This is a genomic window from Olsenella sp. DNF00959 (assembly GCF_001553055.1).
Taxonomy (GTDB): Bacteria; Actinomycetota; Coriobacteriia; order Coriobacteriales; family Atopobiaceae; genus Olsenella_I; species Olsenella_I phocaeensis.
In genome coordinates this window covers 731,002-787,974 of the sequence record NZ_KQ960123.1, presented here as the reverse complement: position 1 = coordinate 787,974, position 56,973 = coordinate 731,002, and the positions used below count along the sequence as shown (strand labels likewise).

The window sequence follows — 56,973 nt, the reverse complement described above, 5'->3', positions numbered from 1 at the left end:
TAGCGGACGCCCTCCCCGCAGACGAGCTCGTGCTCGGTCGGCGTGGTGCCCGCGGCAGCCACACGTCCCCCTCCCAGAGCCCACGCCGCGGCGGACCTCCCCGCGACGGAGGCCTCCTCGCTCACGTAGTCCACGAGGTCGTGGACGTGCAGGACGTTGCCGCAGGCGAAGATGCCAGGGACGCTGGTCTGGAGGGACTCGTCCACCACGGGGCCGCGGGTCACGGGACTCAGCTCGACTCCCGCCTGACGGCTGAGCTCGTTCTCGGGCAGGAGCCCAACCGAGAGGAGCAGGGTGTCGCATTCGTAGCGCCTCTCGGTCCCCGGGATGGGACGAAGGGCCTCGTCCACCTGGGCGATGGTCACCGCCTCGACGCGACCCCTTCCCTCGACGCCCACGACGGTGTGCGAGAGGTAGAGGGGAATCCCGAAGTCGTCCAGGCATTGCACGATGTTGCGCTTGAGCCCTCCCGAGTAGGGCATGAGCTCCGCCACGCAGGCGACGTGCGCCCCCTCGAGGGTGAGGCGGCGCGCCATGATGAGCCCGATGTCACCCGAGCCCAGCACCACGACCTCGCGGCCGGGCAGGTAGCCGTCGATGTTGACAAGCCTCTGGGCGCAGCCGGCGGTGTAGACGCCGGCAGGGCGCGTCCCCGCGATGCCGAGCGCGCCGCGCGGCCTCTCTCTGCAGCCCATGGCGAGCACGACGGCACCGGCCTCGATGCGGAAGACGCCACGCTCGGCGTTGACGGCCGTCACCACCCTGTCGGCCGAGACGTCCAGGACGGTGGTCCTGAGCAGGTGGGTGATCTTGCGCTCGGTCGCCTGCGCCACGTAGCGCGCCGCGTACTCGGGCCCAGTGAGCTCCTCCTTGAAGGTGTGGAGACCGAAGCCGTTGTGGATGCACTGGTTGAGGATGCCGCCGAGCTGCCCCTCGCGCTCGAGCACGAGGACGTCCCCCGCCCCCGCGTCGTGTGCCGCGACCGCCGCGGCGAGGCCGGCGGAGCCACCTCCGATCACCACCACGTCATGGCGCTCCGCGCTAGCCACGAGCCTCGCCTCCCTCGACGGGCCGCTTCGCGAGCCCCACTACGTACTCCGAGCCGGGACCGGACTTGCTCACGTGCAGCATGTCCATCCCCTCGACCTCCTCGCAGATGATCTGCATGACGCGGGGCGAGCAGAAGCCGCCCTGGCAGCGGCCCATCGTGGCTGTCACGCGGCGCTTGACCCCATCGACGGAGCGCGCGCCCGGAACGCGGCGGCAGGCGTCGCGGACCTGTCCCTCGCTCACCCTCCTGCAGCGGCAGACTATGGTCCCGTAGCTGGGGTCCTCCTCGACGAGGGCGTTCCACTCGTCCGGCGAGACCTTGTCCAGGTCGACGAAGCCCCTGCGCGTCGCCACGAAGCCCTCCTTGGGCTCGAGGCCCAGGATGTCCCGGACGATGCCGGCGACCATGACGCCGATGGCGGGGCTCGCCGTGAGGCCCGGGCTCTCTATACCCGCGCAGTCGACGAAGCCGGGGGCGCCAGGAACCTCCCCGATGGCGAACTCGTGCTCGGGACGGTGCGCCCTCAGGCCCGAGAAGGAGGTGATGGTCTCGCGGAAGGGGACGTCTTTCACCGTGAGGGCGCTCTTCTCGACCACCGAGCGCATTCCCCTGGGGGTCGTGGACGTGTCGTCCTTGTCGTCGATGTCGTCGGCGGTGGGCCCCACCAGGAGGTTGCCGTGGGTGGTGGGGGTGACGAGCACGCCCTTGCCCATCTTGGTGGGAAGGGCGAACACGGTGTGGCGCACGTGCGCGCCTGCCGTGGTGTCCAGGAGCTCGTACTCGCCGCGGCGCGCCACGATGGTCATGCGCCGTGGCGAGACCATGTTGTGCAGCTCGTCGGCGTGCACGCCCGCGGCGTTGACCACCGTGCGCGTAACGACCTCCCCGCCGCCCTCGAGCCGCAGGCGCCAGAGCTCCTCCTCGTCGCGGTCGATGGCGGCGACCCTGGCGTCGAAGCGGAACTCGACGCCGTTCGCGGCGGCGTTCTCCGCCAGCGCGCAGCAGAGGCCCCAGGGGTCGCAGATGCCGCCCGTCGGGGCCCAGAGCGCGCAGACCGCCTCGTCGGAGACGTTGGGCTCCATCTGGCGCAGCTCGTCACGCTCGACTATCCGCAGTCCCGGGACGCCGTTCGCGGCACCTCGGTCGAGGAGCGCCTCGAGGTCGGGCCGTGCCCCCTCGTACAGGCAGACCACCAGAGACCCGACCTGCTCGAAGGGGAAGTCGAGGTCGCGCGAGAGCTGGGGGAACATCGCGTTGCCCTCGACGTTGAGGCGCGCCATGAGCGTGCCCTCGGCGGCGTCGAAGCCCGCGTGCACGATGGCGGAGTTGGCCTTGGAGGTGCCGCAGCACACGTCGTCCAGCGCCTCCAGGACCAGCACGCTCGCATCGTAGCGCGAGAGCTCCCGGGCCGTGGCGCAACCGCTCACCCCCGCGCCGACCACGGCGACGTCATACCAGCGCTTCTCCATGCTTCCCCCTCCTGACGCGGCACATGCGTTGACATCTTATGTCGCTGGTGGCATGCGGGGGAGCCGGCGTGCCGCCAGCGGTAGCGGCCGTGGGAGGGACGGCCCCAGGCGAGAGGGTCCCCTCCCGTCGCGTCCGCAGCTGGGCGCAGGCCTACGAGAGCGCGAACTGGCTCTGGTAGAGGCGGGCGTAGAATCCGCCGCGGGCGAGGAGCTCGTCGTGGGTGCCCATCTCCACGATCTTGCCCGCGTCCATGACCACGATGCAGTCGGCGTTGCGGACGGTGGAGAGGCGGTGCGCCACGACCAGCGAGGTGCGTCCCACCATCATGCGGTCGAAGGCGTCCTGCACCTGCAGCTCGGTGCGGGTGTCGATGGAGCTCGTCGCCTCGTCCAGCAGGAGCACCGGGGGGTCGGCTAGCATGACGCGGGCGATGCAGAGGAGCTGGCGCTGCCCCTGCGAGAGGCTGCCGCCGCCCTCCCCCACCGGGGTGTCGTATCCCTGGGGAAGCTGCATGACGAACTTGTGGGCGTGGGCCCTCCTCGCCGCCTCCTCCACCTCCTCGTCGGTGGCGTCGGGACGTCCGTAGGCGATGTTGTCCCGCACGCTCCCCTCGAAGAGCCAGGTCTCCTGCAACACCATGCCGAAGGCGGCGCGCAGGCTGCTCGCCGTGAGGCCGCGTATGTCCCGCCCGTCGACCAGGATGCGCCCGGAGTCGAGGTCGAAGAAGCGCAGCAGCAGGCTGATGAGGGTGGTCTTGCCGCAGCCCGTGGGGCCCACGAGGGCGAAGCGCCCGCCTGCGGGGACGTGGAGGCTGAGCCCGTGGATGACCTCGTGGCCGGGCTCGTAGGAGAAGCGCAGGTCCTCCAGGTCAAGCTCTCCCCTGGGGTCGGCGAGCTCCGCGGCGTCGGGCGCGTCCTGGGTCTGGGACTCGCTGTCCATGAGCTCGATGAGCCTGCGCGCGGAGGCGAAGGCACCCTGCACCTGGCCCACCACGGCCGAGACCTCGTTGAAGGGCTTCATGTATTGGTTGGCGTACGAGAGGAAGCTCTGCACCTGGCCAACGGTGAGCGGGCTGGGGCCCACGCCGATGACGCAGAGGCAGCCCACCACGGCGACGACGGCGTAGATCGCGTTGTTGACGACGCGCGTCGCGGGGTTGGTGAGCGAGCTCACGAACTGGGCCCTCTCGCCCGACTCGTAGAGGCGGGAGTTGATCTCGGCGAAGCGCTCGCGTGCGCCGTCCGCCCGGGCGAAGGCCGTGAAGAGCCGCTGGTTGCCCATGACCTCCTCCACGTAGCCCCCCAGCTCGCCCTGGATGCCCTGCTGGGCGGCGAAGCTCGAGGACGAGCGGCGGGCTATGAGAGAGGCGACGAGGGCCAGGGCCGGCGTGAGGAGCACCACCACCAGCGCCACGGGGACCGAGACGGAGCACATGAAGGCTATGGTCCCCGCGATGGTGACGATGCCGCCCATGAGCTGGTTGAGCCCCTGGAGGAGGCCGTCGCCCACCGCGTCGGCGTCGGCCACCACGCGAGCGAGGAGGTCGCCGTGGGGATGGGCGTCGATGGTCGCGAGCGGCAGGTCCGAGAGGTGGTCGTAGGCGTCGTCGCGCAGGTCGCGCACCGTCTCGAAGGCGAGCCGGCTCACGAAGTAGCCCGAGAGCCACTGGCAGGATGCAGCGGCGACGACCACGGCGGCGAGCGTCCTCAGCACGGGGACGAGCGCCGCGGTGCCCCCACCGTAGGCCATGGCGTCGATGGCCCGCCCGATGAGGATGGGGACGTAGAGTTGCAGCGCCACCGAGGCCATGGACGCGACGAACGAGGTCGCGAGCGACGCGGCATGGGGGGCCACGTAGCGCCCCAGCCTGCGGAGCACCGCTCCCGCGGAGAGGCCCTCCGCCACGCCGGCACCCTTGGGCGAGAGGGACGCGCCCCCTCCCCGGACGGACGAGACGAGGCCGGCGCTGGACCCCCCGGCCTGGTATGGGTTGGCCATCAGGCGAGCACCTCCCTCTCGGAGAGCTGCGAGAGGCAGATCTCCCTGTAGAGGGGGCAGCCCCCCACGAGCTCCTCGTGCGTGCCGAGGCCCGCGGGGCGCCCGTGGTCGAGCACGAGGATCTGGTCGCAGCCGCGCACGCTGGACACGCGCTGGGACACGATGACGCGGGCGCTCTGCGAGAGGTCGCGGGCGAGGGCCGCGCGCAGGCGGGCGTCCGTCGCGAGGTCGAGGGCCGAGGCGGAGTCGTCCAGTACGACGAGCTCGGGCTCGCCGACCAGGGCGCGGGCGATGGTCAGCCTCTGGAGCTGCCCGCCGGAGAAGTTCCTCCCGCCGGCCTCGACGACGGCGTCGAGGCCGCCCTCCTTGTCGCGGACGAAGTCCTCGGCCTGGGCGGTGGCGAGCGCGGACCAGAGCTCCTCGTCGCCCACGTCGCCCTTCCTCCACAGGAGGTTGGAGCGGACGGTGCCCGAGACGAGCGCCGCCTTCTGGGGCACGAGCCCCACGTGGGAGCGCAGCTGTCCGCTGGGGTACTCCCGCACGTCATGCCCCAGGACCCTGACGCTGCCCGAGGCCGCGTCGTAGAGCCTGGGCACGAGCGAGACGAGCGTCGACTTCCCCGAGCCCGTGCCGCCGATGACCCCCAGGCTCCCCCCGCGCGCGAGCGTGAGGGTCACGCCGTCGAGGGCGGGCACCGCCGCGCCCGGGTAGGCGAACGAGACCCCCTCGAGCTCGAGGGCGGGGGCGTCCGCCAGGGGCTCGACCGGCCCGCTGGCGAGGTCCACCACGCTCGGCTCGCAGTCGAGCACCTCCACGAGCCTCTGCGCCGAGGCGGCGCCGCGGGTGAAGACCACCACGAGGTTGGCGATGTAGACGATGGAGAGCAGGGTCTGGGTCATGTAGTTGACGAAGGCGATGACCTTCCCCTGGGTGAGGGCGCCGGAGTCGACGCGCACCCCGCCCAGCCAGAGGATGACCACGACCCCCAGGTCCATGACGAGGAGCGTCGTGGGGTTGAGCAGGGACGAGAGACGTCCCGACGCGATGGCGTCCGCGGCCTGCGAGGCTGCCGCCACGCGGAAGCGCCCGCGCTCGTGGTCCTCGCGGCGGAAGGCCCTCATCACGCGCGCGCCGCCCAGGGCCTCCCTCACCAGGAGCGAGATGTGGTCGAGCTTCTCCTGCATGCTCCGGAAGTAGGGCACGCAGCGCGAGAGCACGGCCCAGAACACCAGGGCGATGACGGGCGTGCAGACCAGGAAGACCAGGCCGAGCCTCCAGTCGATGAGGAGGGCGGCCACGATGGAGCCCACGCCCAGGAAGGGCCAGCGTATGAGCTGGCGGATTCCCAGGGCGATGGCGAGCTGGACCTGGTTGACGTCGCTCGTTATGCGCGTGACCAGCGAGGCGGGGCCCAGGCGGTCGACGTCGACGGCCGAGAGGCCCACGGCCTTGGCGAAGCTCGCCTCGCGCAGGTCGGTCCCCATCCCCTGCGATACCAGTGCCGCCATCTTCTGGCAGACCGTCGTGAAGCAGAAGCCCACGAGGGCGAGGACCACGAGGAGCCCTCCCCTGAGGGCGATGGCCCTTCCGTCGTGCCGCGCCACGCCGACGTCCACCATGGACGCCACAATGACCGGCACGAGGAGCTCGAAGGCCACCTCGACGACCTTTGCGAGCATGCCGAAGGCCGCCTTGGCGCGATACGGCCCCAGATACCTCCTCAGGAGTTCCAGCACGTGGAATCTCCCTCCCTCTTCCTACTCGATGCCCAGCCTCTCGCCGAGCTCGAGCCACTCGTCCTCGAGCGAGGCCTGCTCCGCGCGCGCCGCGTCGACCGACGCCTGCGCCGCCATGAGGGCCTCGTAGTTCGAGGCGTCCACCTGCGCCATCTCTGCCTCGAGGCGCTCCGGCTCCCCCTCCAACCGCTCGAGGCGGCGGCCCACGGCATCGTAGCGCTTCTTGAGCTCGCGACGCTCGGCGTTGGAGAGGCGCGCCTCTCCCCCCTCCTCGGCGGGAGCGGGTGGGGGCGCCGTCGCCACGCGGGCCCGTGCGCCGTCGTTGGCGGGCTCATGCTCGCCGAGGAGCCTCAGGTACTCGTCCACGCCGCCTGGCACGTGGCGGACCCGCCCGTCAAGGAGGGCGAACTGGTCGTCGGTCACGCGCTCCATGAGATAGCGGTCGTGGCTCACGAGCAGGAGCGTGCCGGGCCATCCGTCCAGAAGGTCCTCGAGCACGGCCAGCATGTCGGTGTCGAGGTCGTTGCCGGGCTCGTCCAGGACGAGGACGTTGGGCTCCTCCATGAGGACGCACATGATGGCGAGGCGGCGGCGCTGGCCACCCGAGAGCTCGCCCACGAAGCTCGCGAACTCGCGACGGTCGAAGCCCAGGCGCTCGAGCAGCCGCTCGGGGCTCTGCTGCCTGCCGTCCACCACGTAGTAGCTCTTGTAGCTCGAGAGGAGCTCCTGGACCCGCCAGCCGTCCCTCTCGGAGAGTCTCCCGAGGTTCTGCGAGAGGATGCCGAAGCGCACTGAGGCGCCGATCCTCACGCTCCCCGAGCTGGGACGGAGCCTGCCCGTCATGAGCGAGAGGAGCGTCGACTTCCCGGCGCCGTTCTCTCCCAGGATGCCAAAGCGGTCTCCCGGTCCCACGATCCAGTCGACGCCCGAGACGACGGGGGCGTCCGAGCCGGGATACGAGAAGGACGCTCCCCTCATCTCTATGACCTGCTTGCCCAGACGGCTCACCGCCATGCGCCTGAGCTCCACGGTGTCGCGCAGGGGCGGGTCGCCGGCGAGGAGCTCCATGGCCGCGTCGATGCGGAACTTGGGCTTGCTCGAGCGCGCCTTGGCGCCGTGGGCGAGCCAGTTGAGCTCCTTGCGCAGGACGTTCTGGCGCCTCTCCTCCATGACGGCCGCCTGCCTCTGGCGCTCGAAGCGCTGCTGCACGTAGGCCGAGTAGCCGCCCTCGAAGGGGTCAATGGCGCCGTCGTGGACCTCCCACATGTGGTCGCAGACCTCGTCGAGGAACCAGCGGTCGTGCGTCACCAGGAGGAGCGCCCCCTGCCCCTGGGGCCAGCGCCCCTTGAGGTGGTCGGCCAGCCAGCCAATCGCCTGCATGTCCAGGTGGTTGGTCGGCTCGTCCATGAGGAGGACGTCCCAGCGCCCCACGAGCACGCGCGCAAGGTCACAGCGGCGACGCTGCCCGCCCGAGAGCTCGCCCACGCGGGCGTGCCAGTCGATGTCCCCCAGGAGCTCGTCGATGACGCCGCGCACGCGGGGGTCGGAGGCCCAGACGTACTCGGGCTGCTCCCCCACCACGGCATGCTCGACCGTCTCGTCGTCCGTGAGAGCGTCCGACTGGCCCAGGACGCCCACGCTGATGCCGTTCCTCCAGGTGACGGCGCCGGCGTCTGGCTCCACCTCGCGCGCGATGAGCTCGAGCAAGGTTGACTTGCCGTCTCCGTTCCTGCCCACGATGCCTATGCGGTCGCCCTCGTCTATGCCGATGGTCTGGCCCTCGAGCACGCGCTTGTTGGGCCACTCCATGTCGACGCGCTCGAGCCCTATGAGGATTCCCATGCGCGCCCCCTAGCCCTGGTCCCGGGGAAGGGCAAGCTCGCGCACGCGGTCCATGACGCGGCGAGCCACCTCGTCCTTGGGCAGGCAGGGAAGCTCGAGCTCGCCGGAGGCGTCGACCAGCGTCACGGCGTCCGTCTCGGAGCCGAAGGTCGAGTCCGCGCGCGAGACGTCATTGGCCACGATGAGGTCGGCTCCCTTGGCGCGGAGCTTCGCGCGGGCGTTGGGGACGAGCTCGTCGGTCTCGGCGGCGAAGCCCACCACGACGCGCCGTCCCTTGCGGGCGCAGAGCTCGGCCAGGACGTCCGCCGTGCGCACCAGGCGGATGGAGTCGAGCGGCTCCCTTGCCTTCTTGAGCTTGTGGTCCGCGGGCTCGGCAGGGGTGTAGTCCGCCACGGCGGCGGCGCACACCGCCACGTCCGCGCCGTCGAAGGCAGCGAGGGCGGCATCGTGCATCTGGGCGGCAGAAACCACCTCCACGCGCCTCACCCCCTCGGGCGTGGGGAGCGAGACGGGCCCTGCCACCAGCGTGACGGAGGCGCCCCTCCTCGCCGCCTCGCGTGCGAGGGCGAAGCCCATCTTCCCGCTCGATGCGTTGGCGATGTAGCGCACCGGGTCGATGGCCTCGTGCGTGGGCCCCGCCGTGACCACGAGGGAAAGGCCCTCGAGGTCGCGCGCCTCCCCGCCCAGGAGGTCGAGGGCGGCCGCGAGGACCTGCCCGACGGGCGCGAGCTTGCCCGTGCCCACGGCGCCGCAGGCGAGCCTGCCGGAGTCGGGCATGACGAAGCGCACCCCACGCGAGCGCAGGGTGGCGAGGTTGGCCTGGGTTGCCGGAGCCTGCCACATGCGCAGGTTCATGGCGGGGGCGACCAGCACGGGGCAGCCCAACGCGAGGAGCGTGGTGGAGAGCGCGTCGTCCGCCATCCCCGCGGCCATCTTGGCCATCACGTTGGCCGTGGCGGGGACCACCACCGCGAGCTCGGCGAAGTCGGCGAGCTCGACGTGGGGGATCGGGCCCTCCCCTGAGCCGTAGAGGCTCGTCGTGACGGGATGTCCCGAGAGGGCCTCGAAGGTCGTGGGGCCCACGAAGCGCGTCGCGTCCTCGCTCATGACGATGCGCACGTCGCAGCCCGCCTTCTGGAGGCCCCTCATGAGCTCGACCGCCTTGTACGCGGCGATCCCGCCGCACACGGCGAGAAGGACCCTACTCGACCTCATCGAAGGCCCCCTCGAACACCAGCATGCGGTGGCAGTAGGGGCATTCGGTCACCTCTGCGCCGGCGCACCTGAGGTCCGAGAACTGGCTGGGCTGGAGCTTGACGCGGCAGACCGAGGGGAGGTTGCCCGCGAGCCTCTCCACGGCGAGGCCCCCGAAGCGCCTCGAGGCGGCCTCGTAGCGCGCGAGCACCTCGCCCGAGAGGTCTGCGACGACGGACTTGCGCTCGGCCGCGAGCTTGCGCACCTCGGCCATGAGGTCCGCGGACGCCCGCTCGAAGGCCTCCTGCTGGGAGGCCGCCTCCTCGTCCAGGCGCGCCATGACGCCACGGGCGTTGCGTTCCGCCTTGCGCAGGCGGTCGCGGAGCTCGACCTTCTCGCCATGCGTGAACTCGATCTTCTCGAGCCTCTTGGCAAGGGAGGTGAGCTGCGCCTCGAGGTCGGTGAGCTGGCGGTAGTCCGCCTGGCGCTCCGCCGCCTGGGCCTTGACCTCGTCCATGAGGACGACGAACTTGTCGTGCGCGGCCTCCGAGTCCTCGACGTCCATCTCGCTGTCCTTGCGCTGGCCCACTATGCTGGCAAGCTCGCCCTGGAGCTTGCGCTTGGCCTGGGCGATGGCCTGGAGCTTCTTCTGCTGGGGCATGGCCGAGAGCTGTCGCTTGAGCCTGAGGAGCTGGAGGTCGATCTCCTGGAGCCTGAGCAGTGCCTGGGATTCCTTCATGTGCCGCCTCCTTGGGGGCATGGTGTTTGGTCGCAGGTGGTTCGTGCCGGCGGGCTTGCTGTCGCGCGAGGCGGTCCGCTACGCCCCGGCCTTCTTGCGCACGAGGGCGAGCAGGGCGTCCGCGAAGCGCGACAGGTCGTCCTCCCCCACGCGCTCGTCGAAGGACACGCGCAGGGAGCAGAGGGCGAGCTCGCGGGGTATCCGCATGGCCGAGAGCACGTGGCTCGGGTCCAGCGATCCCGACGAGCAGGCAGACCCGGCCGAGACCTCGAACCCCGCCTCGTCGAGCGAGAGGACCAGGGTCTCGGAGTCGACGCCCGGCACCAGCAGCGAGACCATGCCGGGCAGGCGCCCCTCGTCCATCTGGGGGGAGACGCTCGCCTCGATGCCGGTTCCGGGGGCGCAGAGGCGGTCGTAGAGGCCCTGGGCGCGGGAGGCGACGAGGCGACGGCGCTCGGAGAGCCCGTCCGAGCAGGAGCGGGCGGCGGCGGCGAAGGCGAGCGCGCCGCGCACGTCCTGCGTGCCCGCGCGCCTCCCCTGCTCCTGGCCGCCCCCGAAGGACTGCGGCCTGAGCGGGCAGCGGCTGCGCAGGGCGAGCGCCCCCACGCCCACCGGGCCGCCGATCTTGTGGGCGGCGAGGGAGACCGCGTCCACGTCCCCGAGCTCGAGCGGGATCCTGGCGAAGGCCTGGACGGCGTCCGTGTGCATGAGGGCGCCGGCCGCGTGCGCCCTTCGCGCGATGGCGGCCACGGGCTGCACCACGCCCGTCTCGTTGTTGGCGCACATGACCGAGACGAGGGCCACGTCCGGGCCCAGGAGCTCGCCCACCGCCTCGGGGGTGACGACGCCATGGCGGTCGGGACTCACGAGCCCGGCCTCGAAGCCGCGGCCCCTCAGCGGGGGCAGGACGTCCAGGACCGAGTCGTGCTCGATGGCGGAGACCAGGACCCTGGTTCGCCTGCGGTCCCTCTCGCGTGCCGCCTCGGCCATGCCGAGGAGGGCGAGGTTGTTGGACTCGGTGCCGCCCGAGGTGAAGGTGACGTCCATGGGCCTGAAGCCGCCGCCCAGGCAGCGGGCGAGGTCGCGGCGGGCGCCGTCGAGGGCGCGGGCGGCCTCGCGACCCAGGCTGTGCAGGGAGTTGGGGTTCGCCCCCGCGATGCGGGAGGACTCGTAGTCGAGCTCGGCCTCGCGCGCCGCGTCGCAGAGCGGGGCCGAGGCGGCGTAGTCGAGGTAGAGGGGGGCATCGGACGGCATCAGGCGCGCCTCGCGAGTCCGCCTAGGGCCGCGTCCCTGATGGACCGGATGGCCTGGGCGCGGTCCTGCGCGCCGAAGACGGCGCTTCCCGCCACGAGCACGTCGGCTCCCGCCGCCGCCACGGCGGCGGCGTTCCCGGCCGAGATGCCCCCGTCGACCTCGACCCTGGGGCTCACGCCATGGGCGGAGCAGAGGGCCTTGAGGCGGCGGAGCTTGGCGAGGGAGCCCTCGATGAAGCCCTGGCCCCCGAAGCCGGGGTTGACCGTCATGACCAGCACCATGTCGAGCTCGTCGACGAGCTCCTCGAGGCAGGACACGGGGGTCGCGGGGTTGAGCGCCACGGCCGCCTTGGCCCCCGCCTCGTGGATGAGCGAGACGAGCCTCCGGGCGTGCGTCTGGGCCTCCCAGTGGAAGCTCACCACGTCGGCGCCGGCGTCGAGGTACCAGGGAACGCACTCCTCGGGGTTCGAGACCATGAGGTGCACGTCGACGGGAAGGTCCGTGGCACGCTTGACCTGCGAGAGGACCCCCACGCCAAACGAGAGGTTGGGCACGAAGTGACCGTCCATGACGTCGAAGTGGAGAAGGTCCGCCGTAGCTATGTCGTCGAGCTCGTCCGCGAGCCTGGTGAAGTCTGCCGAGAGCAGCGACGGCGCCACCCTCACGTCATGGTCAAGCATCAGCACATCCCCTATTCGTTTGTGCGGAGACCGTAGAACTCCTCGTTGGGCCCGCGGTCCAAGAGGAGCCCGGCCGCCTCCTCGAGTCTGATTCCCTCGTACAGGATAGCGTGTACGGCATGGGTCACGGGGGTCTCTATGCCCATCTCGCACGCAAGCTCCCAGACGCTCACCGCCGCGCGGGCACCCTCGACCACCATGCGGGTGCGGCCCTCGTACGACTCGAGCGTCTCGCCCGCGGCGAACGCCTCGCCGAAGCTGCGGTTGCGCGAGTGGCGCGAGGTGCAGGTGGCGACGAGGTCGCCCATGCCGGCGAGCCCCATGCAGGTGAGGGTGTCGCCGCCCAGGGCGCTCACGATGCGCCCCACCTCGGCGAGGCCGCGAGTCATGAGGACGGCGAGCGCGTTGTCGCCCATGCCCAGGCCGGCACAGACCCCGCACGCGATGGCGATGACGTTCTTGACGGCGGCGCAGACCTCGACGCCCCGCACGTCCCGGGAGCGGTAGGCCCTGAAGCTGGTCGAGTGGAGGAGCCGCTGGAAGTCGCGGGCGAGGGCCTCGTCCTCCGCTGCGACGACGCCGGCGGACACCATCCCGCGCGAGATCTCCTCGGCGTGGTTGGGGCCCGAGAGCGCGGCGATGCGGCAGGGATGCCCCAGCTCCTGGGCCACGACCTCGGTCATGAGCAGGTGGCTGCCCGGCTCGATGCCCTTGGTGAGCACCAGGAGCCCGGCGGGGTCGGGGACCGCGGCCGCACAGGACGCGAGGGTGGCCCTCAGGAAGGAGGAGGGCACCGCCACGAGGACCTGGCCCGCCCCGGCGAGCGCCTCTGCGGCGTTCGTGGTGGCACGGACGTTCGCGGGCAGCTCGTAGGAGCTGAGGTGGCGCGGGTTGCGGTGGAGCTCGCTGATGGAGCGGGCCACCTCATCGGAGCGGGCGAGCATGCAGACCTCGTCCGCATGCCCCGCGACGAGACCGGCCGCCGCCGTGCCCCAGGACCCCGTGCCGATGACGGCGACCCTCCCGCTCATCGCGACTCCCCCTCCTCGTCGCGCTTGTCGGACGAGCCGCGATGCACGCTGAAGCGACGCTCCTCTCCCCTGGCGAGCTTCCTCAGGTTGGTGCGGTGCGACCAGATGACGACGACCGCGGTGACGGCCAAGGGCAGCTCCACCCAGGGCCCGAAGCCCATGAGGGCCCCCACCACGGGAAGGGCGGCAGCGGCGGCGACGGAGCCAAGCGAGACGTAGCGCGAGGGTATGGCGAGGACGAAGAACACGGCGAGGATGGCGAGCGCCAGGGGCCAGTGGAGCCCCAGGGCCGCGCCGAAGCCGACCGATATGCCCTTGCCACCCCTGAAGCCCAGGTAGGGGGAGAAGACGTGTCCCATGACGCAGCTGAGGTAGACCAGGGCGAGGGCCCAGCCGAAGGGGGTTTCCACGCCTGCGGCGGCCCAGTCTCCCCCAAACACGAAATCGGAGAGCGCGAGGTGCGAGAGGAGCATGCACGCCATGCCCTTGCCCGCGTCGCAGGCGAGGGTGAGCGCCGCCGCAGCGGCACCCGCGGAGCGCGCGACGTTGGTCATGCCGATGTTGCCCGAGCCCACCGTGCGCACGTCCACGTGCTCGCGCGAGCCCTTGGCGATGAGCAGGCCGAAGGGTATGCCACAGACGAGGAAGGACGCGAGCATGCAGGCGGCGGTCGCCAGGGCGAGCGGGCTCATCTGCGCCCCTCCTCCCTCAGGCGGAACTTGAGCCTGACGGGGGTTCCCGTGAGGTCGAAGGCCTGGCGCAGGCGGTTCTCCATGAAGCGCTCGTAGTTGTCGTCCACGAGGTCCGGCGCGTTGCACCAGAAGGTGAGCACGGGAGGCCTCTGGCCGGTCTGCACGCCATAGTGGACCTTGAGGCGGCGGCCCTTGTCGGTGACGGTGTGCCCGCCCTCGCGGATCTGGGTGAGGAGGGCGTTGAGCTGCGAGGTCTTGAGCTGGCAGGCATGGTTCGCCGCCGCCTTGACCGCAGCCTCGAGGATCTTGTCGGTGGCGCGCCCGGTGAGGGCGCTCATGTTGACCGAGGGCGCCCAGGGGGCGAACGAGAGGCGCTGGGCGAGGGTGGCCGCCACGTCGTCGCGCTGCTTCTCGGTGGTGACGAGGTCCCACTTGTTGAGGGCCACCACGAGGGCGCAGCCGCGGTCCACCGCCATGCCCACGAGCTTCTGGTCCTGCTCGGTGACGCCCACCGAGGCGTCCACCACCAGGATGCAGACGTCGGCGCGGTCCATGGCCTCGAGGCCGCGGACCAGGCTGTAGTACTCGACGTCCTCGTGCACCAGGTTCTTCTTGCGCATGCCCGCGGTGTCGACGAGGCGGATGCGCGTGCCCTTCCACTCGATCATGCTGTCGATGGCATCGCGCGTGGTGCCCGCGACGTCCGAGACGATGGAGCGGTTCCTCTTGGTCAGACGGTTCGCGAGCGAGGACTTGCCCACGTTGGGACGGCCGATGATGGCCACGTTGAGGGCGTCGTCCGCCGGCCCCTCCTCGTCCTCCTCGTCCGGGAGCACGGCGACGACCTCGTCGAGGAGGTCTCCCGTGCCGTGGCCGTGCCCGGCCGAGATGGGACGCGGCTCCCCCACGCCCAGGGAGTAGTAGTTCCAGGACTCGAGCTCGCGGGCGGGGTCGTCGATCTTGTTGACCACCAGGAAGACCGGCTTGCCCGACTTCCTGACCACGCGGGCGACCTCCTCGTCCTCGTCGGTCACGCCGACGGTGCCGTCCACCACGAAGATGATGGCGTCCGCCTCGTCGCAGGCGGCGAGCGCCTGCTCGCGGATGCGCGGGGCGAAGACGTCCTTGCTCTTGGCGGACTCGATGCCGCCGGTATCGATGAGGACGAACTCGCGGCCGTTCCAGTCGGTCGTGTGGTACGAGCGGTCGCGGGTCACGCCGCGCGACTCGTGGACTATGGCGTCGCGGTTCACCGCCAGGCGGTTGACGAGGGTCGACTTCCCCACGTTGGGCCTGCCGACCACGGCGACTATGGGCTTGGACATGATGCTCCTTGCTGTTCCTGCTGCAGATTCCTGGGAAAAGTCTAGCATGCGCGCCCTGGGAGCCCCGGGCGGCGGGGTCCGCGCACAGCAAAGCCACGGCAGGGGCGCCCCTCCCCTGCCGGGAGGCGTCGAGGCACGTGGCCCTCGCCCGACGAGGCCCTAGAGCCCGAAGGTCCCGGCGAGGGCTGCGACCATAGTTCCGGGCGAGGACTGGCTCACCAGCGGGAGCCCCCCGCGGGAGCGGATCTCGTCCAGGATGTGTGCCTGGCTGTCCCCGTCCAGGGTGACCTTGTCGAAGTTGAACATGACCTCGGGCAGCACGACCACCGTCGACGAGAGGTCCTGGGGCAGCTGCGCGAGCAGGTCGCAGGACACGATGAGCCCGGTCACGTTGACGTCCCCGCCGTAGTAGTCGTTGCGAATCGCGACGCAGCCGGCGCGACCCGCCGACCACCGCTCGAAGAAGCTCGAGATGGTGGGCTCCGCAGCCTCGCCGCAGACGACGAGCGCGCGCATGCCCCGCTCCTCGAGGCGCGACCTCAGGCCACTGAGGAGCCCGCCCTGCGTGCGGCAGAGCTCGTCCGCCTCGTCCAGGAAGCTCCTCAGCATGCCGATGCCGTCATAGAACTGCGGGTAGCCGTCGTAGGTCTCGGCCGGCGGGACGGGCAGCTCGGCGTCCACGTAGAACTCGTCCGAGAGCTGGAAGCGGGTGCGCCCCAGCTCCCGCCTGGCCCGCTCCTGGTAGGGCTCGATGAGCCTCACCACGGCCCGCGACGCCTCGACGTCCTCCGAGAAGGACTCCGAGAACTGCTTGGAGTACTTGGTGTAGCCCATGGGGACGAGCGCCATGGAGCTGATGTTGGGCCTCTCCTCCACCCAGTCGAGGGTCCGCCTGAGCTCGTCGCCGTCGTTGATGCCGGCACAGAGCACGATCTGCCCGTGCACCTCGAGCCCCGCCTCGCAGAGCCGCTCCAGCACCTCGACGCCCCTCATGGCGCGCGGGCCGATGAGCGACCTCCTGACCTCGGGCGATATGGCATGGATCGAGACGTTCATGGGCTCGAGGCGGCACCGGACGATGCGCTCCAGGTCGTCGTCCCCCACGTTGGTGAGCGTCACGAAGTTGCCCTGGAGGAACGACAGCCGGTAGTCGTCGTCCCTGAGCGAGAGGGACGCGCGCGCGTCCTCGGGGAGCATCCTCATAAAGCAGAACTGGCAGGCGTTGACGCAGGTGCGGATGCCGTCGAAAAGCACGTCGGTGAACTCGACGCCCCAGTCCTGCCCGGGCTCGCGCTCGAGCTCGCAGGAGTAGGACTGGCTGTCATCGGGGTCGAAGACCTCGAGCTCGCAGTAGGCGTCGGCCCCCTCCCAGCGCCAGTCGATGAGGTCGCGCAGGGGGTGCCCGTTGATGGCGTCCACGCGCATGCCCGGCTCGAGGCCTGCCTCCCAGGCGGGGCTCCCGTCCTCGACGGCCTGGATCCAAGCCCCGTCCGCCTGCGATCGGGTGGAGGCGTAGTCCACACGCTTGAGCCTGCCCTCTCCCGCCTCCATCAGCCCTCCCCCACGAGCTCGCCGATACGCTCGACGACCTCGTCGATCTGGGACTGGGGCGTGGAGGCGCCGGCGGTCACGCCGATGAGCTCGGCCCCGTCGAACCAGGGCGCCTCGAGCTCGGACGCGCCCTCGATGTGGTGCGTGCGCGGGCAGGAGGCCTCGCAGATCTGGGCGAGCCTGCGGGTGTTGGCGGACATGCGGCCGCCCACGACCACCATGGCGTCCGCCTGGGCGGCGAGCTTCGCCGCGGATGCCTGGCGCAGGGTCGTGGCCTCGCAGATGGTGTCGACGACACGCAGCTCGTCCACCCTGCCTATGAGGGCCCCCACGAGCGCGCGCAGGCGGGAGCGCGACTGGGTGGTCTGCACCACGAGTCCCACGCGCCGCGCGAGCCTGACGCCCTCGAGGTCCTCGGGCCCGCCCACGATGAGCGCCTGGGGGGCGTGCCCCAAGGTCCCCTCGACCTCGGGATGCCCCTCCTCGCCCAGGATGAGGACCTGGTAGCCCTCTCTTGCGAGCCTCTCCGCGGCGTTGTGCGCCCGGATGACGAAGGGACAGGTGGCGTCCAGGACCTCGTCGTGGGAGGCGCGGGCAGCGTCCTCCTCCTCGGGGGTGACGCCGTGCGTGCGCAGCACCAGCGTGCCGCCGGGCGCGTCCGCCGCGGAGGCGACGACGCCGACGCCGCGGCTCTCGAGCTCGCCCACCACGCTGGGGTTGTGGATGAGGGGGCCCAGGGTGTGGATGGGACCCCTGGCGTCGCGGGTCGCGTCCCTCACCATCTGGAGCGCGCGGTTCACGCCGTAGCAGGCGCCCGCCTCGTCGGCGACCAGGATCTTTGGCATCTCTTCTCCCCTACAGCTTGCCCGGGTGCTCCCGACGGAGCTCGTCGCGCATGGCATAGACGCGATCCATCGCCAGGGACTCCATCGCCTTCGCCTGGGCCTTGCGGCCCCTCACGCCCAGGTCGCCGAACTCGAGGCAGTCTCCGACCTTGCACCAGACCCTGCCCGGCCTCTTCCAGTGCGTGCCCTCGGGCGTGATGTTGAGGGCGCCAACGATGGAGAGGGGCTGCACGGGCGCCTTGGCGAGCTGGGCCACCAGGGCGAAGCCCGCGTGGAGCTCGACGGGCTGGTCCTGCGACCTGACGCGCGTCCCCTCCGGGAAGATGAGGATGCACTCACCCCTCCTGAGCGAGCGGACGCAGCGGCGCACGAAGCTCATGTCGGCCGTGCCCCTCACCACGGGGATGCCGCCGATGCGCGAGAAGAGCCAGGTCACGAACCTGTTGCCGTCGAACTCGCTCTTGTAGACGGGACGCACGCGCTGGCCGTGGGCCCAGAGCGAGACCACGACGGGAATCGGGTCGAGCATGGAGACGTGGTTCATGACTATGACGCGCCCGCGCCTCTCGTCCCAGAGCTTGCGGCCGTCCACCATCCTCCAGGGCCAGACGAGCTTGGTGAGGGCCCCGACCAGGCAGACCGCGAGGGCGAGAAGCGCTCGCGCCGGAAGCGGGAAGTCCGCCATGCGGTGGTCGTAGTAGTCGTCGAAGGAGTTTCCCGCGAAGGCGCGCATCCTGCCCTCGCCCGGCTCGGCGGCGAGCCTGCGCGCGGCGGCGTCGGACTCGGGATTCGGGACGGGCGTGCCGGCGGGCATGGAGTCGGCGGCGGGCACGCCGACCGTCCCCGCCTCGCCTCCGGAGGCCGCCTGGGACGCCGCCGGGACGTCGTCGCCGGAGTCCCTCTCACCCGAGGCGACCCGGTCCATGAGGGCCGAGATCAGCGCGACCTCCTCCTCCACGCTCAGTCTCGACGAGTCGATGTGCACGGCGTCCTCGGCGGGCCTCAGGGGGGACTCCTCGCGGGAGGAGTCGAGGCGGTCGCGACGGACGATGTCCTCCAGGATCTTGCGCTCCTCCTCGCCGTCCGCCTGCGCCGAGGCGTCGGTGGTGCTGTTGCCGCCGGCGCGCTGGACCGCCCTGCGGTGGGCGCGGGCCGCGGGGTCGGCGGTGAGGAAGACCTTCACGTCGGCCTGGGGAAACACCACGGTGCCGATGTCGCGGCCCTCGGCCACGACGTTGCTGGAGCGCCCCAGCTCCCGCTGGCGCGCCACCATGGCGGCACGCACGGCGGGGACGGCCGCCACCGCTGACACGTTGTGGTCCACCTCGGCGGAGCGGATCTGGGCGCTGACGTCCTCGCCGGACTCGAAGACCGTCTGGGAGCCGTCCTCGGCCGTGCCGAAGCCGATGCCGCAGGCCTCGGCGACCCTCGCCACGGCCTCGCGGTCCGCCAGGTCGACCCCCCTCTGCAGGCAGCGCAGCGTGGCGCAGCGGTACATGGCGCCGGTGTCGAGGTAGGTGAGGCCCCGCTCGCGCGCGAGCGCCCTCGCTATGGTTGACTTTCCGGAGCCGGCAGGCCCGTCGATTGCAACGATCACTTCACACTACCTTCCGCGATGTTCTCGGTCGTGTCCCTGCCCAGGAGGGAGGGATCCTCCGCCCTGCGCCGCACCTCCTCGGGTGCGAGCCCGATGGCGACGAGGGTGTAGCTCGTGCCGTCGCAGGCGAGGACCTGCGAGCTCACGTTGGGCAGGCGCAGCCTCCAGAAGCTCGTGAGCGGAATCTGGAGTGCCGAGGCCAGGACCGCCCTGGTGAGCCCCCCGTGGGTGACGCAGGCCGTGCGGCCCCCGAGAGGCCTCAGCGCCTCGAGCAGGCCGTGGGCGCGCGCGAAGAGCTCCTCGAAGCGCTCTGCCCCCTCGGGCGCCCGCGAGCGTCCGTCGGGACCCAGGGCCCAGGGGAAATCGTACCCCATGGCCCTGAGCTCACCCACCGTGAGGCCCTGCGCGGGACCGAACTCGATCTCGGCCAGCTCCTGCCTGACCTCGAGCGGCACGCCGAGCCTCCAGGCCGCCTCGCGCGCGATGGCGAGGCAGCGCGAGAGGGGCGACGACCAGACGCGGTCGGGCCCCCAGGCCACCAGCGCCTCGACGGCGCGCGCCATCTGGCGCTCCCCCTCCGGGCTCAGGTCCACGTCGCTCCTGCCCGAGAGCGTGCCGGCGAGGTTCGCCGTGGTCTCGGGGTGTCGCATCAGGAGGATGCGCTGCCTATCCCCTGACATGCGAGGGCACCTCCCCCGTGGCCAGGGCCTCGACCGCCGCGCGCTCGCGGGCGTCGAGGGGCCTCCACTGGCCGGGCATGAGGCCCGTGAGGGCGAGGGGCCCGAACTCGTCGCGGTGCAGGCGCAGCACCTCGTGCCCCACGGCCTTGAGCATGCGCTTGACCTGGTGCTTGCGACCCTCGTGGATCCTGAGCGAGACGACGCTCGTCCCATAGGGAACGCCCTCGGGCGCCACGGGCAGGGTGTGCGGGTCGCCTGCGCGCAGCAGCCGCGCCTCCGCGGGCGCCGCGGCGCCACCCCGCAGCTCGACGCCCTCGCGCAGGGCCCGGAGGGCGTCTTTGCCCGGGACGCCTCGGACCAAGGCGACGTAGTGCTTCCAGACGTGGCGGGAGGGGTGGAGCATGCCGTTCGCCACGTCGCCGTTGGTGGTGAAGAGCAGGAGGCCCGTGGTGTCACCGTCGAGCCGGCCCACCGGGAAGAGACCGGGATGGCGGTCCGTGGGCACGAGACTCGCCACACAGGGACGGCCCTGGGGGTCCCTCATGGTGGTGAGGTAGCCCGCGGGCTTGTAGAGCATGACGTAGGCGTGCCCGTCGGCCAGGCGCACGAGGCGGCCGTCCACGCGCACCTCGTCCGCGTCGACGTCGACCTTGCTGCCCAGCTCGCTCACCACCTGGCCGTTCACGCTCACGCGCCCGGCGCACATGAGGTCCTCGGAGCCGCGCCGACTCGCGACGCCCGCACGGGCGAGGAAGCGCTGCAGGCGCATGGTGTGCGGCGCGCCCTCGGGAAAGGCCCGCTTGGCGCGCGCGTCCCCCTCGCCCCTATTCGACATCACAGGACGCCTCCCCGACCACTGTGCCCGCGGCTTCCGCCTCGCCGCTCGGGACGACCGTCGCGGCGGCCACGCCGCCGACCTGGGCGAGGGGGGCCTCTCCCCCGTCCGCGAGGGCAACGAGGACCTCCGGGGCGTCCCCGTCGTAGCCGTCACCCAGGAGCTCCCGCTCCTGCTCCATGTCCTCCGAGGCCTCCTCCAGGGTGGACGAGATGGCCCGGCCGCTCAGGCGCTCACGGATGAACTGGCGCGACTCCTCGTCGGGCGCGAAGTCCTCGAGCGGCGGCAGGTCGCGCAGGGACCTGAGGCCGAACTGCTCCAGGAAGCGGCGGGTCGTGCCGTAGAGGAGGGCGCCGGAGCGACCCGACTCGTGCCCCACCTCGCGGACGAGGCCCTTCTCCTTGAGGGAGCCGATGACGCCGTCCGAGTTGACGCCGCGCACGGCCTTCACGCCCTCGCGCGTGACGGGCTGGTGGTACGCGATCACGGCGAGGGTCTCGAGGGCCGCCTGCGAGAGACGACGCATGTCCCACGAGAGCACGTAGCCCTCCACCTGCTCGTGATAGGCGGGGTGGGTGAAGAGCCTCCAGCCACCCGCGACCTCGCGCAGCTGGAAGCCGCGGTTGGCGTCGGAGTACTCCGCCGCGAGCTCAGCGAGGGCGGACGCCGCCTCGCCCGGGGCGACCCCCAGCGCCTTCGCGAGGTCGGTCGCCGGGACGGCGTCGGTCGAGACAAGGAGCAGCGCCTCGAGCTGGCCCCTGAGGGAGCCGGTGGAAAGTCGTTCGAGCTCGCTCATTGGAGTTCCTCCTCAATGCTGGTCAGTTCGGACTCGTCCAGCTCGAAGGCCGGTGCGCCCTCCACGCGTGCCACGTCGATCTCCCCGAAGGTCCGCGACTGGCTGAGCGTCACGGCGCCGCGCTTGCTGAGCTCGAGGATGGCCAGGAAGGTCGCGACGACCGCCTCGGGCCTCCAGTCACCGTCCACGAGCTCGGAGAAGGTCACGAGCGGACGGGCGCGGGTGAGGCGGTCGACCGATGCCACGGTGAGGGCGATGGGCAGGCGCTTGGGGGCGACGTGCTCCGCCTCGAGCAAGAAGCCCTCGCGCCTGCTGTCGAGGTCGGCGCAGATCACGGCGAGCGAGCGCAGGGTGATGCCCTTGAGGTAGTCGGGCATGAGGCCCATGAACTCCGGGTCGGGGCCGGCCGTGCGCGCGAGCATGAGGCCCTCCGCCTCCATGCGGCTCCCCAGGGCCATGCCAGCGTTCCTGAACTGCTTGTAGGCGATGAGCCGGGCGATGAGGACCTCGCGCACCTCCTCGGGCGAGAGGTCCGCGAACTCGTCGTCGTCCGCATCGTCGTCTCGCCGCGACGGCACGGAGTGGTCGGGCACCAGAGACGCGGCCTTCATGTCGAGGAGGGTCGACGCCACGAGAACGAAGTCACTCGCCACGTCCAGGTCCAGCTCCCCCATGGAGCGGACCTCCTCGAGGTACTGGTCGGCCACCTCGGCGATGGATATGGAGCCGATGGCCACCTTCTGCCTGCTCACGAGCTGGAGGAGCAGGTCGAAGGGCCCCGAGTAGGCCTGGGTCCTCACGCGGTACGACATGCTAGGCCCCCAGGAGGTGGCCGGCGAGGCGGATGGCGGTGGCCCTGAGGTAGGAGCTCAGGGGGTCGAAGCCCAGCAGGCCCGGCAGGACGTAGAGGACGACGAGCAGGATGGGCATGGAGTAGGCCTGCACCTGCTGGTATATGCGGCGTCCCTCTCCCCTGAGGAAGGGCGAGAGGAGCTTGGAGCCGTCGAGGGGCGGCAGGGGGATGAGGTTGAAGAAGGCAAGGGAGCAGTTGACGTAGCACCAGGACGAGGTGACGCGCAACAGCCAGTACGCCAGGCCGTACCCTCCGTCCCAGAAGCCCGCGAGGGCCTGGAAGGCGAGGCCGGCCACGACTGCCTGGAGGAGGTTGCAGGCCGGGCCCGCCAGGGCGACCAGCGCCTCGTCACGGGCGGGATGACGCAGGCGGCGCGGGTCGAAGGGCACGGGACGGGCGTAGCCGAAGACCGGCCCCTGGGCGAGCGCCATGAGGACGGGCAGGAGGACCGACCCGAAGGGGTCGAGGTGCGCCGCGGGGTTGAGGGTGAGCCGTCCCTGCTCCTTCGCCGTGGGGTCGCCCAGCATGAGGGCGGCCCAGGCGTGGGCGAGCTCGTGCAGGACGAGCGAGAGGATGGCCACGCCGACGCTGACGAGCGTCCCGACGACGCTCATGAGGCTGAGGTCCACGTCCGCCCCCCTAGCGCCGAGATGCCCGGGACAGGAGCCAGTCGAGCACGAAGAGCGCGAGGGCCGCGATGGCGAAGTCGAGCCTCAGGACCCCGCCGAGCGGCGTCTCGAAGAGCAGGGCGCCCGAGAGGGCACGGGGCAGGAGCTGCGAGACGCGTGCCGTGAGCTCGAGGAGCTGGACGCGGTGCGATCCCACGACCACGGCGTCCGCGACCACGAGGGCCGAGAGGCCAAGCGCCGCGAGCCTGCAGGCGAGGGCGAGGAGCCACAGGGCGAGACGGGCGAGGAGCCCTCCCAGCGAGGACAGGAAGCCCCCATGGCGGCGGGCGGGCTCGGGCGAGAAGGCCTCGCGGCGAGGGCTCGGCACCGCGGCACGAGGCGCTGGCACGTAGGGCCTCTGCACCGGGGCCGGCTGTGCACGCGGCACCTGGGCCGCAGGCCTCAGCAGCGTGCGCTCGGGACTCTCGCCTGCCTGACGCGCGGAACGGTCAAGGCGCCTGGTCGCAGGCTCCGCCGCCTGCCAGGGGCGCGGCTCGTCGGCCGCCACGTAGGCGTCGGAAGGCACGTGGGCGCCCGCCTGTGAAAACTCCTGCCGGGGAGAGGCCGCCGTGCGCCCCTCCCAGCCACCACCCGGGACGTCGCTAGGCATTGAGGGCCTCCTCTATCTTCTCCGTGAGCTCGAGCCACTCCTCCTCGAGCGAGGGGATCTTCTTCGAGAGCGCGTTGTACTCCGCCATGCACGTGTCGAAGCGGTCTGCGTCGGCATAGAGCTCCTCCGAGGCCATGAGCTCCATCAGCTCCGCATAGCGCTTGCGCGCGGGCTCGAGGGCGGACTCGACCTGCCTCAGGCGGCACCTCTCGCCCTTGAGGGCGCGGTTCGCGGCGTTGCGCGCCTCCGCCTCCGCGCGGCGCTGCTCCTTGGTCTTCACGTTACGGCCCTGGGTCACGGGCTCCTCCTGGCTCGCCGTCGCACGGGTGGGCTGTGGCGCCTGCTGTCCGGACGCCTCGGCCTCCCGGGCCTCGAGCTCGGCGCGCTTGAAGAGGTAGTAGTCGTAGTCCCCGTCATAGAGGGTCACCTTGTGGTCGCGCACCTCGATGACCTTGTTCGCCACGGCGCGCACGAGGTGCTCGTCGTGGCTGATGAGCATGATGGTGCCCGGGAAGTCGACGAGCGCCTGCTCGAGCACGTCCACCGAGTCGATGTCCAGGTGGTTGGTGGGCTCGTCCAGGCAGAGCAGGGGGTCCGGCGAGACGAGCATCCTGGCCAGCGCGAGGCGCGCCCGCTCCCCGCCCGAGAGCACGCCGACGCGCTTGTCCACGTCGTCGCCATGGAAGAGGAAGGCGCCCAGGAGCCGGCGCTCCTCCGAGCTCGTCCAGCCGGGGGCAGCCTCGTCCATCTCCTGCATGACGGTCAGGCCCTCGTGCAGGGTCTCGAGCTGGTGCTGGGCGTAGTAGGTCTGGGTCACGTTCTGCCCCAGCTCGACCGTGCCACGACTGGGCTCCTCGTGGCCGTTGACGATCTTCATGAGCGTGGACTTGCCCGCACCGTTGGGGCCCACGAGGACCGCATGGTCGCCGCGGTAGAGCTTGAGGTCGACGCCCTCGTAGACGTGGTTCTCCCCGTAGCTCTTCGCCACGCCCTCGAGGCTGATCACCATGTCGCCCGTGCGCGGGGGCTCCGGGAAGCGGAAGCGGACCTTCTTCGACGACTCGGGCAGCACCACGAGCTCGGACTGGATCTGCTCGATGCGCCGGATGCGCTCCTGGACCTGCTTGGCCTTGGTGGGCTTGTAGCGGAACTTGTCCACGAAGACCTGCATGTGGTTGATGTCGCGCTCCTGGGCGGCGCGCTTGGCGCGGAGCTGCTCCAGGTTGTCCTCGCGCTGGCGCAGGTAGCCGGAGTAGTTGCCCACGTAGGTGACCAGGCGCTTGTTCTCGAGCGCGGCGACGTGGCTCACGCAGGAGTCCATGAAGGCACGGTCGTGGCTCACCAGGAGCACGGCGCCGTCATAGGAGCTCAGGAAGGACTCAAGCCACTTGACGCTCTCGAGGTCGAGGTGGTTGGTGGGCTCGTCCAGGAGCAGGAGGTCGGGATGGCGGAGGAGGAGCTTTGAGAGGGCGATGCGCATCTGCCAGCCGCCCGAGAAGTCGCGCGAAGGCTTGTCGAAGTCCTCGATGGGAAACCCCAGGCCGCCCAGGATCTGCCGGGCGCGCGCCTCGAGCTCGTAGCCGCCCAGCCGCTCGAAGCGGTCCTGCGCCGCGCCGTAGCGCTCGAGGAGGCCGTCCTGCTCGGGCCCGGTGGGCATGGACGAGATCTGGTGCTCCATCTGGGATATGCGGCGCTCGAGCTCCTTGAGCTCGTGGGCGGAGTCGACGACCTCGGCGAGGGCGCTCTTCTCGCCCGCCAGATGGGTCTCCTGCTCCAGGTAGCCGATGCTGCAGTCGCGCGCGAAGCTCACCGTGCCCTCGTCGGCGGACTCCTGGCCCATGATTATCTTGAGCAGCGTGGTCTTCCCGGCGCCGTTGGGACCCACCAGGCCCCAACGCTCGCCGGCATTGAGCTGCAGCGTAGCGGCCGAGTACAGGACCCGGCCGCCGAATGACTTCGAGATCTTGTCAGCGAGTGCGATCAAGCGCGTTCCTCCGGATGCCCGCCTACACGTGACCTCCCAGTATACGAGATGGCCCGACGGGGGCGACGTCTCCTGCCGACGCGCACATCGCAGGAACAGAATGGCTCGCCGACGACTGCAGGCCAGGCGCGCCCACTACGTCCAATGCGTGCCCTGGTTCGCCCACTGCGTCCGACGCGCTCGGAGGCTCGTCTCGACAACGCCCGATACGCGCGTATTCTTCTTGATAGCGTCTGACGCGCGCCAAGATTCGCCGAAAGCGTCCGACGCGTCTTTGGCGTGGCCGGCAACTGGGCAAACGCGAACGCTTCAGACGCGTTCGACGTATTCGTGGATTTTACGCACGCGTTCGACGTATTCGTGGATTTTATGCACGCGTTCGACGTGCTCGTTCGACTCATGCGCAGCCCCGCACGCGCAGCGCAGCTCGACGGCGAACAACACGTATGTCAGGCGCGATGACGCCGCGAGTGCCGCGCCTACGAGCAGAGGTGGATGGCGAAGCCCGCGATCTGCCGCTCGAAGTAGATCAGCTGGGTGCTGCCATCAGGCCTGAGCACGCGCGACGCCTGGTTAAGCCTGAACCCGCGCGCCTCGAACCAGCGCTCCGCCGCAGGCAGGTCGTCGACATGGAAGCCGATGTGGCCCTTCTCCCCGCGCGGGGCCTGGGGGCGCATTATCTCGACCAGGCTGCCCGAGAAGAGCGAGATGGGGGCCTGGACGTTGCGCGGCAGCCCCATGAGGGTCTGGAAGAGGCCCGCGATCTGCTCCGCCTCCTCGTCCGTAGCCGCGTTCACGCCCACGTGGGCGATACTGAGCCCGAAGAGTGCCACCGGATCGTCCTGCACGCTCGTGTCCTGCACGCTCGTGTCCTTCACCTCGTCTGCCATGAAAAGCTCCCCTTCCTCGTCGTAGGAGGACCCTCTCCCCTCTTCCCCCTTTTCGCTCGAGTGTACAAGCTGAAGGTTTCAACTTGCGCACTCGTGAGACGGTTTCTCTCTCCTTCCTGCACAGACATCGTGGCGCGGCTGTCGAGTGCGCAATTGAGTGCTTTAAGTTTGTGCACTCGCAAGGGGGAGGTGGGACGAGGGTGGTGAATCAAGGGGCGCGCGGCTCCGGCGGTCGTCGCATCCACAGGAAAGCGAACAAATTACACAGGTACCTGTCTTATGTGGAGGAGCGGTGTAGATGCGCCTCCCAACGAGGCCGAGCGTCGCAATCCAACTCCGCACTGCTATCGTCGTAGACAGTTACACAGGTACCTGACATTCGAAAGACGCACGGAAGGACCGTGCGGGACGCCAGGCGCCGACGGAGGGATTCGCATGACCGAAGAGAACGACACCCAGACCCAGGCAGACCAGACCGAGGAGGTCGCGGGCGAGAAGGCCGAGGCCACGAGCCCCAAGGCCCACGAGGAGATCTCGCTCGCCCACAAGGCCGGACGCATGGGCAACCTGCTCTATCGCTACACCAAGCTCCAGACCGAGGCCCACGGCGGCTTCGGCGACCCGCTGCGCGGCCAGGGACGCGTGCTCGCGCTGCTCAAGGCCAAGCCCGAGACCAGCCAGAAGGAGCTCTCGTTCCTGCTCGACATGCGCCAGCAGTCGCTCTCGGAGCTGCTCGCCAAGCTGGAGGAGAAGGGCTTCGTCACCCGTGCCAAGTCCGAGGAGGACGGGCGCGTCACCATGGTGCGCCTGACCGAGGAGGGCGCGTCCGCCGCCCCCGCCGAGGACGACATGGACCCCGACGAGGACGTCTTCTCCTGCCTCTCCGCCGAGGAGCGCGCCCAGTTCGAAGCCCACGTTGACACCGTGATCGCCTCCTTGGAGGAGAAGCTCCGTGCATTGGGCTTCGACCCCAACGCCAGGCGCGAGCGCCACGACGACCGCCGTGGCGGCTTTGGGCGCGGGCGAGACGAGCGCGGAGGGCGCGGCGGCTATGGTCGTGGCGGCTTCGAGCGCGGAGGGCGCGACGAGCGTCGGGGCGGCTACGGCCACGGCCGCGACGAGCGCGGGGGGCGTGGGGGCTTCGACCGCGAGCGCCACGACGACCGCTGCGGCGGCTTTGGACGCGGGCGAGACGAACGCGGCAGCAGGGACGAGCGCCCCAGCCGCGGGCCCAAGGGCTTCGGCCCCCAGAACACGAGCCGAGGCTACGGCTATCAGAGCTCCGACCGCAAGGGCGGCTACGGCCACGGCCGCGACGAGCGCGGAGGGCGCGGGGGCTTCGACCGCGGGGGCCGGGACGACCGCCGCGGCGGCTACGGCAAGGGACGCGACCGCGACTAGGTCCCCAGCCCGCAAGTCAAACGTCCCTGACGCCCTGGTGTCCGGACAGGCAAGACGAGACCCCTCCAAGGCAACCAAGCCATGGAGGGGCCTCCTGTTGTTCGCGCGCCATCGGGCATGGCGCGCATGACCCAGACGCAGCGACCTCTCCCCCGTCGCGCGTCTCCTCTAGGCGTGGGACCCGTGCTGGGATCTGTAGAAGTCAACGAATTCCTGCGGCGAGAGGAACAGCTCCTCGTAGCCCAGGGCATGGCAGAGCTGCGCCGTGGTGGGCTGCTCCAGCCGCGCGCGCTCGAGGACGTCCCGCTGCGAGAACACGGAGCGTGGGTCCGCGTCGAGGAGGACCTCGCCGTGCGCCATGGCGATGACGCGCTCGAAGGTCTGCGCCACGAAGTCCATGTCGTGGAGGATCGATATGACGACCTTCCCCTGGCACGACAGGTCCCGCACGATTCGGGCGAGACGCTCCTTGCCGTCATGGTCCTGCGCGATGGTCGGCTCGTCGAAGATGACCACGTCGGTGTCCATGGCGAGGATGGCCGCGATGGACACCATCTTGCGATCCGAGAGCCCCAAGTCGTAGGGGTTCACAGCCTCGTGGCCAGATAGCCCGACCAGCTCGAGGGCGGCGAGCGCTGAGGCCCGCGCCTCGCCCTCGCCCATGCCGATCTGGAGCGGCCCGAACATAACCTCGTCCAGCACGTTGTTCTTGAAAATCTGGTCGTTAGGATTCTGGAAGACAAAGCCGACGTGGCGCGCGAGCTCCGGGACGGAGGATCCGGCGATGTCGCGGCCGTCAAGCAGTATGCTCCCCGAGCTAGGCCTGAGCAGGCCCTTCAGGAGCTTCACGAAGGTCGTCTTCCCGGCGCCGTTCTGACCCACCAGGGCGCAGGAGCGCCCGTCGAGCGAGAAGTCGAGGCCCTTCAGGACCTCGGGACCCTTGGCATAGGAGAAGTGCAGGTCCCTGACGTCGATCTTGCTCATCGGACCTCACCGCCCTTTCCGCCCGCACCAAGCAGGCTGCGCGTCTCCTCGAGCGTGACCGGGTAGAGCCCGTCTGCGGAACGCACGCCGAGCTGCCGGCAGATCTGGGTGTAGGTCGGCGCGACGACGCCGTGCTCCGCGAGGTCGTCGCGCGAGAAGATGGCGCGGGGCGTGTCCATCGCCACGAGTCTGCCCTCGTCCAAGAGCATCACTCGGTCGCTGTACGCCGCGATCTTCTCAATCTTGTGCTCGACCATGACGATGGTCTTGCCCTGGGCGCGCAGGACGTCCACCGCGCGGAACACGTCCTCAGATCCCTGGGGGTCGAGCTGTGAGGTGGGCTCGTCCATCACGATGACCTCGGGTTCCATGACGATGATCCCCGCAAGGGCCATGCGCTGCATCTGGCCACCCGAGAGGTCGAAGGGAGCACGGTCCTTGTACTGGGCGATGTCCAGCAGCTCCATGGCCGCGTCGATGCGGCGGCGCATCTCCTTGGGAGGAACCCCGAAGTTCTCGAGCCCGAAGGCGATCTCCTCGTACACGGTGAGCTTCGATCCCGTCACCTGGTTGAAGGGGTTCTGGAACACGAGGCCCACCTTGCGGCAGAGCTCGTCCACGCTCGACTCCCGCACGTTCTGGCCGTCGATGGTCACGGAGCCTCCGTAGGCGCCGTGGTAGAAGTTGGGGACCAGCCCGAGCAACGCTTGCGTGAACGTCGACTTTCCCGCGCCGTTTCTGCCGATGACGCCCACGAACTCGCCGCGCTCTATCTGGCAGCTCACATCGTCCAGCGCGAGTCTCTTCGCGTCAGGGTAGCGATACTTCAGGTTTCGCACCTCTATCTGGGCCACGAGACCACCCCCACGATTCTCAGGACGAAGAATGCGACGCCGAGCGTGAGGAGGGCCAGGAGGGCGATCCGCACCGGACGGTCGGCAGAGCTTGGTACGAACTCGTCCAGGAAGGTCTTGCGCTCGTGCGAGTTGAAGCCGCGCACCTCGAGGGCGATGGACCGCTCGCGCGTGTCGGTGAACGAGCTCATGATCACGGGAGAGATGAGGGGGAGAAACGCCCTCACCCTCGTCCCCAGGCTTCCCTCGGTTTGCATGCCCCGGCTGCGCTGGGCGTCCGTGATGGTCGACGTGTGCTCCGTCATCTGCGGGATTATCTGGAAGAGCGAGACGAAGACGTAGCCCAGGCGTGGCGAGATGCCCCGTCTCACCATGGACTGCATCATGTCGGAGGGTTTCGTGGCGAGCACGAAAACGCAGAAGGCGAAGATAATGTTGAAGACGTTGAGGACGATTCCCAGGGAGTAGTCGAATCCCTCCCGGCGTGCCACCAGGGGCCCGATGCGGAAGAGCTCGGTGTATGCGCCGCCGCGGAAGAAGGTCTGGACGATCACGACAGTGAGGAGGACGAAGCCCGACACCGCGATGATGGGCCTTGACTTCGTCAGGATCTTGGAGCCCGCCAGGAGCGCAATGCTCAGGAGCATGATCGCCAGCTGTGGCACCGTCCCGCCCACGAGGGCAGGAAATGCGATGGCGACGACCACGTAGAGAAGCTTCGTCTCGGGCGAGAGTCCATTGAGGAAGGAGTGCTTCTCCTCGAACAGGCTGATGCTTTTCATGGTCACGGTTTCGATAGGGGTCCCGGCTGGGAACCAAGGGAACGGGGGCTCCCCGGGGGTTCCCGGGGAGCGGGAGGCGTTAGTCCAGGGACTCGTCCTTCGCCTGGTAGAGCGAGATGAGGCTCTTGGGCAGCACCTTGTAGATGCCGGCGGTGATGAAGAGCACCACGATCTTGTCGGGCAGGTCAACGATGATCTCGTCGACGGCGGAGGCGAGGAAGCCCTGCGAGCCCATGGCTGCGAATGCCGCGTCGCCCCAGACGTTGCCCGTGGAGCCTCCCCAGAAGGCCATGTTGAGCGGCGTCGAGATGCAGACCGCTACGAGGCCGGCGACGAGGCCGGCGACGAGGATGCCGGGCGCCTTGCGCATGTGACCGTACCAGGCCATGAGGCCCACGGCGATGCCGATACCCGCCTGGGTGAGCCCGTACACTGTAGAGATCGGGTCCATAGTGAGGCCATAGATCACGTTGGTCAGGAAGCCCGAGAGCGCCCCCACCACGGGCCCGGCCATGCAGGCCGAAAGGCAGGTGCCGATCGAGTCGAGCCACAGCGGCAGCTTGAGCATGCTCGCGAAGAGCTTTCCGACGTAATTGATGCCGATGGCCGCGGGGATGAGCACGAGCGACGCGGTGTTCAGCTTGAGCGACCAGGGACTTCCCTCTCTCTTGCTTGACATGGAACTTGCTCCTTTCGTATGCCAGATTCTGTCGGACGGGGCGAGGCGCCCCTCCGAATGAGCCGATTGCCCGATGCGGCCGCTACTCCCCCGCCTTGCGGTAGTGCTCGAGGCGCACGACCGTCTCGAGCGCGAGCGTAATCTCGTTCCTCTCGCCTTGGGCCGCCTTGTCCTCCGCGCCGGTGTAGGCGTTGATCTCGCTCGCGAGGTCGCCCCCGTAGAGCGAGACGACGTTCAGGATGGAGCCGCACCGAACCCTGCGCAGGCGTCCGATGGTGAAGAGCGCCGAGGTCTCCATGTCGGCTCCGAGCACGCCACGGTCGTGCCAGTAGCGGTCTATGTCCTCCTCGCGGTCGGTGTAGAAGCTGTCGTGGCTCCTCCCCAGCCCGACGTGGAACGGGAGGCCAAGCTCGCGGGCCGTCTGTACCTCAGCCATGAGTACATCGGTGTCGGGGACGGCAGGGTAGTTCTCGCCCACGTACGCCCTCGAGGCGCCGTCGTCGCGCACCACGCCGCTCAGCACGACGAGGTCGCCCATGCCCACCTCGGGCTGGAGGGCGCCGCAGGATCCGATGCGGATCATGCATTCGACGCCGACGTTGTGGAGCTCCTCGACGGCTATCCCCGTGGAGGCGCCGCCCATGCCAGTCGAGACGCACATGACGCGTACGCCCCGATAGCTGCCCACGATGCTCTTCATCTCCCGGTTGAACGCAATGTCCTGCACGTCGTCGAGGAACTCGCGCATGCGGTCCACGCGCGCCCAGTCTCCGGGCAGGATCGCATAGCGGGCCGCGTCCTTCCTCGTGCACCTCACGTGCGGCTGCGGCTGCCCCCGTGGGCACTGCCCCTCTCGTGGCTGCAGTTCGTCTCCCATGACCTCGTCCCCTTCCCTAGGCGCCAAGGAGCTGGCGCGTCGCCGCCTCGAGCTCGTCGAGGGCTCGGGTCGACTCATCCCGGCTGCCAGCGATCCCGAAGAGATAGCACTTGAGCTTCGGCTCGGTCCCAGATGGCCTCACCATGACCTTGCACCCGTCGTCGAGCCTCCATTCGAGGACGTCGGACGCAGGCAGCGTCTGCGATCGGTCGTCCCCCGGACCTCCCAGCTGCGGAAGGGGTTGGGGGTGGAGGTAGTCGACGGTGCGGGTCACCCCGCGCCCGGCGATGTCCCGAGGCGCGCCCTCGCGTAAGGCCCGCATCTTGGACGCCATGAGCGTGGCCCCCTCGGCGCCGGGGTACTGGAGGTTAAGCGTGCGGTTCAGGTGGAAGCCGTGCCGCTCGTACAGGACGTCCATGGCCTCGACGAGGTCGAGGCCCCTCTTGGCGTACCAGCCCGCCATCTCGACGAGGAGGGTGAGCGCCGTAACGCCGTCCTTGTCCCGCACGTAGGGGCCCGGCAGGTATCCGTAGCTCTCCTCGTATCCCATGAGCCAGCGCTCGGCTCCGCCCTGCCGCTCGAGGACGGCAATCTGGCCGCCGATGTTCTTGAAGCCGGTGAGCGTGCGACGCAGCTGGAAGCCGTGCTCGCGCGCGACGTCGTCCAACATGTCGGATGACACGATGGACGAGACGGCCACCTTGCGTGAGAGGTCGTCTCCCGCCTCCGCACGCGTCCGTGCCATCCAGTCCATGAGGAGGATGCCCACCTCGTCCCCCGTGAGCAGGACGTACCTGCCATCGTGGAGGACGGCGCTGCCCAGGCGGTCCGCATCGGGGTCGGTCGCCACGACGAGGTCAGGATGCAGCTCGTCCGCAAGGGAGAGCGCGAGCTCCAGGGCCTCGCGGAACTCCGGGTTGGGATAGGGGCAGGTCGTGAAGTCGCCATCGGGTTCCACCTGCTCGGGCACGACGGACACGTCGCTCACGCCGATACTCGCGAGCGAGCGTCTCACCAACTCGAGCCCAGTGCCATTGAGTGGGGTGTAGACGACCCTCGGTGGACGAGCCGGGTCGATCGAGCCAGGGACATGGAGCGCATGCACGCACGCTAGGAAGTCGTCGAGGACCGAGTCGTCGATCCAGCTGACGAGCCCCTGGGCAAGGCAGTCCTCGAAGGGCAGCCTCCTGGACCCGTCCAGCACGTCAATCCTCCCTATGGCAGTGGCGACCTCCTCTGCGACCTCGCCGGAGATCTGGCAGCCGTCCGACGCGAATACCTTGCAGCCGTTGTACTGGCGCGGGTTGTGGCTCGAGGTGACCATCACTCCGGCGGAGCAGCCCAGGCGCGGTATGGCAAAGGAGAGGGTGGGCACGGGCTCGACCCTGGGGTACATGAGTACCTCGATGCCATTCGCGGCGAAGACCTCTGCGGCGACGCGCTCGAATCGCTCCGAGTTGTTGCGCGTGTCGCGGCAGAGGGCGACGCGCGGACGCTTCCCGGGCTCCGCGTTGGCATTGACCCAGTCGGCGAAGCCCTGCATCGCCTGCGCGACCACGTGCACGTTCATGCGGTTGGTCCCCACGCCCATGACGCCGCGAATACCTGCGGTGCCAAAGGAGAGGTATCGATAGAAGGCATCGAAGAGCTCGTCCTCATGGCCTGGCGCGAGAAGCGCGCGTAGTTCCCCCAGCAGCTCTGGGTCGCGCTCCCTCGCCTCCCAGTCGAGCACCCGTCTCATGAGCTCGTCGCTGAGCATGTCGCCCCTCATCCCCCTGCTCCACGGCAACCAACCGAGCAATCGCCATGACATACTGTTGCGTCTGTGCATAAAATCCGGCAACTAATGAAACATAGTAGTGTCCTCGTGTTGTGACGAGGAAAAAATGTGTCGACGGTAGCGTTGGCCTGCATGAGCGGCACCGGGACGTGGCGAACGCCACCACGGCCTCCGCCACGTCAGCCATCAGAGCGCCCATCGGTGCGATTGTCATCCAGACGCTTTTTCGGGGTTCAACAAAATTTGTCAAAAAAGTCCTTGACCGACCTTTTCCCTTTGCTAATATAGCTACTGCACCAACGCGAACGGGGAATTAGCTCAGTTGGGAGAGCGCGTGACTGGCAGTCACGAGGTCAGGGGTTCGAACCCCCTATTCTCCACCATGTAGACTCGGAGCCAGGACTCAGGTCCTGGCTCTTTTGCTATCTCTGCGCCCAGGCGCGCATGCGGACCCGTCCCACCGCAGGCTGCCTGCCGCACATGCCCCCCTATTACAGGAAGGGGCCCGGAACCCCCGAACGGACGAGTCCCGAGCCCACGTCGTTATCGGCATCACGGCCTGGAGCCATGACCTCGTGGCAAGACTACGAGATTCTGAGCACCGCCTTGATGATCTTGCCGTCGTGCGAGTCCCGCAGGGCCTGGTCTATGTCCTTGAAGTCGTAGAACGAGAGGATGCGGTCGATCGGGAAGCGACCCTCCTTGTACCACTTGACCATCTGGGGGATGAACTGCTTGGGGTTGGACTCCCCCTCGCAGGTACCCCTCATGGTGCGCATGGGCATCATGATGTCAGCGCCGACCTCGAAGTGCTCGAGGGAGCCCGCGGCCGCCACGGGCAGGAAGGTGCCATGGAACTTGAGGCCCCGGATGGCGTTGAGCATCATGTTGCCGTTTCCGGAGGTATCCACGCTGATGTCGGCGCCACGACCGGTGATGTGACGGATCTCTCCCGCGATGTCCTCCACCTCGCGACGGTTGATGGCGTGCGTGGCTCCCAGTTCGCGAGCGAGCTCGAGGCTCCTTGGATTGCCTCCCACGGCGATGATGGTCTTGCAACCCACGACGGCAGCTCCCATGATGGCGCTCATGCCTACGGCGCCACAGCCAAAGACCGCGACCTGCGAGCTGGGGTCGGCCTGCCCGGCGTTGATGACCGCGCCGGCGCCCGTCTGGACGCCACACCCCAAGGGTGCGACGAGCCCCAGGTCAATGTCATCGTCCACCTTGGCCACCGACGCAGCAGCGGCCACAGAGTGGGTGGCAAAGGAGGACTGGCCGAAGAACATGCTCACGTCCCTGCCGTCCTGGTGCAGGCGGGTGGTGCCGTCGGTCGCCGCCACGCCACCGAAGTTGATGGGGGTTGAAGTTCTCGCAATAGTAGGGCTCCCCGTGCTTGCAGGCGTCGCAGCTGTTGTCGAAGGCGTAGGTGATGCCCACGTGGTCGCCGGGCTTGAGGTCCTCGGCGCCGGTCCCGACGCGCTCGACGATTCCGGCTCCCTCGTGCCCGAGGACGAGGGGAAGGGGGATGGGGACGCCCTGGCTGCGGCCGAACTCGTCGGTGTGGCAGATGCCGGTCGCGACGTTGCGGACAAGGACCTCGCCCGCCTTCGGCTCGTCCAGCTCGACGTCCTCGAGCAGGTAGGGTCCGTTGGCCTCGTGCACGACGTATGCCTTGATCTTCATGAGGTCCCCCCAAGGATCGGCACGATGCCGCAGGCGCATCCGTACGCCCGCGCGCGGTGCCCGTCACCCATTATGAGCGAACGCAGCCCCCGTGCTCCCCTGGCGCCCCTCTCCCCCGTCATCGACCCCCTGGCGTCCCGCCGGCGTTGCGCCGCCGCCCTGCCGGCATTCCACCATCGTTCTCTATGCCGTTCTCTGAAGTCGGCCGTGCAAACGCCCAGTTGGCGAGGCTATCGATTCAGCAAGTTGCATAGAGAACGAGAGCGCGGGGGAAGGGTGGGAGAAGGGCAGAGGGCGAAGCGGAGGCAGGGTGCATAGAGAACGCGGGAGCGGAGACGCCAGAAAAAGGCCCCCGCACTCGACGGGGGCCAGGTCGTTCTCCATGGGCGAGAGGAGCCTCAGTCCTCCATGTAGTCCTTGAGCCTGCCCGAACGGGAAGGATGCCGGAGCTTCGCCAGGGTCTTGCTCTCTATCTGGCGGATCCTCTCGCGCGTGACGCCAAACTCGCGGCCCACCTCCTCGAGGGTGCGAGGATGCCCGTCCTCGAGGCCGAAGCGGAACTTGATGACCTTGCGCTCGCGGTCGGCCAGGCTGTCCAGCACCTGCTCGAGCTGCTCGCGGAGCATCGAGTCGCTTGCCGCCTCGGGGGGCGCCACGGCGCTGGAGTCCTCGATGAAGTCGCCCAGCTGGGAGTCCTCCTCCTCGCCGATGGGCGTCTCTAGCGAGACGGGCTCCTGGCTAATCTTCTGGATCTCCCTCACGCGGTCGGCGGTGATGCCCATCTCCTCGCCGATCTCCTCGGGGGTCGGGTCGCGACCGAGGTCCTGGAGCAGCTGCCTCTGCACGCGAACGAGCTTGTTGATGGTCTCGACCATGTGCACGGGGATGCGGATGGTGCGTGCTTGGTCGGCGATGGCACGGGTGATGGCCTGGCGAATCCACCAGGTGGCATAGGTGGAGAACTTGAAGCCCTTGGTGTAGTCGAACTTCTCCACCGCGCGGATGAGGCCCAGGTTGCCTTCCTGGATCAGGTCGAGGAACAGCATGCCGCGACCCACGTAGCGCTTGGCGATGGAGACGGTCAGGCGCAGGTTGGCGCTGATGAGCGCCTGCTTGGCCTCGAGGCCCACCTGCTCGATGCGCATGAGGCGGCGCATCTCGGCGCGGGTGAGCTCTATCTCCCCGTTGTCCGCAGCCTCGAGCTTCTGCGAGGCCTCGGTGCCGGCCTCGATCTTCATGGCGAGGTTGACCTCCTCCGAGGCGGTCAGCAGGTCGACCTTGCCGATCTCCTTGAGGTACATGCGCACGGGGTCGCCCGTGAGCATGACTGTCGAGCTGTCCGTGCGGCGGGCGCGGGCGCGGGACGAGCGCTTGCGGGGCTTGCTCTTGGGGGCGGAGCGCAGGACCTCGTTGGCAGCGCGGGCCTCAGCGCGAGCCTCCTTGATGCCGCTGTCCTCGTCGTCCTCCTCCTCGTCCTCCTCGAGCTCGTCGTCCTCCTCGAGCTCGTCGTCCTCCTCGTCGTCGGAGTCGCCCTTGGGCCTGGCGGCCTCGCCGTCGCTCGTGATTTGGACGCCCTTGGCGCGCACCGCGTCATAGAGGTCCGAGAGCTCGTCGTCGTCCACGTCGAGCTCCCCGATGGCCACCTGGACGTCGTCCTCGGTCACCGACTTGGAGCCAGAGGCCTGCTTGACGAGCCTCCCGACGACCCCCTGGAGCTCGTCGGTGAGGTTGGGAGCGGTGCTGTTCTTCTTGTTTGCCACTGGTTTCCTTTCCACGCAAGGGCGTAGGGAATGGTACCCAATTTACGAACTCACTAACGACGAGATGCGCCTTCCTAGCTCGCCGATGCGCTTTTGCACGTCGGTCGCCCGCCTGAAGAGCTCCTGTGAGGACTCGTCGGGCAGCGAGGAGGCGCTCCTGAGGCGCGCCTTCATGGACCTGACGGCCCGCCTGCAGCTCCAGAGCTCGACCACGTCCAGGAGGAAGGACGCCTGGTCGGAGGCGCTCATGCCAGACACCAGCTGGAGCCTGCCTCCCGCCAGGAGCCGTGGGGCGTCGGCGACCATGGAGCTCGCGGCCGCCACCACCTCGGCGGGCGTCGCGCCCTCGGGCGTGGCGAGCATGGCCCAGGCCATGGACTCGTGGCGGGCATCGACCCACGAGAAGGAGGCGATGCGGTCGGCGTCGGGCCGTATCGCCTCGATGTCCTTCGCCATGAGCGAGAGGAGCTCCCGTTCGGCCGTGGCCTGCATGCGCTCGTCGCTCGAGAGCGCCGCGAGCGCGATGGGCGCGCCGGCCTCGGAAGGCCCGTCGTAGCCGGCATACGCCTCCGCGGCGGGCAGGTACCCGCCTGCCGGGGACGGGGCAGCGCCCGCCGTCGTGGGGACGCGCGTGCCGGCGCCGCCCGCGTCCTGGTTGCGCTTGCGCTGCGCCTGGCGATGGACGTGGCGCTTCGTCTCGTCCACGCTCGTCCCCAGGAGGTCGGCCAGCTGGGTCGCATAGCCGTCGAGGAGGATGGAGCCGTCCAGCGGGGCGAGAAGCGCCGCCATCTGGTCGAGCGCCGCCACGCGCCGGCCCGGCACGCTCAGGTCCACGCCGGCGAGGCGCTTCTCGAACACGAAGTCCATGAGGGGACGCGACTCGGCGATGCGCGCGCGAAGCTCGTCGGCCCCATGCGCGCCCAGGTACTCCGCAGGGTCCTGCCCGCCAGGAAGCACCACGCACCTCAGCTCCACCGACGTCTTGTCGATGTACTGGATCGCCCTCTCGGCCGCGCGCTGCCCGGCCTCGTCGCCGTCGAACATGCAGACGACCCGGGACTTGGCAAAGCGCTCGATCATGCGCACGTGGTCGAGGGTGAGGGCGGTGCCCAGGGCGGCGACGGCGTTGGTGATCCCCGCCTCGTGCATGGCGATGACGTCGGTGTAGCCCTCGCAGACGATCGCCTCGCCGCTCGCCACCATGGCCTCCTTGGCGCGGTGGAAGGCGAAGAGGTGCTTGCCCTTGTGGAAGACGCGGGTCTCCTTGGTGTTGAGGTACTTGGGCTTGGCGTCCGTGAGCACCCGGCCGCCGAATCCGATGGTGCGCCCCTGCTCGTCGTGGATGGGAAACATCACGCGGCCGAAGAAGCGGTCGCGCGGGCCGCCCCTCCCGTCCAGCGCGAGGTCGCAAGCGAGCATCTCCTGGGGGGAGAAGCCCTTGGAGCGCAGATGGGAGACGAGCTGGCCGTGCCCGGGGGCGTACCCCAGCCCCCAGCGCCGGCAGACGGTCGATCCGAAGCCGCGCCCCGCGAGGTAGGCGCGACCGGCGGCCGGCCCCTCTCCCCTGCCCCTCATGAGCAGGGTCGAGTAGAAGCCCTCGGCGGCGGCGAGGCAGTCGATGAGCCGGTTGCGCTTGGGGCCACTGGGACCGGCGGTCCTCTCCTCGCTGAGCTCGATGCCGGCGCGGTCGGCAAGGTAGCGGATGGAGTCCGGGAAGTCCAGGCTCTCGCGCTTCATCACGTAGGCGAAGAGGTCGCCGCCCTCGCCGCAGCCGAAGCACTTCCAGAGGCCCGTGGAGGGGTTCACGTGGAAGGACGGGCTCTTCTCGTGATGGAAGGGGCAGCAGCCCCAGAAGTCGGCGCCGCGGCGGCGGAGCTCCACCGTCTCTCCCACCAGCTGCAAGATGTCGGTCGCCTGGCGCACGCGCTCCTTGTCCTCGTCGGTGATCACGCCCCCACCCCCTCGAGGTCGGCGGCCCCTCCCAGCGTCACGGCGCGATCGCCAAAGTTGGCGCGTACCCAAGCTATGTTGCCCATGACGACCCGCTCGAGCTCCTCGAGGGAGTCGAAGGGGTGGGAGTCCCTGAGCCAGCGGCCGAACGAGACGTGGACCCTCCGGCCATAGAGGTCGCCGGAGAAGCCCAGGAGGTTCGCCTCCAGGAAGGGACGGTCCGCCTCGGAGAAGCTCGGAGGCGCCCCCACGTTGATCGCGGCGGGCCACGAGCGTCCCCGCGCGCTCACGAAGCCCGCATAGACGCCCTGGTCGGGCGCGCAGGCCTCCAGGGGGAAGCTGACGTTTGCCGTGGGGAAGCCGAAAGCGGTCCCCTCTCCCCTCCCGTGGACCACCACGCCGGACACGAAGTGCAGCCGGCCCAGGAGCCCTGCGGCGTCCTCGACGCGACCCCCTCGGACGAGCCCGCGCACGCGCGTGGCCGAGATGTGCTCGCCACCCGAGCGGGCGAGCTCGTGGCAGTGGGCGCGCATGCCGAGCGGGGCGGCGACGGCGGCGAGCTCCGCAGGGCCGCCCTTGGCCCCCCTGCCAAAGCGGAAGTTGCTCCCCACGTGCATGGAGACGGGACGCAGGGGTCCTTCGAGCGCGGCGGAGAGGAACGCGTCGTACGGCGTCGCGGCGAGCCTGGGGGTGAAGTCGAGCAGGAGCACGGCGTCCGTCCCCGCGAGGAGCAGGCCACGCACGCGGTCCATGGGTTCCAGGAGCCGAGACGAGGGGCGAGGCCCCGCAAGAAGCTCGGCCGGGTCGGGGTCGAATGCGACGGCCACGCAGGCGAGCCCGAGCTCGTCGGCCTCGCGGCGGGCATGCGAGAGGAGCTCCCGGTGACCTCGGTGGACGCCATCGAAGGCGCCGATGCAGGCCACGCAAGGGAGGGGGGTCCCGACGTCCATCCCGGCGCGTAGGAAGAGCCTGCCGCCCGGGACCGCGCGCACGGTCGGGGCAGGACGTCCGTCCAGGAGGAGGGAGTCCCTGACGAGCGTCGCGGCGTCGTCCCCGGCGAGGGGCAACGGATGCCCGAGCAGGCTCGGGGCGCTCATCGTGCCACCCCGTCTATGCCCTGGGGGAAGTTGCTCCCGCAGCGGAGCCATCCGCCCGACCGCTCCCAGACGCCCAGGAGCCTGCCGTCGCGCACGAGGCAGCAGGACTGGCCGTCAAGCACGTCGCCGCCGGAGGCGCGGAGGCGGCGGCCGCAGGCGACGTCGTCGAGCTCGTCCGCGGCAAGCTCGCGCACGGGCAGGCCCAGTGCGCGGCAGGGGTCGAGCCGCAGGTCGGCGAGGCCGGCGGCGCCAAGCTCCTCGAGGAGCTCCAGGCCCGCGCAATCGCCGAGGCCCACGTTGCCCGCGCTCGTGCGGCGCAGGCCCGAGAGGTGCGCGGCGCTCCCGAGCACGGCGCCGAGGTCGCGCGCGATGCTCCTGATGTAGGTGCCCTTGGACACCTCGAAGAGGCAGTGCCAGGTGAGCGGACCCTCGGAGCCGATGCCAAGGAGCTCGGCGCGCATGATGCGGACGTGGCGCGCCTCGAGCTCGAGGGGGCTCCCGGCCCGGGCCGCCTCGTAGGCGCGCCTGCCCCCCACCGAGATGGCGGAGAAGGCCGGGGGGAGCTGGTCGTGCTCCCCCACCAGGGACGCGAGGGCACGCGCCGCCCCATCGGGGTCGCGGAGCCGGTCGGGGACCTCCGCCACGCGCACGACCCGACCGTCGGCGTCGTCGGTGTCGGTCTGGCTGCCAAACTCGACCCATGCCTCGTATGACTTGGAGTCGGCCGAGAGGAGGCCGAGGAGGCGCGTCGCCTGCCCGATGCCCACGACGAGGACGCCCGTCGCCGCGGGGTCCAACGTGCCGGCATGGCCCACGCGCCTCTCGCCCACCGCGCGACGCACCCTGCCCACCACGTCATGGCTCGAGAGCCCCTGGGGCTTGTCGACGGCCACGAGGCAGTTGATCCCGCTCTGGCCGCGCCTCACTGGACCCCACGCCCGCCTTCGCTCGCGACAGGCGAGAAGAGGGCGACCAGGCGGGGAAGGGCGGCAGAGAGGACCTCGTCGAGGTCCGACTTGATGGTGAAGCCCGCGGCCGCGCGATGCCCCCCGCCGCCCAGCTCGCGGGCGATGCCCGAGATGTCGAGGTCGGACTTGCTGCGAAGGTTGCCCCTCACCCTGCCGTCGGGGAGCTCCTTGAGGAAGAGCGCCACCTCGGACCCCGCGACGCTGCGGACGACGTCGATGAGGCCGTCGCACTCGTCCGGGCTGGCCCCCGTGCGCTCGAGGTCGGCCGCGGTGGCGTAGCTGTAGGCCACCTTGCCCTCGGCAAAGGTGGTAATGCGCCCCATCACCGCGGACTTGAGGTGTAGGAAGGGCAGGCTGTAGTTCTGGTACACGTTGAGGGAGACCTCCGAGGGGGAGGCCCCTGCGTCCACCAGGAGCGACGCCACCGAGAATGCCTCGGCGTCAGCGTTCTGGTATTGGAAGCGACCGGTGTCGGTGGAGAGGGCGCAGAAGAGGCACTGGGCCATCTGCGGTGTGATCCGGACCCCCAGGTGGAGGGCGAACTCGGCGACGATGACGCCCGCCGCGGCAGCGTCGGGGCGAATCAGGGCGAGGTCGGTGTACGGCTCCTCGCAGGGATGGTGGTCCATTATCGCGCTCCGGCGGGCCCGCCTCATGACCGCCTCGCCGTCGTGCAGGCGCGCGACATCAGAGAGGTCCACGCTCACGAAGAGGTCGGGCGCCCCGTCGTAGTCCGCCGCATGGACGAGCGTGTCCGCGAAGGGCAGGAAGTCATAGAGCCTGGGAATGGGCTCGGGGTCCGCCAGGAGGGAGACGACCTCCTTCTCGGGCCACTTCGCCCTCAGGGCCGCGGCAAGCGCCAGGCCCGAGCCCAGGGCGTCGCCGTCCGGGTTGGTGTGCGCACAGATGGCGATGGAGCCAGCCGCCTCCATCGCCGAGGCGATGGAGGCGAACCTCTCCTCTTGTTCCGGATTGGATCTGATGTCCACGGGCTGGCTACTCCCCCTCGCCGTCCCCGGAGGGCGCGTCGCCCGCGGAAGACCCCACGGGATAGCCCTCCTCGTCCTTCTCCACCGCGAGCGTGCTGGGCACGTTCTCGAGGGCGCGTGCGATGCGTTCGGCCTCGTCGGCGGTCGTGTCGATCTGGAAGATGAGCTCGGGGGTGACGCGCCAGCCCAGGGCATGGCCCAGGAGGCTGCGAACGCGGCCCCTGGCCCGCCCGAGCGCGGCGAGCACCTTGTCGTAGCTCTCCTTGTCGCAGCTCACGTAGGCCTTGAGCACCGACTTGTCGACCGAGACCTCCACGCTGGTGAGGGCCACCAGCGCGAGATCGGGGTCGGAGACCTCGAAGAGGAGGATGCTCGCGAGCTTCTCGCGCGCGATCTTGTTGACGCGACGCGAATTCTGGTTCTGCTTCATCTTCTACTCCGTACGGGCGACTTCTTCGATGCGGTAGGTCTCGATGATGTCGCCGACGTGAATGTCCTGGAAGTTCTCGAGGCCCACGCCGCACTCGAAGCCGGCCTTGACCGACTTGACGTCGTCCTTGTAGCGGCGCAGGGACGCGAGCTTGCCCTCGTAGACCACGATGCCGTCGCGGACGAGGCGGCACTTGTCGTCGCGCGAGACCTCGCCCTCCTGGACCATGCAGCCGGCGGCGATGCCGACCTTGGGGACCTTGAAGGTGTTGCGGACCTCGATCGAGGCGGTCTGGACCTCCTGCTCGGTGGGCTTGAGCATGCCGATGCGCGCGGCGTCGATCTCTTCGATGGCCTTGTAGATGACGCTGTAGGTGCGGATCTCGACGCCCTGCTGCTCGGCGGCGACCCTGGCCTTCGCCTCGGGACGAACGCCGAAGCCGATGATGATGGCGTTGGAGGCGTCTGCCAGGGTGACGTCGGTCTCGGTGATGGCACCGACGGCAGAGTGGATCACGTTGATACGAACCTCGCTCTGGTCCATCTTGCCCAGCGAGTCGACGAGCGCTTCGATGGAGCCCTGGACGTCGGCCTTGATGATGAGATTGAGCTCCTTGACCTCGGAGTCCTCCATAGTAGAGAAGAGGTTCTCGAGCGTCACGTGCTTGACCTTGTTCTGCTCCTCGATGCGGGCCTTCAGCGAGCGCTCGTCGGCCAGGGCCCGCGCGTCGCGCTCGTCCTGGAAGACGCGGAACTCGTCGCCCGCCATGGGCACGCTCTGGAGGCCGAGCACCTCGACGGGGTCGGAGGGACGGGCCTCGGTGACGCTGTTGCCGCGAGGGTCGACCATGGCGCGAATCTTGCCGAAGGACATGCCCGCGACGATGGCGTCGCCCACGTGGAGGGTGCCGCGGCTGATGAGCAGCGTGGCGACCGAGCCGCGACCGCGGTCCAGCTTGGCCTCGAGGACGTTGCCCGAGGCGAAGGTGTCGGGGTTGGCCTTGAGCTCGAGCACGTCGGCCTCGAGCAGGACGGACTCCAGGAGGGTGTCTATGCCCTGCTTCTTCTTGGCCGAGATGTCGACGAACATGTTCTGCCCGCCCCACTCCTCGGGAATGACGCCGTACTCGGTGAGCTCCTGGCGCACGCGGGTGGGGTCGGCGCCCGGCTTGTCGATCTTGTTGACGGCCACGATGATGGGCACGTTGGCGGCCTTGGCGTGGTTGATCGACTCGATGGTCTGGGGCATGACGCCGTCATCGGCGGCGACGATCAGGATGACGATGTCCGTCACCTTGGCACCGCGGGCGCGCATTGCCGTGAAGGTCTCATGGCCGGGGGTGTCGATGAAGGTGATCACGCGGTCGTTGATCCTGACCTGCGACGCGCCGATGGCCTGGGTGATGCCACCCGCCTCGCCCTCGGCGACGCCGGTGTGGCGGATCGCGTCGAGCAGCGACGTCTTGCCGTGGTCGACGTGGCCCATGACGGTGACCACGGGCGGCCTGCCCTTGAGGGTAGACGGATCGTCGTAGAAGGTGAAGGAGTTCTCCTCCTCCTTGCTCATGACCTTGACGTCGCGCCCCAGGTCGTCGGCGACCAGCTCGATGAGCTCGTCCGACATGGACTCGGTGACGGTGAGGGGGGTGCCCAGGAGGAAGAGCCTCTTGATGATGTCGTTGGCGGCAATGCCCAGGAGCTCGGCGAGCTCGGCCACCGTGGAGCCCTGGGGCACCTTGACCGTGTCGAGCTGCGAGAGGTCCTGGTCGTTCTCGATGGCCTCCTGTATGCGCTGCTCCTCGGCCGCGGCCTGCTGCTGCTGCTTCCTGCGCTCCTTGCGCTTCTTGCGCCTGCCGGTGGACTGGCGGGCCTCCTCGATGGCCTCGCGGGCCTCGACGATGACGTGGCTCGAGCGCGTGAACTCCTCGGCCTCGCGGGCCATGCGGCTGTAGCGGTCCTCCTCCTGGCCCCTGCGCCCGCCCTTGCGGCCCTTGCCACGACCGCGGGAGTCGGCGGAGTCGGCGGCAGTGGCCGGCGCCCCGTCTCGCTGCGGGGCGGGGCCACGGCGACCCGGGCGGGCAGCGGACTCGCGCCTCTGCCCGCGCGACTCCTCCTTCTTCTTGGCGGCCTCCTCGGCCTGCTGCTTGAGCACCTGCTCCTGCTGGGCGATCTGGTCAAGGAGGCTGGTGAAGGAGGGCGCCATCTTGGGCGCGGTGTCCTTCACGCGGTTGCGCTCGGCCTCCTCGGCCTTCCTGCGCTCCTCCTCGGCACGCTCCTCCTCGGCCTTCTTGCGGGCTGCCTCGGCGGCGGCGCGCTTGCGCTCCTCCTCGGCGCGCTCGCGCTCGCGACGGGCCTCTGCCTCCAGGCGCTCCCTCTCGGCCTTCTCGGCCTCGATGCGCTCCTGCTCCGCCTTGGCCTCCTCCTCGGCCTTGCGCTGCGCCTCGATCTCGGCGGCGCGGGCCTCGAGGATGGGCTTGAGCTTCTTGCGGACGATCGAGACGTAGGCGTCCTCGAGCGTCGACGAGGGAGACTTTGCGGGGATCTTCATGTCCTGGAGGTGACCGAGCATCTCCTTGCTCGACATGCCGTATTCCTTTGCCAGGTCATGCACGCGGGTCTTTGCCATGTAACCAACCTTCTTACGTACGTTTGGGCGGACGGGGTGGGTGACCTCTTAGATCAGGGAGTCCGGGTCGTCAGAGACCGAGGCGTCCGAGAGCTCCTGGAGCTTCTCGTGGATGCCGCAGAAGCGGGAGCCGGGACGGGCCATGTTGCGGCACTGGATGCCCGTGGGTCCCACGTACTCGCAGCGGTGGCCCCCCTCCTCCGCCAGGATGTCGACGTCGTCGTGGGGCAGCTCGCGCATGACGTCGGCGGCAAGCGACTCGTTCTTGATGTCGATGTGCATGCCGGTGAGGCGGGCGGCCAGGCGGGCGTTCTGGCCCTCCTTGCCGATCGCCAGCGAGAGCTGGTCGTCGGGCACGATGACGGTGGCGTAGTTGTTGTCGTCGTCCACGATCACGCGCGAGACGCGGGCGGGCGAGAGGGCATTGGCGACGCACTTGGCGGGGTCGTCGCTCCAGAGGACGACGTCCACGCGCTCGCCGCGCAGCTCCGAGACCACGGTGCGCACGCGACTGCCCTTGGGGCCGACGCAGGCGCCGACGGGGTCGAGGCGGTCGTCCATGGACGAGACGGCCACCTTGGACCTCACGCCCGGCTCGCGCGCGACGGAGCGCACCTCGACGATGCCGTCATAGACCTCGGGCACCTCGAGCTCGAAGAGGCGGCGCAGGAGGTCCGGGTGCGTGCGCGAGACCACGATGGAGGGGCGCTGGCGCTCGGAGCGAATCGGGGGCTGCGAGCTGTTGGGGTCGCGCACGTCCACGATGATGGCGCGGATGCGCTGGTTGTGGCTGTAGCGCTCCCCCTGCGGGCGCTCGTTGCGCTCGTCGGGGAAGCGGCGCTGGTCGAAGTAGGGCAGCTCCGCCTCGACGCCCTCGCGAATCTTGATGAAGGCGAAGTCGGGCGTGGTCTGCAGCACCGTGCCGGTGATGATGTCGCCGATACGGTGCGAGAACTCCTCGAAGATCTGCTGGCGCGCGGAGTTGCGCACGATGTCCATGATCTCGCTCTTGGCGTGCTGGGCGGCGATGCGGGAGGCGTCCTTGGGGGTCACGTCCTCCTCGTCGAACTCGGTGTACTCGCCCGTCTCCTCGTCCATCGAGTCGTCGCGGGGGATGAGCTTGTAGACGTAGACCTTGCCGGTGGCGCGGTCGATGGTGACGCGCGCGCCCCAGTCGAGGTGCAGGACCTCGGTGTAGCTCTTGGCCAGCGACTGCTCGAGGCGGTCGATCAGGTAGAGCTCGTCGATGTGCTTCTCCTGGCAAAGCGCCATCAGCGCTTCCATCATCTCGGATGCCATGCTGCTTCCTCTCCTTGCCCCGGCGCTACGCCCGGTCGAAGTTTGGCTTGATCTTGCAGGACTTAATCTGGTCGAGCTCGAAGGCGAGCTCCTCTCCCTCGCACTCGACGCGCACGAGGGAGCCCTCGATGCCCAGGAGGCGCCCGGCGAAGCGGCGCCTCCCCTCCGTGGCGGCGGTGGTCAGCGAGACGTCCTCGCCCGCGAAGCGCTCGAAGTCGCGCGCGCGGCGCAGGGGGCGCGAGAGGCCGGGGGACGAGACCTCGAGGGTGTAGGAGCCCTCGATGGGGTCGAAGGCGTCGAGGGCCTCGTTGATCCAGCCGCTCTGGGCCGCCACTTCGTCGAGCGAGATCGTGGGGAGCCCCTCGTCCGCATGGTCGATGCGCACGCGGACCGTGGGAGCCTTGGCGGACCCCACGACCTCCACGTCCACGACGTCGATGCCATGGGGGGCCGCGGCCTCCTCCAACGCGGCGACCAGCCGCTTCTCAAGGTCAGTCGATGCCACCCTGTCTCCTTCCCGCCCTGCGGCGTCCCTGCATACCAAAAGGAAGCGGGGCAAAGACGCTGCCCCACTTCCTCGAACGTTCACGATTAAGCTCTGCACACTATAGCACGCCGGCGACGGGACGGGAGCGACGAGGCGGACCCACACGTTTGCTGCACTTTGGTGAGCGCCCGAGGTTGATTTGCGAAGTCAGCCGGACGCCCAATGACCGCCCGAGGACCACCGGGAGCCCGCCGGGGGGCACGGGCGCGTCATTCCCCCGCGAGGCGCTGCCGCAGGAAGTCCCTGAACGCCCGGGTTGGCTCGTCGAGCGCGGAGTTCCTGCGCCAGGCGACGTAGAGGGAGCGTCGCGAGGCCTGGCAGGGCAGCTCGAACTGCAGGAGCCTGCCCGCCTCCACCCCCGCCCTGGCCGCGCGGGACGACATCACCGTCACGCCGAGGCCCGCCTCGACGAGCTGGCGGATGGTCTCCTGGTCGTTGGTGCGCGCGACGACGTCGAGCCCCTCGCCCGTAAGCCCCAGCTCCTCCAGGATCCTGTCCATAGTGGAGCGGCTCCCGCTGCCCTCGCCCCTCAGGACGGTCCGCTCGCGCAGCAGCAGCTCGCGCACGGCCTCGGCCCCAGCCCCCGCAAGCGCGCGGAAGCGGTCCTCAGCGGGGGTGACGAGCACCATGTCGTCGGCACAAAGGGGCACGCACTCGAGCGAGGGCTCGTCTGCGGGAAGCCCCGTGAGGCCAAGGTCGAAGCTGCCCTCGGCGAGCCCCGAGACGACCTCGCGGCTGTCGTGCTGGAAGATCCTGAAGCGCGCGCCGGGCCAGGCACTGGTGAAGGCGAACAGCGCGTCGGGCAGGACGTAGGCCGAGGGGACGGAGGAGCTTCCCAGGTAGATGGCATTGCGCTCGCGGCTGCGCGCGTCCTCGAGCAGGCGGTCGCGCAGGGCGAGCATGGAGCTCGCCTGCTCGAAGACCCTGGCCCCCTGGGACGTGAGCTCGACGCGGCGGGCGCCCCTCAGCACGAGCGTGGTTCCCAGCTCCTCCTCGAGCGCCCTCAGGTGGGTCGAGATCGTGGGCTGGGACACGCCCAGGACCTCCGCCGCCCTCGTGAAGCTCTCGCAGCGCACGACGCTCACGAAGGACTGCAGCTGCCTCAGGTCCATGCCAGGTCCACCAATCGTGACGGGGGCGGCGGGGCGGCGCCTCTCGCCTGCCCCATCGGAAGGGTCGATGCCCATCGGGGCAAGATTCTAGCATCGCCGGGACGCCCCGGCCGCAGCGACGCGCCGCGAGACGTCTGCATCGCCGCGGAAGGGAAGGGGCTAGCCCCGTCCCCCGGCCGGCACGCGCGCCTCGCCCACCAGGCGGGACACCCCCGCGCGGTCGAGAGCCTCGAGCAGCATCTGCGCGTACCTACGCGAGACGCCCAGGCGGTCCCGGAACTGCGCCAGCGTCACAGGGGCGCCAGAGGCGAAGAGCTCACCGAGAGCGGCGCGGGCCTCCTCGTACGCGCTGGCCAGGACCAGCCAGCCGCCGGGCAGCTCGACCAGCGCACCCTCCCCCTCCATGTGGGCGAGAAGGGCCGCGAGCTCCGGCTCGGAGGCGCCGGCCGCCTCGGCGAGCTTGTCGCGCGACGTCGCCCTGAGGCCCCTCTCGCCCAGGACCTCGAGCAGGCGCCCCTGAAGCTCGAGCTGACGGTCGTCCAGATGGGGCTCGAAGCCGGGGAGCCACGCGCGGCCCTCCCCCAGCTCGAGGACGCCCTCGCCCGCGAGCCAGTGGAGCCAGGCGTCCGCGACGGAGGAACAGGAGGCGAGGACGCGCTCGCGCAGCTCCCCCAGCCCCATGCCGCGCTCCAGGGGATGGCCGTCCTGGTGCTCCCCCAGCAGTTCCCTGACCTCGTCGGCGAGCACACGGGCGCGGGAGGCAGAGGCGAGCCCGCCCCCCACGCGGACGCAGGCGCCGGAATCCACCAGCCGGCCGGCGATCCGCCCCGCCTCCCGGAGCGAGAGGTTCTGCGCCACGGCGAGCTGGCCCTCCCCCGGGAGCGCGAGCCCCGCGTCGTCGACGCGCTGGGCCAGGGCCTCCTCGGGTGTGCCGGCGAGGCGGGCGAGGCGCACGAGGACCTCGGGACGGTGGCGCTTGTGCCGAGGCGAGCCGAGCTCGAGGATGCGCCCGCCGCCCACCGTCACCATGGGAGAGAAGAAACGCACGACGAAGCGGTCGTTCGCCCTGGCCGCGAGCGTCCCCTGGAGGCTCAGCTGCGCGAAGCCACGCTCGCCGGGGAGGAGCTCGTCGGCGTCGAGGAGGCGCAGCCTCCCCACCAGCTCCTGCGTGCCGCAGAAGAGGTGGAGCGAGGAGGAGTTCCTGAGCGAGAAGCGCGCGTCGCCCGTGACCTCGAGCTCCACCGTGACGCGGTCCGCCAGCTCGACCGTGCCCGGAAGCGCCAGGACGTCGCCGCGCCCGACCTCGGAGCGCTCGACGCCCGCCAGGTTGGCCGCGACCCGCATGCCGGCCACGGCCTCGCCCACCGCCGCGCCGTTGCTCTGGAGGCCCCGCACGCGCACCCGCGCATGGCCGGGATACAGCTCGAGCTCCTCTCCCACGCGGATGCGCCCGTCCACCAGGCTCCCCGTGACCACGGTGCCGAACCCCGCCTTCGTGAAGGACCGGTCTATGGGGAGCCTGCAGGCACGGTCCGGGTCGCGGCGAATCGAACCGCGGGACCCCGGACCCTCCGCGAGCCTTGAGATGACGTCCCTCAGCTCGTCCAGGCCCTCCCCCGTGACGGCCGAGCAGCGCACGCAGGGAGCCCTCTCCAGGAAGCTCCCCCTCACGCGCTCGCGGAGGTCGGCCTCGACGGCGTCCGCCCAACCCGCGTCCACGGCGTCGCACTTGCTGAGCACGAGGACGCCCCGCCTCACGCCCAGGAGCTGCAGGATCTGGAGGTGCTCCTGGGTCTGGGGCATGAAGCCCTCGTCCGCGGCGACCACCATGAGCACCAGGTCCATGCCCGTGGCCCCGGCGATCATGTTGCGCACCAGGCGCTCGTGGCCGGGGACGTCGACGACGCTCGCCACCTGCCCGTCGGGCAGCTCGAGGCGCGCGAAGCCGAGGTCCACGGTGATGCCCCGTTCGCGCTCCTCCTTGAGCCGGTCGGTGTCGATCCCCGTGAGGGCGCGCGTCAGCCAGGTCTTGCCGTGGTCGACGTGGCCGGCCGTGCCTATGACCAGCTCGCTCATCGGGCGCCTCCGCCCGCGATGCACCCGAGGGCGCGCACCACCTCGTCCTCGTCGCCCTCCTGGAGGGTACGCACGGAGAGCACGACGTGGTCGTCCCTCAAGAGGCAGACGACGGGGATGGGGGCCGCTCTGAGGAGTCCCTCGAGGCGTGCGGAGGGCGTTCCCGCGAGCTCGAGCTCCACCCCCGCCCCCGGGAGGAGCGTGCCCGGGAGCGAGCCACCCCCGGCCTCGTCCTCGAGCTCCACCACCCTGCAGCCAAATGCGGGCAGCTTTCCCGCGACCCTTGCCGCCAGCGCCTCGGCCCTGGCGAGGAGCTCCTCTCGCCCGAGGGACAGCATGCGCAGCGTGGGGACGTGACCCAGCGCGTCGGTCTGGCTGCGGCTGAGCCTGAGCGTGGCCTCGAGGGCAGCGAGCGAGAGCTTGTCTATGCGCAGGGCGCGGGCCAGGGGGTTTTGCCTGAGCCGGGCCACGAGCTCGGCCCTGCCCACGACGATGCCCGCCTGGGCCGAGCCGACCAGCTTGTCTCCCGAGAAGCAGACGAGGTCCGCACCGTCCCTTATGGCCGCGCGGGGGGAGGGCACCCCGGGCAGCCCCAGGGCCTCGCCGGGCATCAGGAGGCCCGCACCCAGGTCGAAGAGGAGGGGGATCCCCGCCTGGCGGGCGATCGCGGAGAGCCCGGGCAGGCCCACCTCCTCGGTGAAGCCGCCCATGTAGAAGTTGCTCCGGTGCACCTTGAGGATGGCGCCGGCCCCCTCGGCCACGGCGTGCTCGTAGTCGGCCGGGTGCGTCTTGTTGGTGGTCCCGACCTCCACGAGGCGCGCACCGCCGCGCGCGAGGATGTCCGGCACGCGGAAGGAGCCGCCTATCTCCACCAGCTCCCCGCGCGAGATGGCGACGTCCCTCCCGCGGCAGATCGTGTCGAGCATGAGGAGGGCTGCCGCCGCGTTGTTGTTCACGACGAGGGCGTCCTCCGCGCCGCAGAGCTCGCGGAGCAGCCCCTCGACGCAGGAGCCGCGCCCTCCCCGCGCGCCATCCCCGAGCTCGTACTCGAGGTTGGAGTAGCCCTGCGCCACCTCGGCGACGTGGGCCGCGACCTCGGGGCCCAGGGGAGCGCGCCCCAGGTTGGTGTGGAGGACGACGCCCGTGGCGTTGATGGTGCGCCTCAGCTGGTGGGGCCCGCGGGCGAGGTAGTCCTCCGCAATGCCCGAGGCAAGCTCCTCCACGCCGGGAACCCGGTCGAGCTCGCCCGAGAGCAGCCCCTCGCGCACGCATGCGAGCGAGCCGCGGACGAAGTCGGTGAGCTGGCCCTGGGGTACCCGCCTCCCAAGCGCCGCCAGGGCGGGGCTTGCCAGGATGGCGTCCACGCGCGGGATGTCGCGCAGCAGGCTCTTGTTGGCCATGGAGGCCTCCCGTCATCTGTTCGTGGGGCGCCGGCCGCCATGGTCCGGCGCCCCTGGTTCTTGGCGGGAGCAGGTGGGAATCGAACCCACCCGAGCAGTTTCCTGCCCGAACTGGTTTTGAAGACCAGAGGGCGCACCAGTCGCCCATCTGCTCCCCTCTGGCCCGAGATGGGCCGAGTCGGCGGCACGGCCGGCGAAAGGGGCTCCCGCCGCAGCGGAAGGCCGCCTCCAGAACCTTAGCGCAGAAGCGGGGTGCCGGTCGCGCCGCGGAGTGCGCATTTCGCACGGCAGGGCACGCATTCTATTACGGCGGGGCGCGCATTCTAAATCTGAAATGCGCGTCTCGCCGCAAAATCGCAGGTCAACGGAGGAAGGTGCGCATTTCAGATTTGAAATGCGCACCTTGTGGCAAAATCCCAGCTCAGCAGAGAATGGCGCGCAAACCATTTCCAGAGTGCGCGGCAGGCGTCCGGAATGTGCAGCCGGAAGCCGGATCGTGCGGCGCCGGGCGGCCGGGAGAGAGCAGAACGGCCGACCCCGAGGGGCCGGCCGTCGCGAAGCGATCCTGCCGTGGCAAAGGACCCTAGTGGACCTTGCAGGGAATGGGCTTGGGAGGCGTCTTGGGCTTCTTCGCCCCGGCCATGACGATAGCGCCCTCGGGGCAGGCCTCGAGGCAGGCGCCGCACTTGGTGCAGGCCCGCTGGTCGATGACGTGCACGAACCGCGCCTTGCCCATGATGGCGTCCTCCTCGCAGGCGGGGAGGCACTTGCCGCAGCCCGTGCAGCGCGAGACCAGCACATGGTAGGTCATGTAGGCGCGGCACTCGCCCGCAGGGCACTGGTGCTTCGCGTAGTGCTGCTCGATCTCGTCTCCGAAGAGGTCGAGCGCCTGGCTCACGGTGCGGGCCAGGGTCTGGCCGAGCTCGCAGAGGGCGTGCTCCCCCATGACCGGGCAGAGGTCGCGCAGGAGGGCGACGTCGGACGCGCTGGCCTTGTTGGAGCAGACCTTGTTCATGATCACGTCGATCTGATAGCCGCCCTCGTGTCCCAGGACGCAGCGGCCGCAGCCCTCGTGCACGAACTCGCCGACCACCTCGCGCAGGGCGTTCGCCATGCAGCTCGCGGAGGTGTAGACGCGCACGAGGTCGAAGGTCGCGAGGTCCTGCGGGTCGTCCAGCGCGGACGCCGGAACGAAGCGGCTGGCGGGATACCCCAGGTAGACGGCCTTGACGTCCGCGTCCGACACGGAGGAGGCGGCGAGGATGTCGCGCACGCTCGCGTCACGGGGGAGCTCGACCGGGGCGTCCGAGCCCTCCACCCAGACGTGGCGCGTCTCTCCCTCCCCCTCGAGCCACTCGAGGCCAGAGGAGAGGAGCTTGCCCGGCCTCAGCGTGGCGGCCGTGGGGAAGGGCTTCTCGCCCGCGAGGAGGTTCCGCGTGGCGGTGACGTTGGAGTAGAGGAAGCCGATGGAGGCGTCCGCCAGGACGACCTTGACGCCTGGGAGCCTCTCCGCGAGCTCGGACGCCGTGCTCGGCAGAATCAGGGTGACGTCCTCCTCCCCTGCCTTGGCAATGGCCTCGTCCACGCGCTTCGAGAGAAGGTCGAGGGCCGTGGGTGCCTGCTTGTATGCAGGCATGAAGTTGACTGTGGTCATGTGCGTCCCTCCTAGTATTCGTTCCAGAGGCGTGGGGTGGCAAGCTGCAGGCGCAGGTCGCACTGGAGGCAGCGGCTCGCCTCGAACTTGGCCTCGTCCTCGCTGAAGGGGCACTCGAAGGGCTCGAAGCTGCCACGGCGCTGGTCGGCGGGCGCGAACTCGGGCTGGGTCTGCGTCGAGTAGAAGCCCTCGTCGGCCCTGCCGATGCGCGCGGGCGCCACCTCGGGCTCGAGGAGGACCTCGGAGATGTCTCCGTCGCCGCCCAGGAAGCGGTCGATGGAGCTCGCGGCGTCGCGGCCCTGGGCGATGGCGCCGATCACGGACTTGGTGCCCGTGACGTCGTCGCCCGCGGCGAAGACGCCCTCCTCGGAGGTCTCCATGCCCTTTCCGGCGACCACGTAGGGGCCGTGCGTGAGCTCGAGGCCCATGCCGGGGGTGTCCTCGGGCTTCTGGCCCACGGCGAAGATCACGTAGTCGGCGGGAAGGGTGAGCTCGGAGCCCTCGACCAGCTCGGTCACGGCCCTGTGGTTCTCGTCGAAGTAGAAGCGCTTGATCTTCTGGATGGTCATGCCGCCCACGAGGTCGGGCCTCTCGGCGGACTCGTCGATGGAGTTGAAGGCGTAGGCGTCGTGCAGGACCACGCCCTCCTCCGCGGCCTCCTCGCGCTCCTCGGGGGTGGAGGTCATGACGTCCTCCGCCTCGAGGCAGCAGACGTCGACGCTCGCGGCGCCCAGGCGCACGGCGGTGCGCGCGCAGTCGTAGGCGACGTTGCCGCCGCCCAGCACCACCACGCGGCCTCCCGCGACGGGCAGGGGCTCGCCCTCGCGCGCCGCCTTGAGGAAGGCGGTGTTCACGTAGACGTTCCCGAGGTCGTGGCCCCTCATGGGCAGCACGGTGCCCTGGTGCGTGCCCACGGTCACGAGGACGGCGTCGTGGCTCTCCCTGAGCGCCTTGACGTCCTGCACGCGCTCGCCCAGGTGCAGCTCGATCCTGGGGGCGTCGTCCATGCCCTGCGCCACCTCGAGGATGGTCTGGACCTCCTTGTCCACGACCTCGTCGGGCAGGCGGTAGGCGGGGATGCCGTAGCGAAGCTGGCCTCCAGCCTTCTGGTTGGCCTCGAAGACGTCGACCAGATGGCCCTTCTCGGCGAGGTAGAGCGCCGCGGTGAGGCCTGCGGGGCCCGCGCCGACGACGGCGACGCGCCTGCCCGTGAGCTCCTCGTGGCGGCAGTGCTCCCTCCACTCGCCCGTGTCGCGCACAGCGGCGGCGCGCTTCAGGCGGCAGATGGAGAGGGGCTCGTGCAGCTTGTTGCGCTTGCACTCGCCCTGGCAGTTGTGGGTGCAGATGCTGCCCAGGGTCTCGGGGAAGGGGACCTTCTCGCGGACGACGGCCGTCGCCTTCTCCCACTCCCCCGCCTTCGCGTAGCGCAGGTAGCGCGGGATGTCGATGTGGGCGGGGCAGCCCGAGCGGCAGGGCACTATGTTGTCCTCGCGCGAGCGGTCGGACCTCATCATGCCCAGCGTGTCGAGGATCGAGCCCGTGGGGCAGACCTCGACGCAGGCCCCGCAGAAGCGGCAGCCCGCCTCCTCGAGCGAGACCGAGCCGTCGGTGCCTATGCGGATGCCGTCCTCGGTGCGCTGGTAGTCGAGGACCCCCACGCCGCGGAGCTCGCGGCAGGCTCTCACGCAGCGCCCGCAGCAGACGCAGCGGGTGAACATGTGGGTGATCAGCGGGTTCGAGTCGTCGGTCGCCACCGGGCGAGACTTGCAGTTCCAGCGCGACGGCGAGACGCCCATGTACTGGTACATGGACTGCAGCTCGCAGATGCCGAACTTGGGGCAGCCGGTGCAGTCGGCGGGGTGCGTGGCGAGGATGAGCTCCATGGCCATGCGGCGGGCCTTGTCGGCCTTGGCGCCGTCGACGTTCACGACCATGCCCTCGCGGACGGTGGTGCGGCAGGCGTGGACGGGCTCGGCCTTGCCCTCAACCTCCACCATGCAGAGGCCGCAGGTGCCTGCGGGCCGCAGGTCGGGATGCTTGCAGAGATGCGGGACGAAGATGCCGGCTCCCAGTGCGGCATCGAGGACCGACTGGCCCTTCTGGGCCTCGACCTCCTGCCCGTTTATGGTCAGCTTCAAGGTGTTCCTCTCCAAATCCGTCGTGCCTCGGACGCCCCCGCGCCCTTGGCAAACGTCGCCCCCGCACGGGCGGGGGCGACGCTCAGGTCACGATCGGTCGCGCGCTGGCGCTAGTCCCACTCGTCGTCACCGGAGAAGTCCGCGGACTTCTCGGCGGCGTTCTCGCCGGCGATGCGACCGGAGTTCAGACAGAAGCCCATGGTGTTGCCGGGGATGGCGAAGTTGTAGGAGTCGCCGTAGATGGTGCAGGCGTCCGTGCCCACGCAGTAGAGGCCATCGATGACCTCGTGCTCGTCGGTCATGACCTCCATGCGGTCGTTGACCAGGACGCCGCCCAGGGTGCCGTAGGCGCCCATGTACTGGCGGCAGGCGTAGAAGGGACCGCTCTCGAGGGGCAGCATGAACTCGCGCTCCTTCTCGAAGAGGGTGTCGAAGCCCTCGGCGCACATCTCGTTGTACTGCGCGACGTTCTTCGCGAGGCCCTCGGGGTCGATGCCGATCTTCTCGGCCAGCTCCTCGAGCGTGTCCGCCTGGGCGATCACGTGGTTGCCGGCACCGTCGAAGTAGGTGTCGAGGTCGCGCTGCCACTGCTCCTCGAAGCCCTCGTAGAGGTCGTGCGGGTGCACGTGCGAGACGATGTCAGGACCGTCCTTCTTCCAGTGCTTGAGCATCTTGGAGTCGAAGATCGCGAAGCCGACCTTGCCGGGAAGGTGGTTGATGGCGTTGCCCACGAAGGTGGTGTTGTAGATGTCGTCCTCAGGCATGAAGCGCTCGCCGGTGCGGTCGCACCAGTAGCAGGGCTGGCGGAAGGCGCCCTCCACGTAGAAGTGGTTCATGTTGTCGGGGAGCTGGTACATCATCTCCATGGTGACGGGCGTGTGGCCCGCGCCCACGGCGTGGCACATGTTGAAGCCGTCGCCGTCCATCCCGGGGACCGCGAAGGAGTAGAGGTTCTTGCCCCACTCGAGGCCGATCTTCTCCTCGATCATCTTGGCGTTGGCGCCGAAGCCGCCGGTGGCCACGATGACGGCGGGGCAGGAGATCTCGACCTCCTCGCCGTTCTTGTCGACGGCCTTGACGCCGCAGACGGCACCCTCGTCGTTGACGAGGAGCTCCTTGCCGGGGGTCTCGAAGAGGAACTCGACGCCGAGGTCCTGGGCGCGCTCGGTCATGCGCTTGGTCATCGTGGTGGCGGCGCGGGGACCGGGCTCGGAGCCGTCCTCGGGCTGCACGACGTGCCAGGTGTACTCGCCGTCGGCGTAGGCGCGGGTGCGCTCGCGGGCGCGGAAGGCGGGGCGCACGGAGTTGAACACGACGCCCATGTCCTGGAGCCACTTGATGGTGTCGCCGCTCTTGAAGTAGTAGGCGCGGACCAGGCGAGGGTCGACCTGGTAGTGGGTGTAGAACATGTGGCGACGGAAGAGCTCGCCGGGCGTGACCTCGATCATGGACGCCTTCTGGACGGGCGAGCCGGCCGCGCAAGGACCCATGCCCATGTTGGCGGCGCCACCGGTATTGGACGCCTTCTCGAGGGTGATGACCCTTGCCCCGCCCTCTGCCGCGG

General features: G+C 69.8%; 47 protein-coding genes and 2 tRNA genes (2 of these 49 cut by a window edge). 2 read left to right on the top strand and 47 right to left on the bottom strand.

Annotation, left to right across the window (positions count from 1 at the left end):
- From HMPREF1868_RS03350 to HMPREF1868_RS03235, 23 genes are all read right to left on the bottom strand, one after another.
- On the bottom strand, nt 1-1,049 hold the 5' portion of the coding sequence (locus HMPREF1868_RS03350) for an NAD(P)/FAD-dependent oxidoreductase (protein ID WP_062530342.1). It extends 238 nt beyond the left edge of the window; the window shows 1,049 of its 1,287 coding nt (coding positions 1-1,049); its start codon is at nt 1,047-1,049; the stop codon falls past the left edge of the window.
- Nucleotides 1,042-2,520, bottom strand: coding sequence for an NAD(P)/FAD-dependent oxidoreductase (locus tag HMPREF1868_RS03345; protein WP_062530339.1), 1,479 nt, complete (start codon nt 2,518-2,520; stop codon nt 1,042-1,044). Before HMPREF1868_RS03345 ends, HMPREF1868_RS03350 begins: the two co-directional genes overlap by 8 nt.
- 151 nt (nt 2,521-2,671) lie before the next feature.
- Complete coding sequence (locus HMPREF1868_RS03340; RefSeq protein WP_062530333.1) at nt 2,672-4,519, bottom strand: ABC transporter ATP-binding protein; 1,848 nt, start codon at nt 4,517-4,519, stop codon at nt 2,672-2,674.
- Nucleotides 4,519-6,255, bottom strand: coding sequence for an ABC transporter ATP-binding protein (locus HMPREF1868_RS03335; protein ID WP_062530329.1), 1,737 nt, complete (start codon nt 6,253-6,255; stop codon nt 4,519-4,521). Before HMPREF1868_RS03335 ends, HMPREF1868_RS03340 begins: the two co-directional genes overlap by 1 nt.
- 21 nt (nt 6,256-6,276) lie before the next feature.
- Nucleotides 6,277-8,097 carry an ABC-F family ATP-binding cassette domain-containing protein gene (locus tag HMPREF1868_RS03330; protein WP_062530324.1) on the bottom strand — a complete coding sequence of 607 codons (1,821 nt, stop codon included), beginning with the start codon at nt 8,095-8,097 and terminating at the stop codon, nt 6,277-6,279.
- A gap of 9 nt (nt 8,098-8,106) precedes the next feature.
- Nucleotides 8,107-9,312 carry a bifunctional phosphopantothenoylcysteine decarboxylase/phosphopantothenate--cysteine ligase CoaBC gene (coaBC, locus tag HMPREF1868_RS03325; protein ID WP_062530322.1) on the bottom strand — a complete coding sequence of 402 codons (1,206 nt, stop codon included), beginning with the start codon at nt 9,310-9,312 and terminating at the stop codon, nt 8,107-8,109.
- Nucleotides 9,299-10,030, bottom strand: a complete 732-nt coding sequence (locus HMPREF1868_RS03320) for a zinc ribbon domain-containing protein (protein WP_062530320.1) — start codon at nt 10,028-10,030, stop codon at nt 9,299-9,301. Before HMPREF1868_RS03320 ends, coaBC begins: the two co-directional genes overlap by 14 nt.
- 78 nt (nt 10,031-10,108) lie before the next feature.
- Complete coding sequence (locus tag HMPREF1868_RS03315; protein WP_062530318.1) at nt 10,109-11,284, bottom strand: cysteine desulfurase family protein; 1,176 nt, start codon at nt 11,282-11,284, stop codon at nt 10,109-10,111.
- Nucleotides 11,284-11,964, bottom strand: a complete 681-nt coding sequence (gene rpe / locus HMPREF1868_RS03310) for a ribulose-phosphate 3-epimerase (protein ID WP_009279347.1) — start codon at nt 11,962-11,964, stop codon at nt 11,284-11,286. Before rpe ends, HMPREF1868_RS03315 begins: the two co-directional genes overlap by 1 nt.
- Nucleotides 11,965-11,975: 11 nt before the next feature.
- Entirely contained in the window at nt 11,976-12,995 is a 1,020-nt protein-coding gene (locus HMPREF1868_RS03305; protein WP_062530316.1) for an NAD(P)H-dependent glycerol-3-phosphate dehydrogenase, read from the bottom strand.
- Entirely contained in the window at nt 12,992-13,687 is a 696-nt protein-coding gene (locus tag HMPREF1868_RS03300; protein ID WP_062530314.1) for a glycerol-3-phosphate acyltransferase, read from the bottom strand. Before HMPREF1868_RS03300 ends, HMPREF1868_RS03305 begins: the two co-directional genes overlap by 4 nt.
- Nucleotides 13,684-15,012 carry a ribosome biogenesis GTPase Der gene (der, locus tag HMPREF1868_RS03295; RefSeq protein ID WP_062530311.1) on the bottom strand — a complete coding sequence of 443 codons (1,329 nt, stop codon included), beginning with the start codon at nt 15,010-15,012 and terminating at the stop codon, nt 13,684-13,686. The genes HMPREF1868_RS03300 and der overlap by 4 nt, the downstream gene beginning before the upstream one ends.
- Nucleotides 15,013-15,171: 159 nt before the next feature.
- A complete protein-coding gene (locus tag HMPREF1868_RS03290) occupies nt 15,172-16,563 on the bottom strand; it encodes a DUF512 domain-containing protein (protein ID WP_062530310.1) in 1,392 nt (463 codons plus the stop codon).
- Nucleotides 16,563-17,408, bottom strand: a complete 846-nt coding sequence (ispH, locus tag HMPREF1868_RS03285) for a 4-hydroxy-3-methylbut-2-enyl diphosphate reductase (protein ID WP_062530307.1) — start codon at nt 17,406-17,408, stop codon at nt 16,563-16,565. The genes HMPREF1868_RS03290 and ispH overlap by 1 nt, the downstream gene beginning before the upstream one ends.
- Nucleotides 17,409-17,418: 10 nt before the next feature.
- Entirely contained in the window at nt 17,419-19,005 is a 1,587-nt protein-coding gene (gene cmk / locus HMPREF1868_RS03280; protein ID WP_062530305.1) for a (d)CMP kinase, read from the bottom strand.
- Entirely contained in the window at nt 19,002-19,685 is a 684-nt protein-coding gene (locus tag HMPREF1868_RS03275) for a histidine phosphatase family protein (protein WP_062530303.1), read from the bottom strand. The genes cmk and HMPREF1868_RS03275 overlap by 4 nt, the downstream gene beginning before the upstream one ends.
- On the bottom strand, nt 19,672-20,454 hold the full coding sequence (locus HMPREF1868_RS03270) for a pseudouridine synthase (RefSeq protein ID WP_197414938.1): 783 nt from the start codon (nt 20,452-20,454) through the stop codon (nt 19,672-19,674). The genes HMPREF1868_RS03275 and HMPREF1868_RS03270 overlap by 14 nt, the downstream gene beginning before the upstream one ends.
- 55 nt (nt 20,455-20,509) lie before the next feature.
- Nucleotides 20,510-21,316, bottom strand: a complete 807-nt coding sequence (gene scpB / locus HMPREF1868_RS03265) for an SMC-Scp complex subunit ScpB (RefSeq protein ID WP_062530299.1) — start codon at nt 21,314-21,316, stop codon at nt 20,510-20,512.
- Entirely contained in the window at nt 21,313-22,128 is an 816-nt protein-coding gene (locus HMPREF1868_RS03260; RefSeq protein ID WP_062530297.1) for a segregation and condensation protein A, read from the bottom strand. Before HMPREF1868_RS03260 ends, scpB begins: the two co-directional genes overlap by 4 nt.
- A gap of 1 nt (nt 22,129) precedes the next feature.
- On the bottom strand, nt 22,130-22,798 hold the full coding sequence (locus HMPREF1868_RS03255) for a site-2 protease family protein (RefSeq protein WP_231782241.1): 669 nt from the start codon (nt 22,796-22,798) through the stop codon (nt 22,130-22,132).
- Between the two features lie 10 nt (nt 22,799-22,808).
- On the bottom strand, nt 22,809-23,447 hold the full coding sequence (locus tag HMPREF1868_RS03250) for a flagellar biosynthesis protein FlhF (RefSeq protein WP_062530295.1): 639 nt from the start codon (nt 23,445-23,447) through the stop codon (nt 22,809-22,811).
- The gene (locus tag HMPREF1868_RS03245) at nt 23,440-25,431 is read right to left on the bottom strand and encodes an ABC-F family ATP-binding cassette domain-containing protein (protein WP_062530293.1); all 1,992 of its coding nucleotides are present in this window, start codon (nt 25,429-25,431) and stop codon (nt 23,440-23,442) included. Before HMPREF1868_RS03245 ends, HMPREF1868_RS03250 begins: the two co-directional genes overlap by 8 nt.
- Before the next feature lie 479 nt (nt 25,432-25,910).
- Nucleotides 25,911-26,321, bottom strand: a complete 411-nt coding sequence (locus HMPREF1868_RS03235; protein ID WP_062530290.1) for a VOC family protein — start codon at nt 26,319-26,321, stop codon at nt 25,911-25,913.
- Between the two features lie 435 nt (nt 26,322-26,756).
- Here HMPREF1868_RS03235 and HMPREF1868_RS03230 point away from each other — a divergent pair, with 435 nt between their 5' ends.
- Nucleotides 26,757-27,722: a MarR family winged helix-turn-helix transcriptional regulator gene (locus HMPREF1868_RS03230; RefSeq protein WP_062530287.1), complete on the top strand. Its 966-nt coding sequence runs from the start codon at nt 26,757-26,759 to the stop codon at nt 27,720-27,722.
- 168 nt (nt 27,723-27,890) lie between these two features.
- Here HMPREF1868_RS03230 and HMPREF1868_RS03225 read toward each other — a convergent pair whose 3' ends face one another.
- The 6 genes from HMPREF1868_RS03225 to HMPREF1868_RS03200 form a co-directional block, all read right to left on the bottom strand.
- Entirely contained in the window at nt 27,891-28,706 is an 816-nt protein-coding gene (locus HMPREF1868_RS03225) for an energy-coupling factor ABC transporter ATP-binding protein (protein ID WP_062530285.1), read from the bottom strand.
- A complete protein-coding gene (locus tag HMPREF1868_RS03220; RefSeq protein ID WP_062530283.1) occupies nt 28,703-29,560 on the bottom strand; it encodes an energy-coupling factor ABC transporter ATP-binding protein in 858 nt (285 codons plus the stop codon). Before HMPREF1868_RS03220 ends, HMPREF1868_RS03225 begins: the two co-directional genes overlap by 4 nt.
- On the bottom strand, nt 29,548-30,342 hold the full coding sequence (locus tag HMPREF1868_RS03215) for an energy-coupling factor transporter transmembrane component T family protein (RefSeq protein WP_062530281.1): 795 nt from the start codon (nt 30,340-30,342) through the stop codon (nt 29,548-29,550). Before HMPREF1868_RS03215 ends, HMPREF1868_RS03220 begins: the two co-directional genes overlap by 13 nt.
- 79 nt (nt 30,343-30,421) lie before the next feature.
- Complete coding sequence (locus HMPREF1868_RS03210) at nt 30,422-31,021, bottom strand: ECF transporter S component (protein WP_009279368.1); 600 nt, start codon at nt 31,019-31,021, stop codon at nt 30,422-30,424.
- An 82-nt stretch (nt 31,022-31,103) separates the two neighbouring features.
- A complete protein-coding gene (locus HMPREF1868_RS03205; protein ID WP_062530279.1) occupies nt 31,104-31,898 on the bottom strand; it encodes a nucleoside phosphorylase in 795 nt (264 codons plus the stop codon).
- Between the two features lie 16 nt (nt 31,899-31,914).
- Nucleotides 31,915-33,669 (bottom strand): phospho-sugar mutase, encoded by a 1,755-nt coding sequence (locus HMPREF1868_RS03200; protein WP_231782240.1) that lies wholly within the window; start codon nt 33,667-33,669, stop codon nt 31,915-31,917.
- Nucleotides 33,670-33,985: 316 nt separating this feature from the next.
- On the opposite strand from HMPREF1868_RS03200, the gene HMPREF1868_RS03195 reads away from it, so the two are divergent.
- Nucleotides 33,986-34,061, top strand: a tRNA-Ala gene (locus tag HMPREF1868_RS03195).
- 201 nt (nt 34,062-34,262) lie between these two features.
- Here HMPREF1868_RS03195 and HMPREF1868_RS09835 read toward each other — a convergent pair.
- From HMPREF1868_RS09835 to HMPREF1868_RS03110, 18 genes are all read right to left on the bottom strand, one after another.
- Nucleotides 34,263-34,967: a zinc-binding dehydrogenase gene (locus HMPREF1868_RS09835; RefSeq protein ID WP_231782248.1), complete on the bottom strand. Its 705-nt coding sequence runs from the start codon at nt 34,965-34,967 to the stop codon at nt 34,263-34,265.
- Nucleotides 34,894-35,364 (bottom strand): alcohol dehydrogenase catalytic domain-containing protein, encoded by a 471-nt coding sequence (locus tag HMPREF1868_RS09830; protein WP_197414928.1) that lies wholly within the window; start codon nt 35,362-35,364, stop codon nt 34,894-34,896. The genes HMPREF1868_RS09835 and HMPREF1868_RS09830 overlap by 74 nt, the downstream gene beginning before the upstream one ends.
- Nucleotides 35,365-35,762: 398 nt before the next feature.
- Nucleotides 35,763-37,124 carry an RNA polymerase sigma factor RpoD gene (gene rpoD / locus HMPREF1868_RS03185; RefSeq protein WP_062530277.1) on the bottom strand — a complete coding sequence of 454 codons (1,362 nt, stop codon included), beginning with the start codon at nt 37,122-37,124 and terminating at the stop codon, nt 35,763-35,765.
- 42 nt (nt 37,125-37,166) lie between these two features.
- Nucleotides 37,167-39,074 carry a DNA primase gene (gene dnaG, locus HMPREF1868_RS03180; protein ID WP_062530275.1) on the bottom strand — a complete coding sequence of 636 codons (1,908 nt, stop codon included), beginning with the start codon at nt 39,072-39,074 and terminating at the stop codon, nt 37,167-37,169.
- On the bottom strand, nt 39,071-40,171 hold the full coding sequence (locus HMPREF1868_RS09700) for a bifunctional riboflavin kinase/FMN adenylyltransferase (RefSeq protein ID WP_062530274.1): 1,101 nt from the start codon (nt 40,169-40,171) through the stop codon (nt 39,071-39,073). The genes dnaG and HMPREF1868_RS09700 overlap by 4 nt, the downstream gene beginning before the upstream one ends.
- Nucleotides 40,168-41,097 carry a tRNA pseudouridine(55) synthase TruB gene (gene truB, locus HMPREF1868_RS03170; protein WP_062530272.1) on the bottom strand — a complete coding sequence of 310 codons (930 nt, stop codon included), beginning with the start codon at nt 41,095-41,097 and terminating at the stop codon, nt 40,168-40,170. Before truB ends, HMPREF1868_RS09700 begins: the two co-directional genes overlap by 4 nt.
- The gene (locus HMPREF1868_RS03165; protein ID WP_082719497.1) at nt 41,094-42,128 is read right to left on the bottom strand and encodes a DHH family phosphoesterase; all 1,035 of its coding nucleotides are present in this window, start codon (nt 42,126-42,128) and stop codon (nt 41,094-41,096) included. The genes truB and HMPREF1868_RS03165 overlap by 4 nt, the downstream gene beginning before the upstream one ends.
- Before the next feature lie 7 nt (nt 42,129-42,135).
- Nucleotides 42,136-42,558 carry a 30S ribosome-binding factor RbfA gene (rbfA, locus tag HMPREF1868_RS03160; RefSeq protein ID WP_062530270.1) on the bottom strand — a complete coding sequence of 141 codons (423 nt, stop codon included), beginning with the start codon at nt 42,556-42,558 and terminating at the stop codon, nt 42,136-42,138.
- A 3-nt stretch (nt 42,559-42,561) separates the two neighbouring features.
- Complete coding sequence (gene infB, locus HMPREF1868_RS03155; protein ID WP_009279378.1) at nt 42,562-45,183, bottom strand: translation initiation factor IF-2; 2,622 nt, start codon at nt 45,181-45,183, stop codon at nt 42,562-42,564.
- A 48-nt stretch (nt 45,184-45,231) separates the two neighbouring features.
- The gene (gene nusA / locus HMPREF1868_RS03150; protein ID WP_062530268.1) at nt 45,232-46,482 is read right to left on the bottom strand and encodes a transcription termination factor NusA; all 1,251 of its coding nucleotides are present in this window, start codon (nt 46,480-46,482) and stop codon (nt 45,232-45,234) included.
- Between the two features lie 25 nt (nt 46,483-46,507).
- Nucleotides 46,508-46,987, bottom strand: a complete 480-nt coding sequence (rimP, locus tag HMPREF1868_RS03145; RefSeq protein WP_009279380.1) for a ribosome maturation factor RimP — start codon at nt 46,985-46,987, stop codon at nt 46,508-46,510.
- Nucleotides 46,988-47,238: 251 nt separating this feature from the next.
- Nucleotides 47,239-48,141 (bottom strand): selenium metabolism-associated LysR family transcriptional regulator, encoded by a 903-nt coding sequence (locus HMPREF1868_RS03140; protein ID WP_231782239.1) that lies wholly within the window; start codon nt 48,139-48,141, stop codon nt 47,239-47,241.
- A 159-nt stretch (nt 48,142-48,300) separates the two neighbouring features.
- The gene (selB, locus tag HMPREF1868_RS03135; protein WP_062530264.1) at nt 48,301-50,217 is read right to left on the bottom strand and encodes a selenocysteine-specific translation elongation factor; all 1,917 of its coding nucleotides are present in this window, start codon (nt 50,215-50,217) and stop codon (nt 48,301-48,303) included.
- Nucleotides 50,214-51,617 (bottom strand): L-seryl-tRNA(Sec) selenium transferase, encoded by a 1,404-nt coding sequence (gene selA, locus HMPREF1868_RS03130; RefSeq protein ID WP_062530262.1) that lies wholly within the window; start codon nt 51,615-51,617, stop codon nt 50,214-50,216. Before selA ends, selB begins: the two co-directional genes overlap by 4 nt.
- 61 nt (nt 51,618-51,678) lie before the next feature.
- Nucleotides 51,679-51,773: transfer RNA gene (locus tag HMPREF1868_RS03125), tRNA-Sec, on the bottom strand.
- Between the two features lie 427 nt (nt 51,774-52,200).
- Nucleotides 52,201-53,271, bottom strand: a complete 1,071-nt coding sequence (locus HMPREF1868_RS03120; protein ID WP_062530260.1) for an NADH-ubiquinone oxidoreductase-F iron-sulfur binding region domain-containing protein — start codon at nt 53,269-53,271, stop codon at nt 52,201-52,203.
- Between the two features lie 11 nt (nt 53,272-53,282).
- Nucleotides 53,283-55,409 (bottom strand): FAD-dependent oxidoreductase, encoded by a 2,127-nt coding sequence (locus HMPREF1868_RS03115; protein ID WP_062530258.1) that lies wholly within the window; start codon nt 55,407-55,409, stop codon nt 53,283-53,285.
- Between the two features lie 110 nt (nt 55,410-55,519).
- Nucleotides 55,520-56,973 carry the 3' portion of an FAD-dependent oxidoreductase gene (locus tag HMPREF1868_RS03110; protein ID WP_062530256.1) on the bottom strand. It continues 70 nt past the right edge of the window, so 1,454 of the gene's 1,524 nt are visible here — the last part of the coding sequence; its start codon lies beyond the right edge, outside the window; the stop codon is at nt 55,520-55,522.

Excerpts from the sequence above, each read along its gene's own strand:
- HMPREF1868_RS03345 (WP_062530339.1), bottom strand. The coding sequence starts at position 2,520 with ATGGAGAAGCGCTGGTATGACGTCGCCGTGGTCGGCGCGGGGGTGAGC.
- HMPREF1868_RS03340 (WP_062530333.1), bottom strand. The coding sequence starts at position 4,519 with ATGGCCAACCCATACCAGGCCGGGGGGTCCAGCGCCGGCCTCGTCTCG.
- HMPREF1868_RS03330 (WP_062530324.1), bottom strand. The coding sequence starts at position 8,097 with ATGGGAATCCTCATAGGGCTCGAGCGCGTCGACATGGAGTGGCCCAAC.
- coaBC (WP_062530322.1), bottom strand. The coding sequence starts at position 9,312 with ATGAGGTCGAGTAGGGTCCTTCTCGCCGTGTGCGGCGGGATCGCCGCG.
- HMPREF1868_RS03320 (WP_062530320.1), bottom strand. The coding sequence starts at position 10,030 with ATGAAGGAATCCCAGGCACTGCTCAGGCTCCAGGAGATCGACCTCCAG.
- HMPREF1868_RS03315 (WP_062530318.1), bottom strand. The coding sequence starts at position 11,284 with ATGCCGTCCGATGCCCCCCTCTACCTCGACTACGCCGCCTCGGCCCCG.
- rpe (WP_009279347.1), bottom strand. The coding sequence starts at position 11,964 with ATGCTTGACCATGACGTGAGGGTGGCGCCGTCGCTGCTCTCGGCAGAC.
- HMPREF1868_RS03305 (WP_062530316.1), bottom strand. The coding sequence starts at position 12,995 with ATGAGCGGGAGGGTCGCCGTCATCGGCACGGGGTCCTGGGGCACGGCG.
- HMPREF1868_RS03300 (WP_062530314.1), bottom strand. The coding sequence starts at position 13,687 with ATGAGCCCGCTCGCCCTGGCGACCGCCGCCTGCATGCTCGCGTCCTTC.
- der (WP_062530311.1), bottom strand. The coding sequence starts at position 15,012 with ATGTCCAAGCCCATAGTCGCCGTGGTCGGCAGGCCCAACGTGGGGAAG.
- HMPREF1868_RS03290 (WP_062530310.1), bottom strand. The coding sequence starts at position 16,563 with ATGGAGGCGGGAGAGGGCAGGCTCAAGCGTGTGGACTACGCCTCCACC.
- ispH (WP_062530307.1), bottom strand. The coding sequence starts at position 17,408 with ATGCCAAAGATCCTGGTCGCCGACGAGGCGGGCGCCTGCTACGGCGTG.
- HMPREF1868_RS03275 (WP_062530303.1), bottom strand. The coding sequence starts at position 19,685 with ATGTCAGGGGATAGGCAGCGCATCCTCCTGATGCGACACCCCGAGACC.
- HMPREF1868_RS03270 (WP_197414938.1), bottom strand. The coding sequence starts at position 20,454 with ATGCGCCTGCAGCGCTTCCTCGCCCGTGCGGGCGTCGCGAGTCGGCGC.
- scpB (WP_062530299.1), bottom strand. The coding sequence starts at position 21,316 with ATGAGCGAGCTCGAACGACTTTCCACCGGCTCCCTCAGGGGCCAGCTC.
- HMPREF1868_RS03260 (WP_062530297.1), bottom strand. The coding sequence starts at position 22,128 with ATGTCGTACCGCGTGAGGACCCAGGCCTACTCGGGGCCCTTCGACCTG.
- HMPREF1868_RS03250 (WP_062530295.1), bottom strand. The coding sequence starts at position 23,447 with ATGCCTAGCGACGTCCCGGGTGGTGGCTGGGAGGGGCGCACGGCGGCC.
- HMPREF1868_RS03235 (WP_062530290.1), bottom strand. The coding sequence starts at position 26,321 with ATGGCAGACGAGGTGAAGGACACGAGCGTGCAGGACACGAGCGTGCAG.
- HMPREF1868_RS03230 (WP_062530287.1), top strand. The coding sequence starts at position 26,757 with ATGACCGAAGAGAACGACACCCAGACCCAGGCAGACCAGACCGAGGAG.
- HMPREF1868_RS03225 (WP_062530285.1), bottom strand. The coding sequence starts at position 28,706 with ATGAGCAAGATCGACGTCAGGGACCTGCACTTCTCCTATGCCAAGGGT.
- HMPREF1868_RS03215 (WP_062530281.1), bottom strand. The coding sequence starts at position 30,342 with ATGAAAAGCATCAGCCTGTTCGAGGAGAAGCACTCCTTCCTCAATGGA.
- HMPREF1868_RS03210 (WP_009279368.1), bottom strand. The coding sequence starts at position 31,021 with ATGTCAAGCAAGAGAGAGGGAAGTCCCTGGTCGCTCAAGCTGAACACC.
- HMPREF1868_RS03205 (WP_062530279.1), bottom strand. The coding sequence starts at position 31,898 with ATGGGAGACGAACTGCAGCCACGAGAGGGGCAGTGCCCACGGGGGCAG.
- HMPREF1868_RS03200 (WP_231782240.1), bottom strand. The coding sequence starts at position 33,669 with ATGAGGGGCGACATGCTCAGCGACGAGCTCATGAGACGGGTGCTCGAC.
- HMPREF1868_RS09835 (WP_231782248.1), bottom strand. The coding sequence starts at position 34,967 with ATGTTCTTCGGCCAGTCCTCCTTTGCCACCCACTCTGTGGCCGCTGCT.
- HMPREF1868_RS09830 (WP_197414928.1), bottom strand. The coding sequence starts at position 35,364 with ATGAAGATCAAGGCATACGTCGTGCACGAGGCCAACGGACCCTACCTG.
- HMPREF1868_RS09700 (WP_062530274.1), bottom strand. The coding sequence starts at position 40,171 with ATGAGCGCCCCGAGCCTGCTCGGGCATCCGTTGCCCCTCGCCGGGGAC.
- rbfA (WP_062530270.1), bottom strand. The coding sequence starts at position 42,558 with ATGAAGCAGAACCAGAATTCGCGTCGCGTCAACAAGATCGCGCGCGAG.
- infB (WP_009279378.1), bottom strand. The coding sequence starts at position 45,183 with ATGGCAAAGACCCGCGTGCATGACCTGGCAAAGGAATACGGCATGTCG.
- nusA (WP_062530268.1), bottom strand. The coding sequence starts at position 46,482 with ATGGCATCCGAGATGATGGAAGCGCTGATGGCGCTTTGCCAGGAGAAG.
- HMPREF1868_RS03140 (WP_231782239.1), bottom strand. The coding sequence starts at position 48,141 with ATGGACCTGAGGCAGCTGCAGTCCTTCGTGAGCGTCGTGCGCTGCGAG.
- selB (WP_062530264.1), bottom strand. The coding sequence starts at position 50,217 with ATGAGCGAGCTGGTCATAGGCACGGCCGGCCACGTCGACCACGGCAAG.
- selA (WP_062530262.1), bottom strand. The coding sequence starts at position 51,617 with ATGGCCAACAAGAGCCTGCTGCGCGACATCCCGCGCGTGGACGCCATC.
- HMPREF1868_RS03120 (WP_062530260.1), bottom strand. The coding sequence starts at position 53,271 with ATGACCACAGTCAACTTCATGCCTGCATACAAGCAGGCACCCACGGCC.